The sequence below is a fragment of the Collinsella sp. CLA-ER-H6 genome, from assembly GCF_040092305.1.
In the GTDB taxonomy this organism is placed as follows: domain Bacteria; phylum Actinomycetota; class Coriobacteriia; order Coriobacteriales; family Coriobacteriaceae; genus Collinsella.
Genome location: NZ_JBBNLS010000011.1, coordinates 1 through 57,671, shown reverse-complemented (window position 1 = coordinate 57,671; position 57,671 = coordinate 1). Strand labels below are relative to the sequence as shown.

The window sequence follows — 57,671 nt, the reverse complement described above, 5'->3', positions numbered from 1 at the left end:
TGCCGCCTTCGCCGCGGCACATATCGCCGTGCGCATCTTGGCGCCCGGCGCCGACCCCGCCATCCTACCCATCGTATTTATACTTTCGGGCATCGGCATCACGTTCGTGACGCGTCTCGCCCCCGCTCTCGCCATCTCACAGCTCATCATCCTGTTTGTCTCGGTGGCCTTGATGGTGGGAACGCTCGCGTTGGTTAAGAACCTCGACGTGGTCATGCGCTACAAGTACACCTTTGGCATCATCGGCATCATTCTGCTGATGCTGCCTATCTTTATCGGCACCACGATCTCGGGCTCCAAGCTGTGGATTCGCATCGCGGGCTTTACCATCCAGCCCGGCGAGTTCGCCAAGGTCTTTATCGTCCTGTTCCTGGCCGGCTACCTGGCCGAGAACCGCGAGCTGCTCTCCATCTCCAACCGCAAAATCCTGGGCTTTAAAATCCCTCGCCTGCGACTGCTGCTGCCGCTGTTTGCCGTGTGGGGCGTGTGCCTGCTCGTCGTCGTCTTCGAACGCGACCTGGGTTCGGCCGTGCTGTTCTACACCATCTTCTTGCTGATGCTCTACGTTGCCACGGGGCGCTTTTCGTATGTCGTTATCGGCCTTGCGCTCTTAGCTGTCGGAGCCGTGGGCGCCTACAAGTTCCTATCGCACGTTCAGGTGCGTTTCCAGGTTTGGGTCGATCCGTTTAAGGACGCCCAGGGCCAGGGCTACCAGATCGTCCAGTCGCTCTTCTCGCTTGCCGATGGCGGTCTGGTCGGTGTTGGCATCGGCAACGGCATGGCCAACAACATCCCCGTCGTCGAGTCCGACTTTATCTTCTCGGCCATCGGCGAGGAGATGGGTCTTTTGGGCGGCGGCGCCGTGCTCATCCTGTTTATGCTCTTTGCCGTGCGTGGCCTCACCACAGCTGCCCGCGCTAAATCCGACCTCGCCGCCTTTAGCGCCACCGGTCTTACGGCAGCCATCAGCTTCCAGGCCTTTTTGATCGTGGGCGGCGTCACCCGCCTGATCCCGCTGACCGGCGTCACTCTGCCCTTTATGAGCCAGGGCGGCTCCTCGCTGCTGGCGAGCTTTATCATCGTCGCGCTCCTGCTGCGCGCCGGTGACGAGGCTACCGGACGCGAGGCCGAGCTTACCGGCACCGGCACCATGGCCGCCATCACCGATGATCAGGTCGCATCTGCCGCCGCCCCGACGGGCACGCGCTTTGCCACCTCGTCTTCCTACGGCAACGGCAGCCATTCCGTCGGCTCGCGCATGCGCCGTCGCCTGCTCGACACGCCTGAATCCGGTGTGCTCGGCCGCGTGGCGCTCGCCAACCGTCTAACCCGTGCAGTGCTCGCCTTTACGGCGCTGTTCGCCATCCTTATCGGCAACCTCACCTATGTCCAAGTCATCAAGGCCAAGGACTATCAGGACATGCCGACCAACAACCACACCATCGCCCGCTCCAAGTACATCCAGCGCGGTTCCATCATCACGTCCGACGGCGTGACGCTGGCCGAGTCGCTGCAGCAGGAGGACGGCACCTACGTACGCTCCTACCCCAACGGTAACCTAGCAGCGCACGTGGTTGGCTACGTGAGCCAGCAGTATGGCACCACCGCCATCGAGAGCGTCATGAACGACACGCTCACCGGCTCTAAGGATTACTCCAGCTGGAACAACGCCATCGCGTCGCTCGCGGGCCAGACCCAGCCGGGCAACACCGCCAAGCTCACCATCGACTCGCGCATCCAGACGGCTGCTGAGCAGGCGCTCAAGGGCTTTAAGGGCGCTGTAGTGGTCATCGACCCGCGTACCGGCGCGGTGCTCGCATGTGCCAGCTCGCCCACCTACGACAACACCAACATCGATGCCCTGCTGCAGACGGGCGGCGGCGAGGACGGCTCCATGTACAATCGCGCCATGGACGCGCTGTACACGCCGGGCTCAACGTTTAAGGTCGTTACGCTTTCCGCGGCACTCGAGACCGGTACCGCCAGCCTTACCAGCACCTACCAGGCGCCCGGCTCCATGGACATCGGCAACGCACCGGTCACCAACTATGCCAACGAGAGCTACGGCACCATCAGCCTGCAGCAGGCCTTTGCCGTGTCCTCCAACGTCGTCTTTGGCCAGGTGGCAAACGAAGTTGGCGCAAACACGCTCGTGCAGTTTGCCAACGCCTTTGGCTACGGCCAAAAGCTCGGCCAGGACCTGACCTCCGCGGCCTCCATCATGGCCGACCCGTCGCTCATGACCGAGTGGGAGACCGCCTGGGCCGGCGCCGGCCAGCCTGTCGGCATGGACCACACGCCCGGCCCGCAGACCACCGTCATGCAAAACGCCGTGATTGCCGCCGCCATCGCTAACAGCGGCGTGGTCATGGACCCGTACTTTGTAGCCCAGGTACTCGCCCCGGACGGAACCGTGGTCAAGACCACGCAGTACCGCTCGCTGGGTCAGGCCGTCAGCTCCGCCACGGCCGACCAGGTCAAGCAGGCCATGCTTGCCGTCGTCCAGTCCGGCACCGGCACCGATGCCCAGATCCCCGGCGTCAAGGTCGCCGGCAAGACCGGCTCGGCCGAGACCGGCGGCACCAACGTCAACTCGATGTTCGTTGGCTTTGCACCTTACGATTCACCCACGGTCGCCATCTCGGTGGCCTTGGAGGATTTTGACAAGCATGACGTCAAGGCCGCCAAGATCGCCGGTATCGTCCTGACCGCGGCGCTTGCCGCACAGGGAGCGTGATGCCCATGATCGAATCGGACACCCGAGGCGCGCCGCGGCCGAAGAGTTAGCGGCAACGCGCCACACGGCCCCAGCGGCCACATCATAGGTACTACACACATTGTTGAGCGAATAGTTATGTTAGGAGCAGGAATGGAACAGAGGGTCCTCGGGGGAAGATACCTCCTCAAGGATAAGGTGGGAACAGGCGGCATGGCGACCGTCTACCGTGCACAGGACCAGGTCCTCGACCGCACGGTAGCCGTCAAGATTATGCTGCCGCAGTATGCTGGCGATGCAACCTTCGCCGCACGCTTTAAGCAGGAGGCCCAGGCAGCAGCCGGTCTCTCCTCCCCCTATATCGTGGGCGTCTACGATTGGGGCAAGGACGGCGACACCTATTACATCGTCATGGAGTACCTGCGCGGAACCGACCTTAAGAGCGGCATCAAGAGCCACGGCGCCCTCGACCCCAAGAAGGTCGCCCAGATCGGCTCGCAGATCAGCTCCGCGCTTTCGGTCGCCCACAAACACGAGATCATCCACCGCGACATTAAGCCGCAGAACATCATGGTGCTGCCCGACGGCAACATCAAGGTGATGGACTTTGGCATCGCGCGCGCCAAGAACAGCCACCTCACGCAAGACAACAACGTGCTGGGAACCGCCCACTACGTCAGCCCCGAGCAGACCCGCGGTCAGGACCTCGGCCCCACCTCGGATATCTACTCGCTGGGCGTCGTGATGTACGAGTGCGCCACTGGCCGCGTTCCCTTTGACGGTGACGACGCTATCTCGGTCGCACTCAAGCAGGTCAACGAGCTGCCTATTCCGCCGAGCCAGATCAACTCCGGTGTCGACGCCGACCTTGAGCGCATCATCCTCAAGTGCATGGAGAAGGACCCCGCAAACCGCTTCCAGACCGCCGACGAGCTGCGTCAGGTGCTCAACAGCTACCTGTCGGGCCGTGCCGTCAACGTCTCGGAGCCCACGCGCATCATCGGTGCCCCCGGTGAGCTGGGCGCCACCAAGACTCGCGAGCTTTCCGATCAGACGCGCGCCATGGTGCGTCCCGTCTCGGGCGTGAGCGGCCAAAATACCGCCCGCAGCTCGGTTTCGGGCTCCACCGGCTCCTACGAGGTCGAAAAGCCCAAATCCAACAAGAACAAGATCATCGCCGCCGTGGTGGCAGCCGTTGCCGTCATCGGCATCGTGGTGGCCTTTGCCACAGGACTCGTTGGCGGCGAGCAGGTCACCGTGCCCGATGTGCTGGGCAAGGACCAGCAGACTGCCGTCGAGCTGATCAAGGAAGCCGGCCTCGAGGTCGGCACCATCGACCAAAGCTACAACGACGATGTCGACGAGGGCAAGGTCGCCGAGCAGACGCCCAACGGCAACACCAAGAAGGCCAAGGGCACCAAGGTGAACCTGGTAATCTCCAAGGGCCCCAAGCCCTCCGAAAAGGTTGAGGTTCCCAAACTTGTCGGCCTGACCAAGGACCAAGCAGAAGCCGCACTGGCAAGCGTTGGCCTGAAGGGCAACGCCTCCGAGGAGGCCAACGAGGCTGATGAGGGCCAGGTCTTTGAGCAGGGCACCGAAGCCGGTAAGGAAGTCGCGAAGGGCACGACCATCTCGTACAAGGTCTCGAGCGGCCCGGATACCACGTCCGTCCCCGACCTGACCGACATGACCGAGGCCCAGGCGCGCAACGCCCTCGATATGGCAGGCTTTGGCGTCGACGTGAGCTACCAGGAGAACGACTCGGTTACCGAGGGCACCGTGATCAGCTGGAACCCCAGCGGCAAGCAGAAGCCCGGCGCCACGATTACCGTCGTCATTGCCAAGAAGTCCGGCAAGGCCACCGTCCCGGGCAACCTGTACGGCAAGAGCATCTCCGCCGCCGTTACCGCGCTCAACAACGCCGGTTTCTATAACATCGGCTTCTGTGACCAGAACGGCAATCCCGTAAGCGGTAACGAGGATGCCACCGTTACGGGCGTCTCCCCCACCGGCAAGCAGTCCACCGACAGCACGATCACGCTGACGGTCGCACTTTCTGGCTCGGGTTCGGGCTCTGGCTCGGGCACGGGTGACGATTCCGGTACGACCAACTAGTCGCCACCCCACCGCTCATCACGGCTCTCGCCGCAAACATATTCGCTCACAGGCGCCCGCTTGCTCCCCCAGCAAGCGGGCGCTTTCTTTATCTGAAGCAGCGAATACTACGGCATGCCTTAAACCAAAAGAGCCCGGCACCGTAGCGGTACCGGGCTCGATATTCCTCTGGTGCCCCCGGGCGGATTCGAAAACTCCCCCCGTGGGGAAATTGGTGACGCGGGTGTCGACGGCTCGAATCCCGCCCTTAGACCAGAAGAGCCCGGCACCGTAGCGGTACCGGGCTCGATATTCCTCTGGTGCCCCCGGGCGGATTCGAACCGTCGACACCCGCTTTAGGAGAGCGGTGCTCTATCCCCTGAGCTACGGAGGCATGCTGTACTAGTGTAGCAGATTTGCGCCACTACCATGCAGCGCATAGCCGCTCTTCGAGATAGTCATCTACGACGCTCTTTAATGACTAGTCGTTTAAGAACGTCGCAGGCGACTAGTTGCCTTTGTGGAAGAGGTTTTTGATAACGGAGGGGATGCTCTTGGCGCCCTTGGCCGTCACATCGATAAAGTCGGGCGAACGCACGAGCTTATCCTCGTCGACGTACTTGCGGACCGCGCGAAGCGTCTCTTTGTCGTCGCGCGTCGAAAACGTAAAGTGACCGTTGTCCTTGGTGAAGATGGCAAAACGCGTAATCTTCTTGGTGCCGCGCAAGACCTCGGCGGCAATATAGTCGACCTCGTCCCACGGGATTTGAATATAATCCTCGGGATTGCGCTCGTTATAGTACTCAAACGCCTTATTGCCCACCATCACGTTACCGTGGCTGGTAAGCCCCATCAGGCAGGTTGCCGGCGTTGCCAGATCGACCGTGCTGTTCTGAGATTGCGCCATACGCGCCTCGCCCTCCAATAAAAACAATCGGACCGCATCCAGTGTATCCACAGGGTGCGGTCCGTTTCAATGGCTCAAAAGCCCTTACCTAGCAACTCTCGGTCTTAAGCCGAAGCGTGCTTACATGAAGCCGCAGAAGCGACCGATGATGCCGACGGCGAAGAGAGCCAGGATGATGACGATCGGGCTGACCTTCTTCTTGAGGAGCTTGCAGACCAGCAGGGTCAGGCACACGGCGGCAAGGCCGGGGATGAGCTGATCGAGGTTGGCCTGAAGCGTGGTGACCTTCATCTGATCAAGGGCGGTAGCACCGACGGAGTTGTACATCGTCAGCGCTTCCTTGATACCCTCGGAACCGGAGGGCAGGCTAGCCCAGTCGATAAAGGCGCCAGCAGACTGCTTGACCGTGGAGACGATCGGGGTGAAGGAAATGGACACCCAGCGCTCGACCAGGGCGCCGATGATGAACATACCCAGGATGGAAGCGCCCTCGGTGACCTTGCCCATCAGACCACCGGAGAGGTCCTTGGCGATGGAGGAGCCGACCTTGTAGCCAAACTCCTGCGTGTACCACAGGAAAGCGTAACGGATGATGTTCCACGCGAAGAAGAACAGCAGCGGACCGACGATGCTGCCGGACATGGCCAGGGAAGCGCCCAGAGCGCCCAGAATCGGGCGAAGGGTGAACCAGAAGACGGGGTCACCGACGCCGGCGAGCGGGCCCATCATACCGACCTTGACGCCCTGGATGGCGACATCATCGATCGGAGCACCGTTGGCGCGCTCCTCCTCGAGGGCGAGGGTAACGCCAATGACGGGGGCGGAAACATAGGGGTGGGTGTTATAGAACTCCAGGTGGCGCTTAAGAGCGGCAATCTGGTCATCCTTGCTGGTGTAGAGCTTCTTGATCGCAGGGATCATTGCGAAGCACCAGCCGCCGTTCTGCATACGCTCGTAGTTCCACGAGCCCTGAAGGAACTGATGACGGAAGCAAACCTTCTTGCGGTCAGCCTTGGTGAGCTGAATCTTGTTCTCTGCCATATGTATCACTCCCCTCCTACTCGTAATCGTTCAGAATGTCGCCGAGCGGGTCGCCGGAGCCACCGCCCATGCCGCCACCCTGCTTGGCCAGATCCTTAAGGCCAAGGTAGATGAGGGCAAGGGAGATGCCGATGAGACCAAGGGCGATCAGCGTGAGCTGAGGGATGGCAGCAAGGACAAAGCCGAGGACGAAGAACGGCCAGGTCTCCTTGGTGGCCATCATGTTGATGACCATGGCGTAACCGACGGAAGCGACCATGCCGCCGCCGACAGCCATGCCGCCGGACAGCCAGTCGGGCATAGCGTTAAGCGCGTTGGTAACGGCCTCGGCCGGGATGACGCACAGAAGCACTGCCGGGATAGCGATACGAAGGCCCTGCATGAGGATGGCAGCATACTGCCAGCGCTCGATGCCAGAGAAGTCGCCCTTCTCGGCGCAACCGTCCATGGCGTGAGCGATAGCGGTAGCAATGGTACGGCAGATCATGGTCAGGAACAGACCAGCGACCGACAGCGGGACGGCGACGGCGATAGCGGTGGTAACGGCCTTGGCCGAATCGGTGGCGCCACCGTTGAGGGCGAGCACCATGATGATCGAAGAAGCGACCGAGGCCAGAGCGGCGTCAGGCGCGACAGCGGCGCCGACGTTAGCCCAGCCAAGGGCCATCATCTGGAGCGAACCGCCCAGGAGGATGCCCTCCTGAAGGTGACCGGTTACGAGACCGATAAGCGTGCATGCCACGAGCGGCTGATGGAACTGGAACTCATCCAGAATGCCTTCCATACCGGCAAGCAACGCGACAATCGCAACAAGCAGAATAGTGATTGCAGACATGTATCGGACCCTCCTTTACTATGCTTGAGCGGCCAGTTCGGCCTTAGCTTTCTTCAACATGGCGTCGAGATCCTCGGAGGAATCCGAAGGAACCTTGCGGACCTCGAACTTGACGCCCTTGGCCTTGAGAGCCTCGAGAGTCTTGACATCGTCATCGCCCATAGCGACGGCGTTGGTGACGACGACCTTGCCCTTGGAGTGAGCCATAGAACCGATGTTGACTTCCTTGATGTCGACGCCGGCCTCGATGGCCTTGAGCAGATCCTGCGGATTCTCAAAGAGCAGCATGGCCTTGGTGTCACCAAAGCGCGTGTCCTTGACGACCTCGGCCATCTTCTTGATGGGCACGACGTTGGCATGGACTCCCGGAGGGGCAGCCTGCTCGATCATGGTCTTACGAAGCTCGTCGTGAGCAACGCCGTCGGAAACCACGATGATGCGGTTGGGGTTAATCTGCTTGGTCCACGTGGTGGCCACCTGACCATGCAGCAGACGGGTGTCGATACGGACGTGGGCGATCTTGATGTGCCCGTCGCCGATGACCGTTCCCGGAGGGATGGCGCCTGCAGGGGCAGCGGCGGCCGCAGCCGGCTTCTTCTCCTCGGGCTCCAGAGACTCGGGCTTGACGCGCACGCCAGCCTTAGCCTCAGTCACGAGATGTTTTGCGATCGCATGTGCAGTGTTCTTTGCGTCAAAGCGCTGCGAATATGCCTCGATGAGCATAGGCAGGTTGACACCGGTGACGATAGCCCAGGAATCGTGGCCCTCGATGAGCCCGCTGATCTGGTTGAACGGCGTGCCGCCCCACAGATCAACGAGGAAGAGCACCTGCTCCTGGTCCTCGAAGGAAGCGACTGCTTCCTCGACCTTGGCACGGAAGTCGTCGGGGCCCATGCTCGGCTCGAGCGAGACCACGGCAACAGACGGCTGATCGCCAAAGACCATCGAGCCCGTCTGCTTGATTCCAGCTGCCAAGTCCCCGTGGCTAGCAAGAACAATACTTACCATCACATAACCTCCTTTTTGTCTACGTATTTCCTACACGACATGAAAGGAGTATACCTGTTTGGATTGTGGAATTATAGCTAAATCCGCAAAAGGTTGGATTATTTGTTTAAACGTCTAAGTTTGTTACAAATTGATTACATTACTGTTTTTCGACTCATTACCTGATAAAGTGTCACTCATCAAGCTATGTATTTTACAGATACAAGCAGGCTGTTCATTAATAACGATTTTAGGCAAGCGCGAATGCGCTTGTACTGCCGCTATTTTGTTTAAACAGACATGGCTTGACTATTTTCGTGACTTATGGTCTACGAAACCACTCAAAATAGTTGCGGTGGAATAGTTCTTGTTTAAGAGCCAGAAGGCTGGATTTAGGAACTATTTCACCGCAACTTATAGGGGATCCTAGACGATGTGGAGGGGGTTGGCGGCGTCGACGGCGTCGGGGGCGTCGGAGAGGCCGTCAGGAGCAGCGTCTGCCGGATCCTCGTCGGGGGTCTCGATCTGCTTGATCATGACCTCTTGGCCCTGCAGCAGGTATGTCTCGCCGCTACCGCAATGGGGGCAGGTCTTGCCATGCTCGACCGTCGCGTAGTCGCGGCCGCATACCTCGCAATGCGTCACGGCCTCGACGGGCTCCACGATAAGCTCCGCGCCCTCGGTGATGGGCTTTTTATCTGCAGCCCAGCGCCAAGCGTCGAGCAGCAAGTCGGGAACGACGCCCGAGACCTCGCCCAACAGCAACGTCACGCTCGAAACGCGACTCACGCCATTGGCGCGCGCCACGTTCTCAACATCGCGAATGATGTGGTAAACGATCCCCAATTCATGCACTTTTTCTTCCGCCGTTCCCGTTATGGCTACTTACTTGCGACCAAATTTGATCTTGATGGCGCGCTTTAAAGCATACTTGCCCAGGCTTGGGAGCTTTTGCTCGTATTTGACCATCGTTGAGCACTCGGGGCGGTCGCGATCCAGATGGATAGCGTCAAACGCGCACTTGGTGGTGCACAGGCCGCAGCCGATGCACTTGTTGGGGTCGACGATCGAGGCGCCGCAGCCCAGGCAGCGGGCGGTCTCGGCGCGCACCTGCTCCTCGGTAAAGGTCTCAACATACTCGCTAAACGGCGCAGCCTTCTCGCGTTCGCGGTCCACATGCGCAACCTCGCGGCTCGCGTTGTCGTAGCTCTCGAGCACAACGTCGTCGCGGTCGAGCGCGGTGTAGCGGCGCTGATTGCGGCCGATAGTGAGCGTGGATCCCGGCTGCACAAAGCGATGGATGGACACGGCGGCCTCGTGGCCGGCGGCGATAGCGTCGATGGCAAAGCTGGGGCCGGTGTAGACGTCGCCGCCCACAAAGATGTCTGGCTCGGCGGTCTGGTAGGTCTGGGGATCGTCAAGGGCACCCTGGCCGCGGCCGAGCTCCACTTTGGAGCCAGCCAGCAGGTCGCCCCACACAATGGACTGGCCAATCGACATGACGACACGGTCGGCATCGACACGGCGCAGGTCGTTCTCGTCGTACTCGGGCGCAAAACGGCCCTCGTCGTCAAAGACACGCGTGCAGCGCTTGAAGGTGACACCGCACACACGACCGGCCTCGTCCAGGTGAATCTCCTTGGGGCCCCAGCCGCAGCTGATGTGCGCGCCGTCCTCAACGGCCTCGCGACGTTCTTCCTCGCTGGCGGGCATCTGGGCCTCGCTCTCCAGGCAGAACATCTCAACGTGCTCAGAGCCCAGACGGCAGGCGTTGCGGGCAACGTCGATGGCCACGTTGCCGCCGCCCACCACAATGGTGCTGCCGGACAGGGTATCGATCTTGCCGCTGTTAACCTCGCGAAGGAAGTCGACGGCCACGGTCACGTCCTCGGCATCCTCGCCCGGAATGCCGGCAAGGCGGCCGCCCTGGCAGCCAATGGCAACGTAGAAGGCCTTAAAGCCCTGCGCGCGCAGCTCGTCGAGCGTCACGTCACGACCGACCTCCACGCCATAGCGAAACTCGGCACCCATCAGGCGAATGATCTCGACCTCGGCCTCAATGACGTCCTTCTGCAGCTTAAAGCTGGGAATGCCATAGGTGAGCATGCCGCCCGGGCGCTCGTTTTTCTCGAAGACGATGGGCTTGTAGCCCTTCTCGGCCAGATAGAAAGCGCAGGACAGGCCGGCCGGACCGGCACCGATGATGGCGATCTTCTGATCAAAGCCGCCAGCGCGCGTCGGCGTCACCACGGGCGGGACGTAGCGGGTCGCGGCATCCAGATCGCGCTGGGCGATGAACTTCTTGACCTCGTCGATGGCCACGGCGGCGTCCACACGGCCGCGGGTGCAGGCGTCCTCGCAGCGGCGGTTGCACACACGGCCGCAGATAGCGGGCAGCGGGTTCTCGCGCTTAATGAGTGCCAGCGCCTCGTCATAGCGACCCTGAGCCGCGAGCTTCAAATAGCCCTGAACGGCAACGTGCGCGGGGCAGGCCGTCTTGCAGGGAGCGGTGCCGGACTCATGCGTCTCGATGCGGTTGTCGTTGCGGTAGTTGGGCGACCACTTGGTGTGGTCCCACTTGGTGGCATCGGGCAGCTCCTGGCGCGGATACTCGGGCACCTGTCCGCCGGCCTTTTTGCTGCAGAGCTTCTGGCCCAGCTTGGCGGCGCCGGCCGGACACACCTCGACGCAGCGACCGCAGGCCACGCACTTGTCCTTCTCGACCTTGGCGACATAGGCCGAGCGCGACAGGTTGGGCGTGTTGAACAGCTGCGAGGTGCGCAGGGCGTAGCACACGTTGACGTTACAGTTGCAGATGGCGAAGATCTTGTTCTCGCCGTCGATATTAGTGATCTGGTGCACAAAGCCGTTGTCCTCGGCCTGGCGCAAGATGTCGTAAACCTCGTCGCGGGTCACGTAATGGCCACGATCGGTCTCAACCACGTAGTCGGCCATATCGCCCACGGCGATGCACCAATCGGCCGGGTCGTCGGCGCAGCCCTCACCCATCACGCGACGGCTCGCGCGGCAGCTGCAGGTGCTGGCGGCATATTTGCCATCGTATTTGTCGAGCCAATGCTCGATATGCTCGATCGGCACCGAGGTGCTCGCGGCGTCGATGGCCTTCTCGACCGGAATGACGTGCATGCCGATGCCGGCGCCTCCGGGCGGCACCATCGGCGTGGCCTTGGACAGCGGTCCCTTGGACGCCTGCTCAAAGAACTTGGCATAGACCGGGTGCTCCTCGAGCTGGCTCACGCGCATGTTGAGGAACTCGGCAGAACCCGGCACCAGCATGGGCAACACCCATTGCTTGGCGCGCTCGGGGTTTTCCCAGTTGTACTCGAGCAGACCCGTGTAGCTCATGTCGTCGAGCATCTTCTCGATCTGGGTCTCGGGCATGCCGGTGAGCTTGGCCATCTCGGGCAGCGTATAGGGACGGCGCATCTTCATCTTGCAGAGCACTTCGGCCTGCTCGTCGGTCGCGGCCTCGGCAAACGACCAGTACTCGTAGCCCAACAGCTCGTCGCGATGCAGCAGACGGTTGGTGCAGTGCTCGCACAGCTTGACGATGGCCTCGCGCGGATGCTCCGGCAGCGGCGGCACGAACTCCGAACCGATGTCGGGCTCGGTGTAGCTAATCCCCGGTCCGTTGAGAATCATAGTCGTCCCTTCTCTTGCCGCAGCCTGGCAGGCACGCAGCGCCCCTCTTTTTTGCAGGCCGGGCATGCCCCATGCCGTTCACCCGCCATTGTTGACATTGTGTCAAAAATAGTATTGACGAACCGTCAACAATATTCAAGACTGTTAGGCGAACGGTCAGGCAAAAGAGGATGAAAGGCGGCAAAACATGGGCAACAACACAGCAGGTACCTCTGTGGTCGATGCCGTCCCCGCATCCGATAGCGCGGCAAAGCGCCTGACGGGCGACGAACGCCGTCGCGAGATCCTCGATGCCGTGCGCACCGTAAGCTCCGAGCTGGGCGTGTCCCACCTATCGGTATCGGCCGTGACCAAGCGAGCCGGCTGCACGCGTTCATTGTTCTACCACTACTTCGCCGACATGGACGCCGCCGTCACCGCTGTTATGGACGAGGCGATCGACGGCTTTATCTCCGAACTCGAGCGGTGGAACGCCGACCGCACCGTCGGTGATATCGAGGGCGCGCTCGACACCGTCGCCCCGCTCTTTAAGCGCCTGGTCGCCAGCGGCCACGAGCTGCCGAGCACGCTTACCTCGAGCAGCGGCGCGCTCTACGGCGGCTTTTTGCACAACGTGGTCCAGCGCGTGGCGCAGTATATCTGCGACACCACCGTAGTGGATTTTGTCGCCCATCATGAGCTACGCATCGACCATGTCTACGAGACGTTCTACACCCTCATCATGGGCCTTTTGATGTATATCCGCACGCACCCCGATGTGCCCGACGAAACGGTCAAGGAAATCATCGCCTCGACACTCCACATCGAGGGCTATACCGCCAAGTATCCGGAGCGCAAGCCCCAGAACTGACGACATTTGGCCAAACTGCCCGCGATCAGAAGAGGGGCCGCGGGCGTGTGAAAGGAGAGCAGCATGCTGTTCGACGTTTGGGGTAGCGATACCCTTATCCACTGGGCTGGCTGGGCCATGGTCTTTATTGGCCTGATCGTGCTCAACGAAGTCGGCCGCCGCACCAAGCTGGGCGCGGCAATCATCTTTGGCGTGGCTCCGCTGGCCATGACCATCTACTGCGTCGCCATCGCCGTGGGCGTTTCGCAGGGCGCCGAGTGGGCGCTCACCAACCCCACCCATGTGTACCAGAACAGCTGGTTCCACTACGCCAAGGTATACGCGGCGCTCGCCGGTTGCTGGGGCTTCATTGCCATTAAGTACCAGTGGGGAAAGATCGGCAAGGCGCATTGGTTCCGCGCATGGCCGTTTGTGATCGTCGCCATCAACATCATGATCGCCGTCGTATCCGACTTCGAGAGCGCCTATCACTTCTTTGTCCTGGGCGAGTCCACCTGGGTCACCTCCGAAGGTGCTACGCAGCTGGCCGGCTGGAACAACGTGTTCAACGGCATCGCCGGTATCATCAACATCTTCTGCATGACCGGTTGGTGGAGCGTCTACGCCTCCGAGGATCAGACCGACATGCTGTGGCCCGACATGACCTGGGTCTACATCATCGCCTACGATATCTGGAACTTCTGCTACACCTACAACTGCCTGCCCACCCACTCCTGGTTCTGCGGCTTTGCGCTGCTGCTGGCGCCCACCGTCGCCGCCTTTATCTGGAACAAGGGCGGCTGGATCCAGAACCGCGCCTTTACGCTGGCCATTTGGTGCATGTTTGCCCAAGTGTTCCCGTACTTCCAGGAGGAGTCCATCTTTGTGACCCACTCCACGCTCGACCCCGGCGCCGCTACCGCGGTCTCGATCGCCGCACTGGTCGCCAACGTCGCCGCGATCATCTACATCGCCTACCGTGCCAAGAAGCTCGGCCGCAATCCCTACAAGCAGGATGTCTTTGAGGGCACCAGCGATTGGGAGAAGGCTACCGCTCGCCGCGCCAAGGTGGATTACGCGCACGCCGAGTAACGTGTTGGTCGCTGTTGGCAGTTGGGCATAGGCCCGCCCGTCAGGATTTTCATCCAATGTCTCGCAGAGCCCCCGGAAAGCGTTTCGCTCGCTTTTCGGGGGCTTTTGTCGTTGCGTCTCTATTCATCTATTCAAAAACATACGCATATATAAAATCGGATTTCAAATCATGCGGCGGCTCTATGGGGTCCCGTTTTTGGGTACAGTGTTGTCCCGATATTGAGCTTGGGGGATATATGAAAGATGAGACGATGGGCCAAGAGGATGCGGCCCAAGATGCAGAAGCGTGTGCCGAGGCCCTGGAGAGCCTAGACCGGATTTCACTTGATGAGATTGCGTTTGACGATTCGGGCGTTGATGTGCAGGATGAGTCGGAAGCCGAGGCGCAGTCCGATGATCAGGATGCAGACGACGTTGAGCCTGCCGAAGATGAGGCAGATCACGAAGACACCGAATGCAAGGCCGACGACCAGCCCGAATCCGACACGAGCGAGGAAACCATCTTGCTCGACAGCTTGCCGGCCGAAGATTCGCTGACCCGCGAGCTTCCCGGCCTGGGCTCTGCGCCTGCCGTGGACGAGACCATCGCCATGGGCGATATTCCCCTGCCGTCCGTTCCCTCGGCACGCGAGGCCGAGGTTCGCCATCGCAAGATGTCGCCCAAGCGCCGCAATCTGATGGTCGCCGGTGTCGTGGCCGTCGCGCTCGTCGCCGGCGGTGCAGGCTATGCTGCCTGGAACGGATATCAGCAAGAGCAGGCTGCCACTGTCGCCGCCAATGCCCACACGATGATGTCAGTGCAGATTGGCGTGCATGCCGCGGGCCTCGACTGTTCCACTGGCTCCAAGATTCCCGTACAGGTGAGCGGTCAGGATTCTGACGGCTCCTCCGTGAGCGAAACGCTCTATGTTGACGAGCACGGCCGCGGCATCAAACTGCTGCCCGGCGATTACACGCTCTCCATCGCTGCCTCCCCCATCGCGGCCGACGGCACCATCTATACCGTCCCGACCACCAAGACGCAGGTCACCGTTAAGAGCGATGGACAGGATTTAAGTGCCCAGGCCACCTTTAAGCTCAAGGTGCCTTCGGCCGACACAGTGACTGACGACCAGATCGATGCCGCCGCCAAGTATGCCGAAGAGGGCGGTGCGAGCTCCGCCGCGGCTGCCAAAGTGCTCCAGCAGGCAGCAATCGCGCGGCGCGACGCCGCCGTCAATGCCGTGAGCGCGCAAAAGGCACAGGCATCCCGTGATGCTGACGCTCGCCACAAGGCAACTGACCTCTACCAGCTCGATATTCCCGTCGAGTGGTACGGCAAGGTCGAGACTTGGCAGAATGGCAGCACGCTATGCATCTATCTGGGCGACGACGCCAATACGCCGCTCGTGACGCTCGTCGCCGTGCGCGATGGCGAGACCTTTACGCCCGATGACGGCGATACGGTTTTGGGCACGGTCAGCCTAGGCAACGGTTATACCGTCTATGCCAGCGGCCCCGTCTATCCGTACGTGGTGCCCCAGACTATCAACGGGCGCACCCAGAATCCCGTGTCGACCTACCCCATGGACACGGCCATTGAGCTTGTCGAGCTGACGACCGGCAACCGCTATACGTATAGCCAGATCAAGAACGACCTGGTTGGCAAAGACGGCAACGCAGACGCCGCCACCAAACTCGAGACCGACTACCTCGCGCAGATCCTGCTGCCGAGTATCAAAGCCCAGGACTAGCCTGGCGCAGCAACGTGCTCCCCAACCGTGATGAAGGAGCCAGGAGGTCCTGACCCCACAGGACCATAGATGATTAGGCAAGGAGCCACTTCCATGCGGGCATAACGTGTACCACACCGTGCTCGCATGGAATATCGGTCTGTTCATCCATGGTAACGATTGCCGACTCGCCAAGATCAAACTGGGCCATCGAGGCATCAAGCGCGGCAATTTCGCGCTCGCGCGTTTTCTCACTTGCCATATCCGCACTCACCTGAATCAGGCTATAAGCCCGCATGAGAAGCGCATCCCCAGCCACAAAGTCCACCTCATGGCTTTTGCTCTTCTCTTTGATTAGCAGGCGGCAGACCGAGCCGGTCCTCACCGCGGGAGTCCTTCTTCTTAGCGCATTGAACACTGCGGTCTCGAGCCTCTGGCCCTGGTCCAATGCCGATGCGGGAGAGAATGCTCCAAACATCGCAGGGTCGACAGCGTAGACCTTAGACGCAGACCGCATGTTATTTGCCAGTGAACGCGTGAACTCCGGCACAGAAAATAACAGGTAGGCGTCCTCATAATACTCAAGTAAGTCGCTGAGCGAATTACGACTGACGGGTATCTGTCTGCTCTTGAACTCGTTGTACACTTTGTTCACTGACAGCTCTCGTCCCGAAGATGCCATACACCGCGTCAAGAACAGCGATGCCAGGCGAGGGTTCTTGACGTCGTAACGTTCAACGACGTCCATGGCGACCGTTCGCGAAGCATATTCCTGTAGCAGCTGAATCGCGTCTGCAGGCCTCTGCTCAAGTGTCGCGATGAATCCCCCTTGTTCAAGATACCCGATCAGATGATGTCGAAGCAGCGCTGCATCGCTCGGGGAAAAGGTCGCATCTGACTCGAGAACGCTCCCCGTCTTATATCGAACGTATTCCGAAAAACTCAACGGAAAAAGCTCTCGCACAAGGGAACGACCCCTGAACTCGCTCTTAAGTTCTGAGGACAGCATCTTAGAAGAAGATCCCGTCACATAGACGGTCGCTTTCTCCGTATCGACTACACGCCGCAGAAACGCACCCCATTCGGGGATTTCCTGGATCTCGTCAAAGAAAATGTAAGCGCCCTCGGTTCGAGCAACAGGATACAGCGCATAGAACGTGTCGAGCACGTCCGCCAGCAGCGATGGCTCATACGGGCGCAAGCGCTCATCCTCAAAATTGAAGTAAAGCATCCGGTCAAGCTCGACGCCCCGGCTCTGAAGCCGCCGCATCTCCTGATACAGGCGATACGTCTTTCCACAACGGCGGGCCCCCACAATCACATTTACGATGTTGTCGCGCTTTGGCTCCTGTGGGTTTCCTAGATCAAGGTCTCGCTCAAAGACCTGCGGAACCCCCTGCTGTTCAAAGTCCTTTATTTTCTGGGCGATCAAGTCGTTGAATGCCATGATTCTCCAATCTTGCTCTCTAGCTAATCAAAATTATAGCGATTCTTGATTAATTAGAGAGCAAGATTATGTCTGACTTGATTAACACTTAGGCAAGTTTTTTCACTATTACTGCTCGAAGGATGCCGAGTGGCTGAGAGGACAACCAAGCTCGAATGCGACTCCCTGGACAGTCGATTTGGGACGGGACTTTTTTGACTACCCGTCCCAGAAAATCATCGCCAAATTAGCTACTTGATGCAACTAGCGCCAGGGGTCGGCTTCGAACAGCGGCTCGCGCTCGGGGCGGCGATCGCTGTAGGGATCGTAGCCGTCGTCGTCCTCGTTCTCGGCACGGATGTAGGGGTCGCGCGGCTTGGGTGCCGGCTTAGGCACAGGCTTGGGTGCGGCGGGTGCGGCATCGGTCGCCGGCGCACTTGTCTTGATTTCGTCTTTCATCTGCATAGCTCCTTGCATCGCATCCGTTCAACATTATCGATTGTCGCACGAAAAAGGGCGGCGGACCCAATTGGATCCGCCGCCCTTGGCGTTTAGAGACGGCTGGCAGATTTTAAGGCATGTCCCATAAATCTACTCGGCGTCGGGGACCTCGTAGGTGGCCGCCGGCGTGTTGTCGCACACGACGGTAAAGCCGCCGTCCTTGTCGGCATCGACCGTCACCTGATCGCCCTCGCGCACCGTGCCGTCGATGATAGCGACGGCGATGGCATCCACGACCTCGCGCTGAACCAGACGCTTGAGCGGACGGGCGCCAAAGACCGGGTCCAGGCCGCCCACGGCGAGCATCTGCTTGGCCGCCGGGGTGATGGCAAGCGTCATGCGCTCCTTGGCCAGACGCGCGCGGACGTCGGCGAGCTGGATGTCGACGATCTTCTCGATCTGCGCCATACCGAGCGGATGGAACACCACGATATCGTCGATACGGTTGAGGAACTCGGGGCGGAAGGTTTGAGCCATGGCAGCGTCGACCTGATGGCGCATCTCCTCCTCGTCCTTGCCGGAAAGCTCGGCGATGGCCTTGGAACCCACGTTAGACGTCATGATGATGATCGTGTTCTTGAAGGACACCTGGCGACCCTGACCGTCAGTCAGACGGCCGTCGTCAAGCACCTGCAGCAGCACGTTGAAAACATCCGGATGGGCCTTCTCCATCTCGTCGAGCAAGATCACGGAGTACGGACGACGGCGCACGGCCTCGGTGAGCTGGCCGCCCTCGTCGTAGCCCACGTATCCCGGAGGCGCACCGATCAGACGCTGGACGCTGAACTTCTCCATGTACTCAGACATGTCGATACGCACGAGCGCACGCTCGTCATCGAACAGGCACTCGGCCAGCGCCTTGGCGAGCTCGGTCTTGCCCACGCCGGTGGGGCCCAGGAAGAAGAAGCTGCCGATGGGCTTGTCCGGATCGGAGAGACCCGCACGGCTGCGACGCACGGCCGCGGCGACAGCGGAGACCGCCTCGTCCTGGCCGATGACGCGCTTATGCAGCTCGCCCTCCAGGCCCTTCAGCTTGTCGAGCTCGCCCTGCATCATCTTGGACACGGGCACGCCGGTCCAGGCGCTCACGACCTCGGCGATCTCATCGGAGGTCACCTGCTCGTTGAGGCCCTCGCCGTCCTGCTGCTTTTGCGCCTCGAGCGCGGCCTCGGAATCCTGAATCTGCTGCTGCAGGCCCGGAATCACGGAGTAGCGCAGCTCGGACGCACGACCCAAATCGCCGTTGCGCGTCGCACGCTCCTCCTCGCTCTTGGCCTCGTCAAGCTGGCTCTTAAGCTCCTGCACGTGGTCGATGGCGTTCTTCTGGTTGAGCCAGCCGGCCTTTTGCACGTTGAGTTTTTCCTGGACCTCGGCAATCTCCTGGCGCAGGGCCTCCAGACGCTCCTTGGAGGCGTCATCGGTCTCTTTCATGAGCGCCTGTTCCTCGATCTGCAGCTGAGTGAGCTGACGCGTGGTGGCGTCGATCTCGACCGGCATGCTGTCGAGTTCCATGCGCAGGCGGCTTGCCGCCTCATCGACCAGATCGATGGCCTTGTCGGGCAGGAAGCGGTCGGCGATGTAGCGATCGGAGAGGTCGGCAGCTGCCACGAGCGCGCTATCGGTGATATGCACACCGTGGAAGATCTCGTACTTCTCCTTCAGACCACGCAGGATCGAAATGGTGTCCTCGACGGTAGGCTCGCTCACCATAACGGTCTGGAAACGACGGGCGAGCGCCGCGTCCTTCTCGATGTACTTGCGGTATTCGTCGAGCGTGGTCGCGCCGATCGCGTGCAGGTCGCCACGGGCGAGCGCCGGCTTGAGGATGTTGCCGGCGTCCATGGAGCCCTCGGTGGCACCCGCGCCCACGATGGTGTGGAGCTCATCGATGAACAGGATGACCTTGCCCTCGGACTTCTGGACTTCCTTGAGTACGGCCTTCAAGCGGTCCTCGAACTCGCCACGGTACTTGGCGCCGGCGACCAGCGCGCTCATGTCGAGCTCGATGAGGTCGCGGTCGCGCAGGGTGCTCGGCACGTCGCCGGCCACGATACGCTGGGCGATGCCCTCGACGATGGCCGTCTTGCCGACGCCCGGCTCGCCGATGAGCACGGGGTTGTTCTTGGTGCGACGGGACAGGACCTGGATGGTACGGCGGATCTCGTCGGTACGGCCGATGACCGGGTCGAGCTTGCCGGCGCGGGCGAGGTCGCAGATGTTGCGGCCGTACTGCTCCAGCGCCTCAAACTGGGTTTTGTCTTCGGCAGACGTCACGCGGTCATCGCCACGCAGCTCCTCGTAGACCTGCTCGATGCGCTCCTTTGTGACGCCGGCGTCGCGCAGCACGCGGCCCGCCTCGCCCTTGTCCTCGGCAAGTGCCATCAGCAGATGCTCGGTCACCACAAAGCTGTCGCCCATCTTGGTGGCCTTCTTCTCGGCCTTTTCGATGACGCGAACGAGCTCGTTGGACAGGCCCATCTGCTGACCCTCGCCCGAAACCTTGGGCGCGTGGTCGATGGCATCCTGCGTGGAACGCGCGAGCTGGGCCGGGTCGGCACCGATGCGCTCGATGATCACGGATATATTGCGCTCGCCGGCACCGAGTAAGGCGGACAGCAGGTGAATCGGCTCCACCGCGCCGGCCTGCGCGTCGGCAGCCGTGCTCATGGCGGTCTGCAACGCCTCGCGCGACGTCATTGCTAGCTTATCGATTCTCATGGAATCACCTCTCTTGGGGCGGCCGCCCTACGGGGCGGCTTCACGTTGTTCGAGAAGTATTGTTGCCAGCTTTGTACAATCTTATACACAAATCTAAGTCTCTATATATAAGATTTTCTGAGTGATTAAGTGATAGGGGGCAGGCACGCTCGCCCGCTGCGGCCTCGTCCCCTAACTATCTCAATCTGTAACATCTATCGACCGTTTCCGGCTCCAGATGTTATAGATCGAGACGAATTGTTCAGCGGCGCCCGTTTGTCTCAATCTGTAACATCTAATCGGCAAATAGGGCTCTATCTGTTACAAATCGAGACGAACAGAAGACACCTGAATCGAAAATCTAAATCTGTAACACCAGGCCCACTTTTAGCGGCCAAGATGTTACAGATCGAGACAGACCGAAAACCACCACAAAGAGGACAGGCACCTTTGTGGTGGTCGCGGTCTCTACTCCTTCGCCGAACCCATACTTCCCGATTCGACGGTCCAGAGCATCTCATCCTCGAACAGCCATGTACGGGCAGACCCACTATCGCGTGCAGTCTGCGGGTCAGGCAAGCAGGTCTGTTTATAGGCATCTTGGATACACTGACCCATAAAATCGTTGAGCTCGGTCTGGTCGCCCTCCATGACATAGGCGACATCGCCGTCCATGATGTAGATGCCCGGACCCTCATTGCCCTCGTAGCCCGGATCGTACGAGACATCACACAACTTTGCGCCGTTTGCAGTGTCCAGCTCGATGGAAGAGTGGCATCCGCCAACCATGTCGTTCGCTTTTGCCCGATAGGACGCATATCCGTACCAGCGCTTAAAGGTTTTGCCCTTGAGTAGCTCGGACGCCCTATCGATCAGGCTTGTATCCGTGGTATAGCGCATGGCCCCAAGCTGAATACGCGGATAATTGCTAATACCCAGCACAGCCGGCTGCTCATCAAAATCAACGGTAATGGCCTCGGGCTTGTCGTCGCCGGTCAGAAGTTCGACAGATTGAGTCACAGGCTTGACTACCGGCTCCGTCACCGCAGCAGGTAGAAATGCCATACCGACAGCGCCCGCGCCAACCACAGCGATCGCAAGCGCCAAGACAATCAATCCAATACGGGCAGAACGGCTCACGGCAAAACACCCCACAATGCAAACCTTCGCCACCTTCACTAATGATACCGCCAGCTAACACTATTACCAAAAGAAGCCGCGCGCTCCTCACCACCACAAAGGGGACAGGCACCTTTGTGGTGGTTTTCGACGCTAACGGTCGACTATCTCGCGCCATGAGATTAAACTTGAATTGTTCTCTGAACATATCCATTTCTGCCTATCCTCAACAGATCTTTGTCTCGAGGAGCGCATATGAAGCCGCCTCATTCCACCGGTCGCAACGTCATCGCCATTCTCGCCATACCCATCGTGATGCTCTTCCTTATCGTCATCACGCCCTTTTCTTTTGGTATCGCCTCGCCCTTCGATCTTTGCGGGATGATCGACGCCGGCTCGCGTGCCACCTCGCTCTCCTTTGTCTGCCGTGGCGTGTTCTACGAATATGCAATTCCCACCGGACTTTGGCAGTCCAAGTTACCGTTGCTCGGTCAGATCGACGGATGCTCCCCCTATTTCTGCCTTGGACCTCAGGCGCTAAACTATCTAATCGACGACCAGCCACTCGACTCCATCGGCCTTGCCTACGACTACGCACCAAACACCGATGAGCGCCACATGAACCAAGTCCTCGACAAGATGCTTGGACAGTGCGGGCTCACCGAGGAGGCCGGTCGAACCATCTATAGCAACCAGAAATTAAAGCGAACAGAACTCCGCCGTGTCGGAAAAATCAAAGGGCGAAACAGGGCCGCCTACTGGGATGCCTGGGCAACACGCGACAAGGGCGAATTCGGACACAGCACCTATATGGTCACCGTCTACACCAAAGACGGAATTAAGGACAATGTTGACGATTTCGCGTCATCCAAACTCGGCATCCCCAAAACAACCAAACCCGCCAGCCCAGATGAAATTCTGTAGAGACGCTCATTAGAATGTCGTTCAACGAGCACGGCAGCATCGAGCTCGCCCCACCACCACGAAAGGGACAGGCCCCTTTGTAGTGGTTTTCGACTCTGGCACTCGACTGTCTCGATCTGTAACATCTAGCGGCTCTTTTCGATCTTAGATGTTACAGATTGAGATGAAATGATCAGCGGCGATCGTTTGTCTCAATCTGTAACAACCGCTCGTCAAATAGGGGCCCAGATGTTACAGGTCGAGACAAACGGGACCGCCACAAAGGTGCCTGTCCCCTTCGTGGTGGTTTTCGACAAAAAGAAACCGCCCCGATAACAGAGGTGAACTGCGCCCCGAAACTTGGACTGAATAAATAGCGACTACGCCGCAAGGGCCCGGTCCCGGAACTCCTCCGGCGTCAGGCCCTTCAATCTTACCTGCCTGCGCCGCGTGTTCCAATGGGCTATGTACTCCTCCAGGTCGCGCTTGAAGTCCCCGAAGCTGCCCCACTCCCTGCCGCGGTAGAACTCGTCCTTCACGTGGCCGAAGAGCTGCTCGGTGGCGGCGTTGTCGATGCAGTTCCCCTTGCGCGACATGCTCTGGGTGATGCCCGCCCCCTCCAGCCTGGAGGCGTAGGACTCGTGCTGGTACTGCCAGCCCATGTCCGAGTGCATGGTCGGCGCCGCCCCGTCGGGCAGGGCCTCGAGGAGCCGGTCGAGCATCCTGTGCTGCTGGGCGAGGTCCGGCGAGGTCGATATGTCGCTCGCCACGATCTCCTTCGTGCAGAAGTCGAGCACCGGGGCCCAGTAGGCCTTGGCGCCGGCCACCTTGAACTCGGTGACGTCGGTGCCGAGCTTCTGCCACGGCCCCTCGGCGCCGAAGTCCCTCGCGATGACGTTCTCGAACGTGCTTCCCACGAGCCCCCTGTAGGAGCTGTACCGGCGGCGGGAGCCCCGGCGGCGTATCCCGCACCGGATGCCCATCTCGCGCATCATCTTGAGCACGGTCTTGTCGGCCACGACCGCGCCCAGCTCGGCGCGCAGGCACATGGCTATCTGCCGGTGCCCGCAGCCGTTGGCGGTGCGCGAGAATATCTCGGCCGCGGCGTCGCGCAGCTCGGGCCTGGTCGGCCTCCGCGGGTGCGCCAGCGCGTAGTAGTAGGTCGACCTCCTGAGCCCCGAGCACTCCAGCAGGTGGCGCAGGGAGTGCCCCTCCGCGCGCAGCGCCCTCACCGCCTCGGCCGCCGCCCTGGTCAGAGCCCGTCCCGCTCGACCAGGGCGCGCAATTTTTTTAGGTAGGCGACCTCGGCCTCGAGCCTGCGGCAGCGCTCCTCGAGCTCCTGCTCGCGGGTGCGGGCTCGGGGCTTCGACCTCGACCCCCTCGGCCTGCCCTTCGGGCGGGGCCGCAGCGCCTCGGCGCCGCCCTCGCGGTAGAGCCTGCACCAGCGCTCCAGCGGGGACTTCGACCTGATCCCGAACTCGGCCATGGCGTCGGCCTTCGCCATCCCGCCGTCGACCACGGCCGACGCCGCGGCGACCCTCTGCTCGAATGTGTAACTGGATTGTTTCCCGTCCATGGACAGCAGCGCCTCGCTTCCGAACGCCCGGTATACCCACTGCCATTCTCTCACGGTCTCGCGGGGGACGGACAGGGCCTCGGCCGCCGGCTTGCAGCCGACGCCGGCGTCGAAGAGCTCGACGGCCCGCCTCCTGGACTCCAGGTCGTGCTTCACCCTGAGGTCTATACTCATGGAAAACCTCCCATTTCCCGATGTCCAAGAAATGGGAGGCAGTTCAAGGCGGCATCAAGCAAGTCTATTTATTAGCGTCCCTCAAGACCCAACGAGAACGTCGCGGTAGCCCCGGCCATACCTTTCCCTCGGGCGACCCTCGCGAAGCGCGTGAGCACGAGGGAAAGGTGTGGCAGGGGCGTACAGCAGAGTTACTCGGCAGCGGCCTTGAACTTGTTGTAGTTGATCAGGCAGCCGGCCTTGACGATGGCACGCTCCTCTGCCGTCATATCGGCAATGTAGAGCTCAATCTGCTCGACCGCACCGTCGGCGCGCACTACGTAGGCGGCGATGTCCTTTAGGTCGCCGTCGAGCACGGCGCGGATACCCGGCACAAAGACGTAGTCGCCCACCTCAAAGTTGGGCTCGGCCTCCATCTGGAAGGGCACCATGCCCCAGTTCATCACGTTGGAGCGATAGCGCTTGGTGGCGTACTCGTGGACGATGTTGGCCAGGCCGCCAATTACGCGCTGGCAGCTCGCGGCCTGCTCGCGGGCAGAACCGTCACCGGGCTTCTTAGCATAGAGCATGGAGCCGTACTCGGTCGCCCTGGCGTCGGCAGCGACACCCGCGCCGGCCAGTGCCTCAAACACGCCGGCAAGCTCGGCATCGAGTGCCGCCAGGTCGCCTGCTACCTCGCCGGCAACGCGGCGCTTCTCTACGGCGTCGACCTCCTTCGAACGGCCCACGTAGGCCGGGTCGCGGCGGCTCAGCGTAAACTCTGCCAGGCCCAGCGGATTGGAGCGGAAGGAGCTCGTCTCGCCCGAAGGAATGAGCTCGTCAGTCGTGGTGACCGGGTCCATGATCTTGGAGCACACCTTGAGCAGGATATCGTCGCCGAGAGGCTCCATCGCGGGCCACGGCTTGATGTTGGGGCCTTCGACCAGCTCGTCGGCCGGCTCAGCCTTGCCAAAGCCCCAGTACACGCGTTTCTTGTACGGCGCGTCGTCAAAGGTGTACTCGCAGGCCTCGTCCCAGGTCTCCTCGGGCAGGTCGGTCGCCGGCGTCAGGACGCCGCCGTTGGCAGCCGTCGCCGCAATGGAGCGGGCGTCCATCAGGGCCACCGCGCTCAGCTGGCCATTGCCCGGCTTGGAACCCTCACGGTTGGGGAAGTTGCGCGTGGTGTGGCGGATGGACAGGCCGTTGTTAGCGGGCGTGTCGCCGGCACCGAAACACGGGCCGCAGAACGCCGTGCGCACGATCGCGCCAGCCTCCATAAGATCGTAGATGTAGCCACGGCGCGTAAGTTCGAGCGCCACGGGCTGGCTTGTGGGGTAGACCGACAGCGAGAACTCGCCGCAGCCGGTGTTGGCGCCCTTGAGCACGCGGGCAGCCTGAACCACGGAGTCGTAGTTGCCGCCCGAGCAGCCGGCGATAACGCCCTGCTGCACGTGCAGCTTGCCGTTGACGATCTTGTCGAGCAGGCTAAAGTGCGTCTTGCCCTCGCCGATCTTGGCGGCCTCGAGCTCGACCTCATGCAGGATGTCCTCGAGGTTCTCGTTGAGCTCGTCGATCTCAAAGCCGTTGGAAGGATGGAACGGCAGCGCGATCATGGGCTTGATGCTCGACAGGTCGACCTCGACGCAGCCGTCGTAGTAGGCAACATCGGCGGGCTTGAGCTCGCGGTAGTCGTCGCCGCGGCCGTGCATGGTCAAAAACGCGTGTGTGTCCTCGTCGGTGGCCCAGATGCTCGACAGGCAGGTCGTCTCGGTGGTCATGACATCGACGCCATTGCGGTAGTCGGTCGTCATGCTCGCGATGCCGGGGCCCACAAACTCCATGACTTTGTTCTTGACGTAGCCCTTGGCAAAGACCGCACGGATGATGGCGAGCGCCACGTCGTGCGGGCCAACGCCGGGGCGCGGGGCGCCCGTGAGGTAGATGGCAACGACGCCGGGATAGGCGACATCGTAGGTGTCGCGCAGCAGCTGCTTTGCCAGCTCGCCACCGCCCTCGCCCACGGCCATGGTGCCCAGAGCGCCGTAGCGGGTGTGCGAGTCGGAGCCCAGGATCATCTTGCCACAGCCGGCGAAATTCTCACGCATAAAGGAGTGGATGACGGAGATGTGCGGCGGGACGAAGATGCCGCCGTACTTCTTGGCAGCCGAGAGACCAAAGACGTGGTCGTCCTCGTTGATGGTGCCGCCCACGGCGCACAGCGAGTTGTGGCAGTTGGTGAGCACGTAGGGCAGCGGGAACTGCTCCATGCCCGAGGCGCGCGCCGTCTGGATGATGCCGACAAAGGTGATGTCGTGGCTCGCCATGGCGTCGAAGCGAATCTTGAGCGCCTCGGGGTCGCCGGACGTATTGTGTGCCTGGAGGATCGAATACGCGATGGTGCCGCGCTTGGCATCCTCGGGCGTCTGCGTAATACCGCGCTCGGCAGCCTCGGCCTCAGGCACAACCTCGCTGCCGTTACGCAGGTAGATGCCGTCCTCGTACAGCTTGACCATACTGTCTCCCACTCTGCCCAAAAGATTTGGGTGCATAGCATACATTCGTTCAATATCGTGCCATAGAACGGTTGCGAGTGGGTTACGAATCTACACGTTCACTTTATCTCAATAAAGTAAAGGACGAGCACCTTGCATCACTCTTCTGACAAGGAGTGTCCCAAAGTGCCGGCACAAAAGGAACGTCCTCAACTGCCAAGTGCCGCAAGAGTGTCCCCTTTGACCAGTCATTTAAGAACGTCCCCAATGACTACCGCATTCGGAGCAAGGCAACGCCGCAGGTAGAGGACGGACAGCGAGCGACGTCCAGAGCGAATAAGTTGGCATGAAAAAGGCAAGGCATAGACCTTCTGGTCATGCCTTGCCTTTTGAATGACAAATTGTCGCTCTGGGCGGCGCGCAGCGTCGGCCCGTTACGCGGTTTGGTAAAACCGCGTAACTACAAATCCCCTCCGGCGCCCAAAAGCTTGCGCATGACTTGCTCGGGGTTGACTGAGCCGTCGCGCGGGGCCAGGGCGGTAATCTTCTTCTGCATCTTGTATTCGTGCAGCTCGTCCTCGAGCTGGCGCACGCGGGCGCGGAGCTTTTCGTTCTCGCGCTCGCGCTCCTCGGCACGCTCCTTCATATCGAGAATGCGCACCACGCCGGCAAGGTTGATGCCCTCGTCGGTCAGCTGGTTGATGAGCTCCAGGCGCTCGATATCGGCACGCGAATACAGACGCGTGTTGCCGCCCGAGCGCTGGGGATTCACCAAGCCTTTGGACTCGTAGACGCGCAGAGTCTGCGGGTGCATGCCGGTCAGCTCGGCCGCCACGCTGATCATGTACAGCGGTTTGTTCCTATTGTCCTCGGCCATGCTACCTGACCCCTTTCCGTCTCGTTATCGTCCATCATAAGCCCGTGGGCGCGGGCGTGCGCCGCGACCGCCCTAGTACGTCGCCTTGTAACGGTTGACCTTCTCGCGATAGTCGCGTGTGTCGGTCTCGCGCAGCTTGGTCATGGCATCGCGCTCGTCATCGGATAGGTTCGTGGGGACCTGCACCTTGATCTCGACGAGCAGCGCGCCTGTGCGGCCACGGTGCTTAACGTCGGGCGCACCCATCTCCTTAAAGCGGAACTTCTTGCCCGTCTGGGTGCCAGCGGGCACCTTCAGACGAACCGTCGCGCCGCCGGGCGTGGGCACATCAACCGTGCAGCCGAGCGCCGCCTCGTAGACCGAGACCGGTACCTCCATGGTCACGTCGGCACCTTTGCGCTTAAACAGCGGGTGCTCCTCCACATGCGTGGTCACGACCAGGTCGCCGCGCTCGCCACCCGCAACGCCGTACTCGCCGCGACGTTTGTAGCGCAGCTTGCCGCCGTCGACCGCGCCCGCGGGGACCGAGACCGTAATGGTCTGCTGCTCGCCCGTCGAGGGAATGCGGTAAGTGACCTTGTGCGTCACGCCGCGAAACGCGTCCTCGGCCGAAACATCGACGGTCAGCGACAGGTCGCCGCCCTTGCGAGCACGGCTGCGACCCGCGCCGGCACCGGCAGCGCCCGCAGCCCCGGCAAAGCCCGAGCCCCAATCGCTGCCCCAGGCGCCGTTGCCGCTAAAGATGCTGTCGAAGATATCGCCCCAGCCGCTCGCGCCGGCACCGGCGCCGTAGCCACCGCTATACGCGCCGCCCGCGCCCGGCATGCCGCCGAACATGAGCATCTGGTCGTACTCTTTGCGCTTCTTCTCGTCCGAAAGCGTCTCGTAGGCCTCGCTAATCTCCTTGAACTTGGCCTCGTCGCCGCCGGCATCGGGGTGATATTTTTGCGCGAGCTTGCGAAACGCGCTCTTGATCTCTTTGTCGGAGGCGCTCTTGGATACGCCCAGGATGTCATAGAAGGTTTTGCCTGCAGCCATCGTAGCTCCTCTCCTGTTACGTCCGCCGCCCATGCAGACGACGGCCCATGCTTTCATATGGCACTAGGCCAGAAAGGGCCCCGGGTGTTGCCCCGGGGCCCTTCTCAATTACTCCTCGGTGCTCTCGGCCGTATCGGCCGCAGCATCCTCGGGCGCCGCTTCGGGCTCCGGTGCGGGGCGCCTCTCGCCACCGTAGGTCACCGTCACCATCGCGGAACGCAGGATGCGATCCGCCATGCGGTAGCCCTTCTGGTACACATCGTTGACGGTCTCGTCGTACTGCGATGCGTCCTCGACGCGACCCACAGCCTGGTGCTCGAGCGGATCGAACGCCTCGCCCTTGGGGTCGATGGGCTCAACGCCCTCGTGCGCAAACACATCGAGCAGCTTGGCATGAACCGCGTCAACGCCATCGACGAACTGCTTAAAGTCGTCGGAAAGCTCTTGGCTGCGGGCATGGTCAATCGCGCGCTCGATATCGTCGATCACCGGCAACAGCGCGGTGACAAGCTTCTCGGTCGCGCGCTCGCGCTCGGCGATACGCTCGTTTGCGGTGCGGCGACGGAAGTTCTCCCAGTCGGCCTGCAGACGGGCGGTGCGCTCGGTGGCGTCCTTTGCCTTGTCCTCGGCGGCCTTCTGAGCCTCTGCCGCAGCATCAAGCTCGTTGCGCACGTCGTTAAGCTCCTTCTGAGCCTGCTCGAACTTAAGCTTAAAGTCGTTGTCGGCGGCTTCCTCACCGGCGCGGATAGCGGCTTCCACCATCTCGTCCTCGGTCATCGTCGCCTCCTTGTTGGAATCCTCTACCTGGTTCTCGGCAGCCTCGGCGGCCGCGGCCTCGTTGGCCTCGGTATCGTCGACGGCCTCTACGGGAATCTTCACGTCCTTCTCCTCGGAGTCAACGGGGGCGGCGCCAGCGGCAGCCGCCTCCGTGCGAGCTTTACGGGCGGACATGATTACTTGTCCTCGTCGTCCACAACCTCGTAGTCGGCGTCGACGACGTCATCGTCGGCAGGCTGGGCACCGGCGGCACCGTCGGTCTGCTGCTGAGCGTCGGCGTAGACAACCTGGGCCAGCTCGTAGGCCACGGACTGCAGGGACTCGCCGGCGGCCTTGATGGCCTCGACGTCAGAGCCCTCGAGCGCCTTCTTGGCGTCGGCGATAGCGGCCTCGGCCTTGGACTTCACATCGGCGGAAACCTTGTCGCCCAGCTCGTTGAGGGTCTGCTCGGTGGAGTAGCACAGGCTGTCGGTCTGGTTGCGGACCTCGACCTCTTCCTTCTGCTTCTTGTCCTCCTCGGCATGAGCCTCGGCGTCCTTGACCATACGATCGACTTCGTCATCGGACAGAGCGGTGGAGCCGGAAATGGTGATCTGCTGCTCCTTGCCGGTACCCTTGTCCTTAGCGGAGACCTTGACGATGCCGTTGGCGTCGATGTCGAAGGTAACCTCGATCTGCGGCACGCCGCGGCGGGCAGCCGGGATGCCGGTCAGCTGGAACTTACCGAGCGACTTGTTGTCGCGGGCAAGCTCGCGCTCGCCCTGGAGCACGTTGATCTCGACGCTGGTCTGGTTGTCGGCAGCGGTGGAGTAGACCTCGGTCTTGGAGGTCGGGATCGTGGTGTTGCGGTCGATCATCTTGGTCATGATGCCGCCCATGGTCTCGACACCCAGCGACAGCGGGGTAACGTCGAGCAGCAGGATGCCCTCGACGTCGCCGGTGAGCACGCCGCCCTGGACGGCAGCGCCGTCGGCAACGACCTCGTCGGGGTTCACGGACATGTTGGGCTGCTTGCCGGTCATGGTCTTGACGAGCTCCTGGACGGCGGGCATACGGGTGGAGCCGCCGACAAGGATGACCTCGGTCAGGTCGGAGAGCTTAAGCTTGGCGTCGCGCAGGGCGTTGGTGACAGGCTGCTTGCAGCGCTCGAGCAGGTCGCGGGTAATCTTCTCGAACTCGGCGCGGGTCAGCGTGTAGTTGAGGTGCAGCGGGCCGGACTGGTTCATGGTAATGAACGGCAGGTTGATGGTGGTCTGCTGGGCGGCGGAGAGCTCCTTCTTGGCGTTCTCGGCAGCCTCCTTCAGACGCTGCAGGGCCATGGGGTCCTGACGCAGGTCGACACCGTTCTCCTGCTGGAACTTATCGGCCATCCAGTCGATGACGCGCTGATCCCAGTCGTCGCCGCCCAGGTGGTTGTCGCCCGAGGTGGACAGAACCTCAAACACGCCGTCGGCGAGGTCGAGGATGGAGACGTCGAAGGTGCCGCCGCCCAGGTCGAAGACCAGGATGCGCTGGTCGGTGCCCTGCTTGTCCAGGCCATAGGCCAAAGCAGCAGCGGTCGGCTCGTTGACGATACGCTTGACGTTGAGGCCGGCGATCTTGCCGGCGTCCTTGGTGGCCTGACGCTGGGCGTCGTTGAAGTAGGCCGGGACGGTGATGACGGCGTCGGTGACGGTCTCGCCCAGATACTTCTCGGCGTCGGCCTTCATCTTGGCGAGCACCATGGCGCTCACCTGCTCGGCGGTGTAGTCCTTGCCCTCGATGTCGACGACGGCACGGCCACCCTGGCCCTCCTTGACCTCATACGGCACGGTCTTGATCTCGGAGGTGCACTCGGAGTACTTGCGGCCCATGAAGCGCTTGATAGAGAACACGGTGTTCTTGGGGTTGGTGACCGCCTGGTTCTTAGCGGCCTTGCCCACGACGCGGTCGCCGTCGGCGCGGAAGCCCACGACGGACGGGGTGGTGCGATCGCCCTCGGCGTTCACGATGATGGTCGGAGAACCGCCCTCGAGGACGGCCATAGCGGAGTTAGTAGTACCAAGGTCGATACCAAGAATCTTACTCATTAGAAATTCCCTCTCTCTTGTGCGTTTGCACCGACTCGGCGGTCTGCCGAGCGGTGTTTCGGCTTGTCTTTCAGGATGTAGTGTATCCCCTTATGGGCCGGAATATACAAAATCTAAGTCAATTCATATAAGATTTCTTATTGCCAAGAGTTTAGGTTCTTAAATGCGCAGGTAGATGCGCTGATTGAGTTCTCGGCAAATCTATCGAGATCTATGTAGAGATGGCTGAGGTTTGCGTCCGGGGGTGCCTGGGGGCCGTCTTGCGGAAAGCTCATCCCGGTTTGAGCGTGGATTCCGGGTCGCAGTTTCCGTCTGAAGGCTCAACCGGAAACCGTATCCCGTTTTGAGAGCTGATACCGGCTCGCATTTTCCGCTAGCGGGCCTAACCGGAAACTGCGACCCGTTTTTCGACAAAATAATGGGATGCGGTTTCCGCAAGCACGCTCAATCGCCCTATATTTCAAGTCACCTTTAGCTAACATTTGCGCAGCTCAACGGCCCCACCTGCGCATTTTTTAGTAAACCTTGGCATACTCGGCGAACGGTATGAAGATGCCGGTCAGAGGGTATTGCAAACGGTCGCTCCCGTGGTATGTTTTTGCCCGAATCAAACCGGCGCGCATCGCCTGTAGCGTCGGTCAACAGAGAGGAAACTACCATGGCTCATCCCGTAATTGATGCCGACGAGTGCATCGCTTGTGGCGTTTGCGTCGACTCCTGCCCCGCTGGCGTTCTGGAGCTCCAGGACGTCGCTACCGTCGCCGACGAGGACTCCTGCGTCGCCTGTGGCGCTTGCCAGGACGCTTGCCCCGCCGGCGCGATCACCGAGATCGTCGAGGAGTAACAACTCCCCCACTTGCACACTCACAAGTACACCGTGCACAAAAAGGAGGCCTCCGCATCGCCGCGGAGGCCTCCTTTTGCATATGTGGGCAGTTGCGGTGGAATAGTTCCTGGCTCATTGCTTAGGTGCCGATTGTAGGAACTATTTCACCGCAACTTATAAAGACGGTGTCGGGCTAGGACAAATCATCCTCGTAGGGCATGAGGTCTGCCAAGTAGCCTTTCTCCTTGAGCATGGCCTCGATCTCGTCGAGGGTTTGCTCATCCTCCGCGGCGATGCGATGGAAGTGGTAGCCGCTCGTCACCGTTAGCAGCGGAAAGCTCTTGCCGCTCTCGATATCGCGCAGATAGCGCTCGACATCGCGGCGGTTGCGAATGTCCAGGTCGGCCGTGATCTTGCCGTACACACGATGGTTGACGATCACGTTGAGCACGGCGCCACCCGCGTCGACGATACTCGTAAGCTCGTCGCCCGCCTGCTCCACGCTGTGGCGCACCTTAACAAGACGCGTGGGCACGGCGGGGCTGCTGGGGGCCTCCTGCAGCACGTAGCCGCGATTGGTCGCCACGATATCGTGTCCATCGGCACGCAGCAGGGCGATGTCTTGCACGACAATCTGGCGGCTCACACCCACCTCGCGAGCAAGTGCACTACCGGAGACGGGGTCTTTGGCTCGCTCGAGCACGCCCATGATGGCACGGCGACGCTCGCGGGCGTCCATTATTTACCGTCCAGCAGACGCAGGTGCTTAAGCGAGAGGTCGAGGATCGGCGCGGAGTGCGTCAGGGCGCCCGAGCTAATAAAGTCAACGCCCAGGTCGGCAAGCGCGCGGATATTGCTGGCATCCACGTTGCCCGAACACTCGGTCTTGGCACGGCCGGCGATAAGTTCAATCGCGGCAGCCATATCGTCGTGGGTCATGTTGTCGAACATGATGATGTCGGCGCCGGCCTCCATGGCCTCGCGCACCATGTCCAGGTTCTCGCACTCGATCTCGACCGTCGTGGTAAACGATGCATGGGCGCGCGCCATCTCAATCGCACGCGTCACGCCACCGGCGGCATCGATGTGGTTGTCCTTGAGCATGACGGCCGTCGACAGGTTGTAGCGGTGGTTGCTGCCGCCGCCAATCTCAACCGCCGCCTTCTCAAACACGCGCATGCCCGGCGTGGTCTTGCGCGTGTCGACGAGCACGGTCTTGGTTCCCTCGAGCGCCGCGGCCATGCTGTGTGTATAGGTAGCGATGCCGCTCATGCGCTGCAGGTAGTTGAGCGCCACGCGCTCGCCCGAAAGCAACACGCGCGCGTCGCCGCGCACCTGGCCCACGTGATCGCCGGCATGCACCTCGTCGCCATCCGAGACATCAAACAGCACCGAGCTCTGCGAATCCAGCAGCTCAAAGGTGCGGGCAAACACATCCAAGCCGGCGATGATGCCGTCGGCCTTGGCGATAAGCTCCACCGTGGCGGGACGCGCCGTGGGGCACACGCTCGCCGTGCTCACGTCCTCAAACGTGATGTCCTCGCGCAGGGCCTGCAGAATCAGATCATCGACGACGAGCTTCATGGTAATGGGATTCATGATCTACTCCTCCACGGCCTGCGTGCCGGCGGCACGGGCCAAATCATCGATTGCCAGAGGGTCGGCGCCCAGGGCGCGATGACGGCCATCGAGCGCGGGATCGCCCGCCTGCTCCACTGCGAGCGACTCGCCGGTGCGCATGTACCACGCGGCGCGACGACCCCAGACCAGCGCCTCGAGCAGGCTGTTGGAAGCCAGGCGATTCTTGCCGTGAACGCCGTTGCAGGCCGTCTCGCCCGCGGCGTAGAGCTCGGGCATCGAGGTGCGGCCGTCCTTGTCGACCCACACGCCGCCCATAAAGTAGTGCTGCGTCGGCGTAACGGGAATGGGCTCGTCCAAGATGTCGCGGCCGTCCTCCAGGCAGCGCGCGCGAATGTTGGCAAAGTGCCCGGTCACCACGTCGCGCTCGACGGGGGCAAAGCTCAGCCACTCGTGCTCGGTGCCGTCCTGCTTCATCTGCTCGCGAATAGCGGCGGCGACCACATCGCGCGGCTGGAGCTCATCGGTAAAGCGCTCGCCGGCGGCGTTAAGCAAAATCGCGCCCTCGCCGCGGCAGCTCTCGCTGATCAGGAAGGTGCGGCCCGGCTGCGGCGAGAACAGCCCCGTGGGGTGAATCTGCACGTAGTCCAGGTGCTCCATCTTAATGCCATGCTCCTGAGCAATGTAGCAGGCATCGCCCGTGAGCTGCGGGTAGTTGGTCGAATGGTCGTATACGCCGCCGATGCCGCCCGTTGCCCACAGCGTGTGGCGGGCATGGATCTTAAACGGCTCGCCGGCATGCGCGCCCTCGGCGGCATTTACCAGCTCGTCGGCGGGACGAACCGAGTTGTTCTCGTCCACGGGAACGGCGACGATACCGGTGCACACCGTGGCGCCGTCACGCTCGCCCGTCAGGATGTCGGTCATGGCCACGTGCTCCAAAATCTGCACGTTGTCCAGCTTGCGAACGGCCTGGAGCAGTTTGGTCGTGATCTCCTTGCCCGTAATGTCGGCATGGAAGGCAATGCGCGGACGGCTGTGCGCGCCCTCGCGGGTAAAGTCGAGGCTGCCGTCGGCCTTGCGCTCAAAATCCACGCCCATCGCTAGCAGGTCGTTGATGACCGAACGGCTCGAGCGGATCATGATGTCGACGCTCTCGCGGCGGTTCTCGTAGTGACCGGCGTGCATGGTGTCCTCAAAGAAGGCATCATAGTCCGAGCCCTCGGGCAGCACGCAGATGCCGCCCTGCGCGAGCATCGAATCGCACTCATCGACCGCGCCCTTGGAGAGCATGATCACGCGCGTGCTCGTCGGCAGATTGAGGGCCGCGTACAGACCCGCCACGCCGCAGCCGGCAATGACGACGTCGCACTCCATATCGGGGTATTGCTTGGTTTCCACAGGAATCCTCTCCCTTGAATGTGACATAAGGGACCGTCCCTCATGCAACATTGTTCTAGCGTGCTGCGTACTCGAGCATACGGTCGAGCGTGAGCTTGGCCTGGTCTGCTGCCTCGTCCGAGACGCCGATCTGCACCTCGCCCTCGCCCGCCTCCAGGCAGCGCACGAGCTTTTCGAGCGTGATGAGGTCCATGTTGACGCAGGTGGGCTGCACCGCGGGGAAATAAAACTTCTTGCCGGTGCCCTGGCAGCGGCGCTCGAGCTCGTAGAGCACGCCGCGGACCGTCACGATGATGAATTCGCTCGCGTCGGACTCCTCGGCATACTTGATGATGCCGGCGGTGGAGCCGATGTAGTCGGCCTCGGCCAGAACGTCGGCCTTGCACTCAGGATGCGCCAGCACGAGCGCGTCGGGGTGGGCCTCCGTCGCGTCGACGATCTGCTCGACGGTGATGATGTGATGGCGTGGGCAGTAGCCGTTGTTGAGGATGACGTGCTTTTGCGGCACCTGCTCGGCTACGAAGCGTCCCAGGTTTTGGTCGGGAATGAACAGGATATGCTGCTGCGGCAGCTCGGACACGATCTTAACGGCGTTGGAACTGGTGACGCACACGTCGCTCCAGCTCTTGATCTCGACCGTGGAGTTGACGTAGCACACCACGGCCAGGTCGTCGCCGTACTCGGCGCGCGCCGCGTCAACCGTCTCGCGCTTGACCATGTGCGCCATGGGACAGTCTGCGCCCGGCTCGGGCAGCAGCACGGTCTTAGTGGGATTGAGCAGCTTGGCGCTCTCGCCCATAAACTCCACGCCGCACAACACGATGGTCTGCTGCGGCAGGCTCTTGGCGAGCTTTGCCAGGTAGAAGCTATCGCCGACGTAATCGGCAACGGCTTGGACCTCGGGCGCCACGTAATAGTGCGCCAGGATCACCGCGTCACGTTGGGTTTTTAGTTGCTGAATGGCCTCGACGAGCTCTGCGGGCACCAGTGCCGCACGCTCCGTTGCCGTCGTTGCCGATGCCAAGCCGGCCGCGATATCGCGTGCAAGCTCCGACGCATCCATGTTCGCGCTCTGTGCCATCAAGGCCCCTCTCTTTTGGCGAATCTTGGGGCTTTAGTATGACACCTAGGTTTACAGCTGACAAGACAGCTGTAAACCTAGGTGTAAAGTTGAAATAAAGATTCAATCATGTGGCAGGTCCATATTCGAACTGGCAAGCTGAGGATAGCTGAGCTCTCGATGGCGCAGGAGGCATCTTTCGCCACCGCAATACCGCTTGGCGCGAGTTGCACGCCGTGGGGCGCAAACGGTCCGCACCCCCGCAAGCGGCGCGTACCCGATGTGGCAAAATCGAACTACTTAAGGGGGCCGAATGCTCAAGATTATTGCCTGCGACGATGATGTCGCTTTTCTAGATAGACTGCACCGGATGATCGACCGTTGGTCGACCGAGACGGGCACGGCGGTCGATGTTGCGCTCGTCACACGCGGCGAGGACCTGCTGGCCCGCCATGCCGCATCGCGCACCGACATCATTCTGCTCGACATGATCATGCCGCTCGTCAACGGCATGGACACCGCACGCGAACTGCGCCAGGCCGACACCGCCGTGCGCCTGGTGTTCCTCACCTCGTCGCCCGAGTTCGCGCTGGAATCCTACGAGGTCCGCGCCTTCGACTATCTGCTCAAGCCCGTGACTTACGAACGCCTGGCGCGATTACTCGACGAGCTTTCGAGCATGCGCCCGGCGGCAACCGACGAGCTCGTGATCAAAACTTCCTTTGGCTACCACGCCCTGCGCCTGTCCGACATCGAATATGCCGAGGCGCGCAACAAGCACGTGGTCTTCCACCTGCGCGACGGACGCGATATCGAGGCACTCGAGTCGTTCCGCAGCGTCGAGGACCGCTTGGAGCAAAACGCGGTCTTCTTTAAATGCCACCGCAGCTACCAGGTCAACCTGCGCAATATCGATCACTTTGACCGCACGGACATCGTCATGCGCTCGGGCGCGTGCATCCCGCTTTCGCGCAGTTGCAAGCAGGGATTCCAAGACGCCTACTTTGCGGTGCGCTTTGAGGGTGGGAGACACTGATGGTCTCCTCGGTCGAAATGGTCCTTTGGGCAATCCACCACGCCACGACGCTACTCTTTGGCGTCTTTGCCTCGGCGGCGCTGTGCGGTGTCGAGATCAACCGGCGTCATACGCTTGAACTGGTGTTGGTCGGCATCGTGACCGGCGCTGCCTTTTCGATCGCCAATGTCGTTGGCGGCGAACTATTTGCCCGACAGGTTTATCCACTTGCCGTGCACCTGCCGCTTATCGTCTACCTGTGTGCGCGCTACCGCCTGAGCCCGCTGCTTGCCGCGCTCGGCATTACGAGTGCTTATCTGAGCTGCCAGTTCAGCAATTGGATGGGCATCGCCGCCTTTGCCGCAACCGATTCGCAGATCGCGTACTATCTGGCGCGCATCGCGACCACACTCGCCGTCTTTGCCGTCCTGTTGCATTGGGCCGGCGACATCGGTCCACGCTTGGCGATTAAAAGCACCACCGAGCTGGGCATCCTTTTAATCCTGCCGCTCGTCTATTACGTCTTTGACTATGCCACCAACGTCTACACCACGCTGTTCCACTCGGGCTCGGTGGTAACGGTTGAGTTTTTGGCATTTGCGCTCTGTGCCTTCTATCTTATGTTTCTTGCCGTTTACCTGCGCGAATACGAAGAAAAGGAAACCGCCGAGCGAGAGCGCTGGATGCTCGAAACCCGCGACAGCGCCGCCATCAAAGAGCTCGAGGCTTGGCGTCAATCTGGGCGCGAGCTGTCGATTCTTCGCCACGATATGCGCCACTTCCTACGCGGCCTAGCCGCTTTAATTGAGGAGGGCCACACCGACGAGGCGCTCAAACGCATCGATGAACTCTGCGAAGCCGGCGATCGCACCGCCGTACGCCGCTTCTGCGCCAACGAGACCGTAAACATCGCGCTTTCGTCATTTAACTCGGATATCAATAGAAACGGCATTACCGCCAACCTGCGCGCCGCCGTACCCGAAACCATCCACGTAGGTGACGCCGACCTGTTTAGCGTGCTCTCAAATGCCTTGGAAAACGCTATCACCGCCGCGAGCGCCGCGCCCCAGGGAAAGCGATTCGTCGACTTTGACCTGCGATTAGAGGACGGCCAGCTGCTGCTGTTAGTTTCCAACACGTTTGACCGCGCGCCGCGCATGGTCGACGGCATGCCCGTGACCCGGCATGCGGGCCACGGCTTTGGCACCAAGAGCATCAAACTTGCCGTGGAGCGCATGAACGGCAACTGTCAGTTCCGCATTAACGGCGATCGGTTTGAGCTGCGCGCTGTGATGTAGAAGTGCGGCGCCGATCTCGCGGCGTGTCTTGCCCGCCAGGCAATCGCTCACCGGCGCCAATCTGCTACAGCGGAGCGGCCGCCGGGGTCAGCTGCTTGATGTAGGCCCACATGCGCTGCTTGGCCGCTTTGTCGGTCAGCGCCGCCTCAAAGCCATCGAGCGCGAGCACGCGGCGGCCCTGCACATGGGCGACCAGGCCGGGCTTGAGCATGGCGGTGTCGAAGTCATCGATCGCCACGAGCATATCGGCGTAGGTCTCGCGCATGGCGTCAGCCGCGTTGTTGTCGAGCAGCAGCACCGCCTCGGGGTCCAAAGCCTCAAGCGCCTCACGGAACAGCTCGCACGGCAGAGTCTCGCCCACCGCGACCGTCCCATCACCCACGCCGGCGACGCTTGCCAGCACGCAAAAATCCTCGGGCGCGTAGCCGATGGCCCCAAGCGCCTTGCGCAACGCCGCGCCATCCGGGCCGGCGGCAAGCTCGCCACCCGAACGCTCGGCCTCGTCCAGATCGCCTTTGACCAGCACGATCGGCGAGCACGCGTTGCCCGCGATACGCACGCCACGACCCGCGAGCGATGCGAGCTCCTGCTCGGTCGCCTGGGCGATGGCTTCTTTTTTCTGGCTTTGTGACGTGGGCATGCGCTCTCCAATCGTTTGCGTGCCCACCATTATATAAAAGAGCCGCCCGCGAGTGGTTGCTTTGCGGGCGGCTGGGTATAAGCACGGTCGTACTGAGTTTTACGCGGCCGAGCCGCGTCGCATTATGGAGGTCACCATGGCTGACATTAATCAGATTACCCCCGAGAACTTCGATTCCATCGTTAACGACAGCCTGCCCGTGCTGGTCGATTTTTGGGCACCGTGGTGCGGGCCCTGTCGATCCCTCTCGCCCATCGTTGACGAGGTTGCCGATGAGCTGGCGGGCAAGCTTGCCGTTGCCAAATGCAACGTCGACGACAACCAGGACCTGGCCATGAAGTATGGCGTCATGAGCATCCCCACGCTGATTGTGTTTAAGAACGGCGAGGAGATTGACCGCTCGGTTGGCGCTCTGCCCAAGGCGAGGCTGCAGGCGCTGCTGGAGAAGCATCTGTAATACGCTTGTTACATGTTGCCGTCTGCCTGCCGTCCATGAGCGCTTTTACGCCGCTCGCCGGACTTCTGAATGCACCGAGTGCAACCACGGATAGTATGGTAGTCACAAACAGCCCCCAGTGAACGGGTGCGGGTCGCACAGACTCGTACCCGTTTTCTTCATTTGCCTAGTCTTTGCCACAAGTTTTGTTATGGATTTAAAAACTCAGATCCGATAGCACGTTCGTAAGACTGGATCGTTTCGGCATTTGCCCTCTCGATATCATTAAGCGGTGATGTCATCGCATCAAATTCCTCAGGCGAGTATATGCCTTCATACCAATCCTTATTGTCGAAATACTCTTGAATCTTCTCATTCTTGAACTTGCGACCATGGCGTGCATATATTTCATTTCTTGCCAAGCAAAGCTCCCATGTGCTCATACCCATTTCTTCAATCTCCGCCTCGGTATAACGCCGTGAGTCGCTTTCAGAAAGTAAGTAACCGTCTACCGTCGAACTCTTCGCATCACAGTAATAGGAAAAGCTATCCATAACCTTATGTGATTGATCATCAATATATGACACGACAACCGTACGGCTATCACCCGAATCGCTACCGAGCGTCGACCGATATGCGAGCTTGCAAACTCCGTCCGAACCAACTACAACACTCCGGGGGTTAGTCGAAGCCTGCTCACCGTTCGTACCCGCTTCTTTCAGGGACCAATTCTCCGGCTTCGACAACGCCTCTGTCGAAGAGCCGGTCACCTTGACATTCACCACCATCTCTGGAAACCCGGCGGAGTTATTTGATACCACTATTAATTCAGTTGCGTCCTCATCGTCGGCCTCGTCCTTTTCATCTGAGTTTTCCGACTCAAACTCATCGGCGTCCGATTTATACATCGTATGCTGATAGGTTTGAGTGATTTCTGGTGATGAGTGCCCACTCCCGAATCGATTCCAAACATAAAAGCCGCCAATAATGATGACGGCCACCAGGCCAATTATCACGATTTTATTTGAATCGAATCCGCCAATTAACCCAATTACTCTTTTACCTAGTTCGTTGCCAGAATCCTCCGCCGGCGCCTTCCCCTTCGCATTATCCTTGACATCGAATGGCATCCGCTCATTCTCTGTGGTCGACCGACCCACGCCAGAAGATACTTTCGCAGCACAAAAGGGGCAGTAAACTGTCCCCTCTTCTATCTCTGCGTTACATTTGGGACACTTCACTGTCTCCCCTTTCAAGCTGTCTTTTAGCCATCAACATGACGCCGATATTCTTGATAGTTCGACAGATATGATGAGAATTCCGCCGATGTATCCGAATTTCCCGTCCGCCACGCCTTGTGGTCGATAATCTGGCTCTTGAACCCGTAGTACTCATCGATATACGCAATTAGACCGTCGACAGCGATAAGCTGCTCTTCGGGGTAATCGCCCGATCCTCCAACATGAACCATCTCAATCCCAACGGAATAAGAGTTCATGCCGTAATCGGGATAGCTTCCCCCTATCGGTAACGTTCCGACCTTGTCATCTCTCGAATCATCGATTGTTCCATACTGCTCGTTCTTCCCAGCATCGCCAAAACCGGCATGGTGCGCGATTTGATCGAGAGGCACGCATTGAACGATCGACCCATCTTTTCCAACAACAAAATGAGCCGCTACCTTATTGCCATTGGACTCCCACCAATCGATGACACTTTCAGGGGAAGAATCGCCCTCCGTATCGTGCAAAACGATGTACTTCTGAAACTCAGGACCCTTAGGCCCATGCGCCAAGTCGGCGTAGTACCGTTCTTGAATGCTTGGCTGAAATTCCGAGCTCCCATCGATGGACGAAGAGCGGGATTCGTCTTGCCCTACAACCCCTGAAACCGCGTCAGCAACTCTCGCGTTGCAGATATCAAGCACATCTCCAACACCATCTGCACAAGCCGCCAGAACACAATTGCTTCCGCTGGATTTCACGACCTTTCTCACGCCAATACGACCGACCAGAACAATTCCCAAGCCGAACAAGAAAACGGCAAGCGCGGAGACGAGCCCCCGCGCCACCCATAAACGCCTAGAGCGTACTTGCATACGTGCTGACCACATCGCATGCCGTACTGATAAGGCCACCCGCCTCGAGCAGCTTTGCCGCTGCCGCTCCAAGCTGCCCAACCGCCTCATTTTGAGCGGTCGAATTTGTTCCTTCCATTGCCGCGTTAAGCATGTCGTGCAGTGAATCGAGATCGTCCGCCACCGTGACGCACACACCTCGCTGCGTCTCCATCTTCGACACCAACGCGTTCAGCTCTGCAACGAGCTGGCCGATGTTCTGACTCATTTCTGTTCCTTTCCGTTGTCACAACAACCCAAATAGCGCATTCGCAATAAGCGAAATTACCCCAATACAGCACGCGCATAGAATCGCCGCCTGAGAAAGGCAGCCGCCTTTCGACTCCTCGGCTTTAACGGGAAGAGGATCCAGCATCGCCTTCTCTTCTTCCATCAGAAGACGCTTCCGGTCAAGAGCCGCCCGTCGAGCATCCAGTGCATTTGAAGATCGCTGACTTAACTCGTCCACAGACGTATCTTTTTCAATCATCTCGATATAGCAATCGATTTTCTTGATAAGCCCTGATAACGAAGAGGCAAGCTCGGCAGCGTCTTCATTCGACGCAATCGGTCTTACCATGTTCGGAAGCGCAGCGCCGACGTCCTTCGCGTGACTCCCCGCAAGTCGTTTAGACAATTGCGAAAAAGCCTCCTGTGCTTGATGCGCCAGGCGATCTATCTCCGCTTTCTTTTTGCCCGCCATGTTCCTCGCAGAAATCGACTCCCGATCACAACGATCGCACTCCTGCTTAACAAGCTGGGCGGTCGACGCCTCCGATTTCAGAAATCGTTCTGCTTCGGACAGATACCTTTCGTACAAATCATCCCTGCTCATCGTCGCCCCTCCTCCATAATCGCGTTGCGACAAAGGGCATGAGCTTCATTGAGGGACGTCCCGAAGAAGCCTCCTTGTAAAGGACCCGGTTCTCTTGCCCGTTCCACTGGCACAGCGGGCCATCCAACTGCTTCGCTGCGACATTCGAGCCAAACAGACACGCCACGCCGTCAAAAGACGACAGTCCCGATGAACCCAACTGCGCTGAAAGCGCTACGGGGTTTTGCCAATGGCAGACAAAGTGGATTCCGTGCATAGGAGCCTCGCGGAATACCTTTTGAATCTTCTGCTGAGCACCAAAGTCGAAAGATCCTAGTGAGTCCGCATTCGGCACCAACACAAACCGCTCCCGCCCACATTCTTCCCCGACATCATTTCTCTGAAGACAATTGGTAATCCATGCAGCCGCTTCGTCCGAAGGCACGACCTCCGGAGAAACCCCCGCACGAGCGCATATCTCCAGAGTCGAATTAGAAACATGGCGCGCGCCATCCTCCACTACAGCAAACTCAGCGCCTCGCTCATAGCGTGCAAGCGATAAAACAAGCGTTTCCATAACACACGCCGCAAGATCGACAGAATTCGGAAGATCACCAAGCCCTGGCAGCGTTCCCCTGCCCACAAGAGCGATATTGCTTCCCGCAGCTCTTTCAAACGGGAAATATATCGGTGCCAACCCAGCAGAAACACCCCGGCCAAGCAAGGCGCTCGGCACGTTACCTGAATCTATGTCGTTCTGCTCAAGGAGGGCCTCAGTCAACTCCGGCAGAGTGCTTCCGTCGAAAACCACCGGTTCATCAAGGTGCCCTTTTGGCATTGCATAGAACTTGTTCCTGAGACTGTCCAACGTGGCATCCTCAGCAAACGGCGTAAGCACCGTCACATTTGCGCTCGGATTTCCGTAATCTTCGTTCAGAATCGCCTGTCCCCTGAACCTTAGGCTAGCAGCCGCCTCGTTAAAGGGTCCGAAAGTCGCCCGCGACTCCGCCGGCGAGTTTTTCAGTCCGATACGGATAGGAAACTGTGCGAAGAACTTGCCCTGGGAAATGGCAAGATTGGTTATCCCGCCGATACTTTGTGACGCCAATATCACGTGAATACCGTATGCACGATAGAGGCGAACGATGCGTTCCAAAAGTTCACAGGCTTCCTTGCCTCTTGCGCCTTCTAGAAATAGCTGGAACTCATCAATGACCACAACGATACGCGGCATCTTATTCCCGCTATTGCGCCGATACTTGAGCAGATTATCTCCGTAAGGCTTGATCGCAGCGGCCCTCCGTTTGGCCTCGGCGGCTATGGAATTCAGCACATCCATGGCAAAGTCTTCATCGGCCTCAAGCCCAAATGCCTTTACCTGCGGTAGATACTCGGGGGAATCCGGCGTGGGAGCCATGGGAAACAGGGTAACGCCCTCTTTGAAATCAAACAGATAGAGTTCCAACTCGTCGGGAGAATACCTGGCGCACAAACCGTAGATGATATCTTTCAACAGATTCGATTTACCCTGTCCGACCGCGCCGGTTATCAGTGCATTATGTCTTTGAGTCTCATTCGAGCCAATCGTGACATCAACCGTCTGGGTTCCACGCAGACCCAGCGAGAACGTGACTCCGTCCTCGCTCGTCTCCATCCAATACTCCGCGGGAAGCACCGACTCGATCTTTACTTCGGGCAACCGCAGCTCTGCCGCTGATCGGGCCATCCGCTCGGCGGCTTGCGCCGATTCAATCGTGTCAAGCTCATAGAGCTCAACATCGTAGCCATCGTGACCCAGCCATCGGGCATGACTGCCCGAGAATAGTTCGAGACGCTCCGAAACAGGATAGGAACGTTTCTTCTCGCAATACCATTTGGGAAAGTCGTCCATCTTAGGTTGTATCATTAGGAAAGAAGTGCCTGCCTTTGGGGCCGCCTTCATCAGCGAGCAGATACGGTCGTATTGCTCGGCAGCCATTCCCATCGGCATATCGTGGATCACAACGAGCTGGTACTTCTCGACCGGCATTCCGACCCGTTGGTGATATACCGCCAGGCTCTCATCGTCTGACAGCAACTCGTTGTTGATCTGCGTCACACGGTCGGTCAGCTCGTTAAGTAAGGCATCGAGTTCGCCTCTCGAATGCAAATACCTGACCGCTGCCTCGCCTTGCCCGTTCCGGCCAATCGTCGAAAAAGGAGCCTCGATGTTTTTTAGTGCCGGGTCAAAACTAATGATTTCAACTTGCGACGCTGAAGTCGATAAAAGCGTCTTGGCCTCTACCTCGCGCACTACCCCGTCTGAAATGCAGCCCTCGCCTGAAACCGACATCACGATATTGCCGTGACCAAGCAACGGAACGATAAAGGGCACCGTAAACAAATCGTCACGTTTTGAAGTTTTCGACATCGATCCAATCTGGATATACTCGGCGGCATTGAGGGCCGAGCCTTCCTCGATCGCCAGCAACTCGTCAACGGTATCCTGCACCCGCTTTTTCGAAAGGGCGTTGCGGCGCTTCTCCCGGATGCTGAGTTTATTGAGTGCTCGTGTTTTTGCCTCCTGCCTCTCCTTCAGCGTCATCTTCAACCACGTGTCAACGGAGGCAGATTGGGATTCACAAGCTCCCAGCAGATGAGCCTGGCATTCCTTGACCTCGCTGAGCGCTTGCCTCATTTCGGCATAGGTCTCTTCCAGCGACATATTGGCCATCAGTCCTCTTCGTGCCGAAAGACAACCACTCGCGCTGGGCGGAGAAGTCTTCCGCCAATCCTGTAACCGTCTCGCTCTACTCGAGCCACCTTTCCATCTTTGAAGGCGTCGTCTGTCTTAATCAATCCAACGATTTCATGCTCATGTAGATTAACCGTCTCGTCACACAGAACAGGCTCAAGCCCGTAATGGCTACAGACCTCGATAATCTCATCCACAATCGAAGACCTCAAGTCCTCTGACAGCGGCTCATTCTTGACTCTATCAACGGCAAGCAGCAGCTCACTGAATAATCCTGCATAAGCTTCGCCAGTGGCCAAGTCTTTGATTTTTCTTGAATCTGATTTGAGAGAAGCAAGAGACGCTCTGAGCCGTTCTGTACAGTCAATAATTGCTTGGCGATCCATCTCCAAGCTGTCAAGTGCTTGGTCCCAGCGCACGTCCATTATTGGAGCCCTGTCCTCTTTGCAAGCTCTCCTAATTTACGGGCATTGATCATCCATCCGGTCGGTACAACAAAGAAGAATGCATACAGGAGCAGCCCAAAGAACAGAACGAGCGTCAAGGGAGCGCCACTTGACCCGCTTATCATAAATAAGAAGGTCAAGCCGCAGAGAATCCAAAACCATCGGGCCGGTGCAATGTAGTGCCTTTTACGCGCCCAGTCGATAAGGCCCTCCATTTTCTCAATCCATTCCTCATCAGCCTTGTCGATATTTCCCAACGTGCGCATTTCATTAACGACAAGTTCAGCATGCTGGATTTGTTTCATATTGGTGAAATAGCCAGCATTATCCTTTGAGCTCATTTTGTTCTCGACATCCGTCTCTAGACACCGGCATAACGAGCTTAGGACGGGTCCATAATCCGGATGTGCCTCATGAAGATTGCGCGCCATAGTGAGGGCCTGGTCAAATTTCCCCTGAAGATAACGCGCATCAACCAAGCGCGCCATAATCGTATAGTCGCTCTTATCAATCTGCTGGGCCTTCAGAAACTCAGCCTCGGCGTCTGCGTATTTATCAATCATTATGTACGAGTCGCCCAACAGCCTATGAGCGGTCGCCTGATTCGAGCCAAGCTTCAGCAACTCAGATGCAGCAAAAATGGATTCGTCATACTTGTCCATCGAATATGCTGCCAGAGCCCACACAAGCCATGCTTCCGCATCGGTTGGGCAATTCCTTGTTGCCTCCCTAGCGGCAAAACAAGCGTTGGCACTCTGACCGTTTTTGAAATAATCTTTCGCTTCTGATGTCCAGTCTTTCTCGGCGGTTGCAGCACGGGCGTCTTTTTCCAGGCCCCTCTTGCTGTCACTCTTCCCGCTATCATATGTGGCATCGTATTCCAAGCGTTTTGAACTGTTGTGAAACAACGAATCTGCTTCATTTAAGAGCTGCATCATCCTTTCGGCGTTCGCTCTTTGCATAGCATCCGGAGATCCTTCGAGACGCCTGAAGCGCTTTCGTGTTTTCTTAATCGCCTCTTCAATCTCCTCAATCGGCGCATTCTTTTCCAGCTCGAGAATTTCATAGTAGTCAACAAATTCTTCCATCAGTGTCCCCTATCCAATTTCGATGTTCTTCATCTTGTTAACGGCAGTATCGAGTTGCCGTTCATCCATATTCGCCACACGGTCGATTTCGAACTCGCCATACAGCTGGCCGCTCCCCCCGGCATGTAGACGGATATGCACGGTTTGTTCTCTGTCGTATTCGTAAACCACGCGGACGGGAGATCCCTTGGGCAACCCGGGCGGAAGCGGTATTTCCTTTGAACCGATAATGACCACATAGTTCAAGTCTGGGTCATCGCCTTGTGTCACCTGGACATCGACGTACGACTGGTTCTCACTCACCGTTGCTGCGTCCTGTGAATAACTCCCCGGCACCGGTGAATTCCTCGGAATCACGACATTGTTGTAGTCTTTGCCGTCTTTCCCGAGCATCACAACCCCCAAAGGTTGCGAGGTAACATCGGCAATGACTACGCTCGGAGCCGTAAAGAGGGGCATATCCGGCAAACCATTTTCTGCCGACCCTGCCACGTCAATGCTCGATTCCATTTCTATTGCGGCCTGAACGGCAGCCCCCATGGCGACAGCCTCATCGGGATTTACCCCAAGCTCGGGTTTCATCCCCGAAATGTCTTCGATTAACTTGTGCACCATTGGCATACGCGTTGAGCCACCAACAAGGACCACATGATCGATCTGACCCCATGAATAACCGGTGTCCTCGAGCACGTCCTCGACCAGCTCCTGCGTTCGATTCAGGAGCGACCTACTCGCCCGCTCGAAATCTTCGCGAGAAATAGCCACACGATAAGGCTTTCCGTTCTTCGAAATATGGAGGTTTGCCTTTGGCACGTTCGAAAGAGTGCGCTTAACCATTTCGCATTTCTCTCGAAGCTCGGCACTTATCAGATAATCATCGAGAACATTACCGGCACCCTGTTTCGAGAGTTCTTCTGCCACAAACGACATTAGAGCGTTATCGAAATCGAATCCGCCCAGGTTTCTATCGCCATCGGTTCCGATAACCGTAAAGCAACCGTCCTCTATCTTAAGAAGCGTCACGTCGAACGTTCCGCCGCCCAGATCATAGACAAGCGTGACGCCGTTCTTCTCGGTATCGAGACCAAAGGAAAGGGCTGCGGCCGTCGGTTCATTCAACACGCGAAGCACTTTGGTGCCCGCAATTACACCTGCCTGCTTTGTCGCAGTTCTTCTTGCATCATCAAAATATGCGGGAACCGTAATCACGGCTCCGCATACTTCTTCTCCAAGTGCCTGCTCGGCATCTTGCAATAATTTTTTGATAATAAGGGAGGAAACCTCTTCTGCAGAGTAGGAAACGCCCGAGTCGGAGTCGAATCTCCAATCCGGATTTCCCATCTGCCGTTTAACGAACTGAACAACATTATCGGGATCACTTGCCGCCGAATGCTTGGCCATCGTTCCAACAAGCGGCTCGTCTTTTCCGTCAAATGATTGGAATAAAACAACCGAAGGTGTAGTCGGTTCTCCGTCCGCATTCTTCAGTATTTCGGGAAGTCCATCGTCTCCCAACACAGCGACGGCCGAATAGGTCGTCCCAAGATCGATTCCAACAACTCTCCCCATAGCCACCATTCCTCGATGTCTATTTTTATTGGTTTTGAGTTTATTCAAATTAGACTTTATGTCAATTATTGCACCTAAGGACAATCCAGTTAGACATTTGACCGGCACCGAAATGCAAAGTTGCTCTTGATATCAGACGGGAGCGACATGGATGTGACCAATAAACATACCGCACTCGCCAGAATCCGCAAAAAGTCAGGGCTTACTCAGCTTCAAATTGCGGACAGTCTTGGCGTTAGCAAGGCGACATATAGTGCATGGGAAACAGGTCGGGCAAAACTAGGAGAGGACCGCATTGTTGCATTGTGCGATCTCTTTGGATGCACGCCCAACGATATCCTTGGCTATACCAAAGATCCAGACGGAAGCCCTGCGTTTTTTACTGCTCAGGAAGACGAATATCTATCGCTCTTCAAAGCCCTACCGCCAAACATCAAGGCCGACATTCTTGACATCATGCGTTATACGACAAAGGCCTGGAGACTCTAGGGCTTCTCTTTTGGCATCATGAATGTTTGCTAGATATAATGTCCAACTTGCACAATCTAAATCGTCCAACTTGCACAATCTAAATCGTCCAACTTGCACAATCTAAATCGTCCAACTTGCACAATTTAAATCGTCCAACTTGCACAAATCAACGGTATAATACCCTGCTAGCAAGGAGGGTGACATGAGTTCGATTGAACACGGTTATTTACCACGAGTCGCAGACAAAGTGCTCGCCAGAAAACTAAAATCTTCCGGGGCTGTCCAAATCAAAGGGCCAAAATGGTGCGGCAAGACCGCAACGGCTGAACAGGCAGCCGCAAGCAGCATCTACATGCAAGACCCCGATAACGGTCCGAGCTACATCCAGCTTGCCGATTCGAAGCCCTCTCTCCTGCTCAAAGGAGATGAGCCACGCCTCATCGATGAATGGCAAATGGCCCCACAGCTTTGGGACGCCGTAAGGTTCGCGATCGACCGCGGCAAAGGACGAGGCAGGTTTATCCTCACCGGCTCCGCAACGCCTCGGGCAAGCGAAATGCCGGCACACTCAGGAGTCGGCCGCATAGCACGTATAAACATGCGCCCGATGTCACTTTTTGAATCACGCGAGTCAACAGGATCAGTTTCGCTGGCAAGCCTGTTTGATGGAAACACCGATGTTGCCGATATGGTCGACTTCGATATCGAACGTATCGTCTACTCACTTTGCCGAGGAGGTTGGCCTGAAGCGGTTACCGAGCCAAACCATGGGATTGCGCTATCCATGGCCCCTGATTACATCTCGGAACTGCTTGATTCCGATATCGACGAAATTGATGGACTGCGGAGAAATAAGACTTGGATGGCCCAGATCATTCGAAGCTACGCTCGCAATATCTCGACAGAGGCATCGCTCGCCACAATCGCCGCTGACATGCAAGGAGAACCTCCCTCAAGAAATACCGTTTCTGAATATGTCGACGCCTTGACCCGCTCCTGCGTTTTCGAAGATCTCGAGGCATGGGCCCCGCGGCTCCGCTCAAAAACCGCCGTACGGACGAGTCCGACGCGCCATTTCTGCGATCCATCGCTTGCGGTCGCAGCCCTGGGGGCAACGCCTCAAAAGCTCCTGGAGGATTTTGAAACATTTGGGCTTCTGTTTGAATCGATGTGCATCCGTGACCTGCGCACCTATATGGATCTGCTTGGCGGCAAGGTTTACCACTATCGGGACAAGACCGACCTTGAAGCCGATGCCGTACTCGTGCTAGATGACGGCAGGTACGCTCTGGTTGAGGTCAAGCTTGGCTCAAAGCCTATAGACACCGCTGCCGCAAACCTCAAGAAACTCGCATCTAAAATCGATGCGACCCACCAAGGCGAAGCGTCCTTCTTGCTCGTTCTCACTGGAACCGCAACTGCCTACCGACGGGAAGACGGTGTCGTAGTCGCGCCGCTTGCTTCACTGGCTCCGTAGGACAACTGGCATACAGCGGCGGGCGCAGGAGCTCTCCGTAGTAGAATCTGAACCACTGATTAGACCCATACAAAAGGAGATTTCCCATGCATGACGTCGGAATGAACATGAGCCAGCTTGCCATGAGCGTCAAGCAGGTCGACGACACCATCGAGCTCGCTCACGAATGGAGCCACCAGTTGCTGCATGCGACCGAGAATTTTGACATGGAGCGCATCGGCGCAAAGCTCGAGGCCGCCATGGCTGCGCTGCACGAGGCGCATGACGCGCTCGAGGGCTACGAGGAAGCCATCGAGGCCGACCACAACTCCGTCGGCTCCGTGAAGCTGGTGTAAAGTGGCCGAACACGAGCACGGCTGCGGGTACGAGCACGAGCATCCGCACGAGGCGGACGGTGACGCGGGCTGCCACTGTAGTGGCTCCGGCTCCGAGCTGGTCCGTTTTTCGGTTACCGCACCCGACGACCTGCTGCGCCGTTTTGACGAGCAGATCGGGCGCCGCGGCGACGTGGCCAACCGCTCCGAGGCCGTGCGCGATTTGATTCGCGCCTCAATCGCCAAAGAGCAGATGCGCACGCCCGATGAGCACGTTATCGGGTCGCTCACCATGATCTACGACCATCACACCGGCGATCTGACGCGCCGCCTGGACGAGGTGCAGCACGACTACACCGACGAGATCGTATCGACGATGCACGTGCATTTGGATCACCACAACTGCTTGGAAATCCTGGCACTCAAGGGTCGCGGCGAGCGCGTCTACGAACTAGCCGACCGCCTGCTGGGCCTGCGCGGCGTTAAGCACGGCGAGCTCACGTGCGCCGCCACCAAGCAGAGCCTGGGGCTGTAACAGCACACATTTCAACGAAGGAGGGTCGCATGCGGCATGCGCATATTCATGTGACGGGCATTGTGCAGGGCGTTGGCATGCGACCGTTTGTGTATCGCGAGGCCATGGCACATGGCATTTGTGGATGGGTGCTCAATGCGGGCGACGGCGTGCATATCGAGGCGCACGCTCCGGCCGATGCGCTCGATGCTTTTGTTGCCGCGCTTTCTGAGCATGCGCCTGCGGCAGCCCGCGTAGAGCATGTCGTGGTTGTGGACTTGGCAGCCAACGGTTGGGATGCCGCCAACGAACAGGGCTTTCGCATCGTAGCATCGCAGGACCAGACCGCGCACACGACGCTCGTCTCGCCCGATATCGCCACCTGCAACGATTGCTTGCGCGAATTGTTCGATCCCGCCGACCGACGCTATCACTACCCCTTTATCAACTGCACTAACTGCGGGCCACGCTTTACCATCATCCGATCGTTGCCTTATGACCGAGCGGCCACGTCGATGGATTGTTTTCCCATGTGTCCCAGGTGTGCCGCGGAGTATGCCGACCCACTCGACCGGCGTTTTCACGCGCAGCCCGATGCCTGCTTTGATTGCGGGCCGCATATTACGTGGCGCGAGGCTGTAAACGGCGATGCGTGCGGGAATTCGTCCGCGACACCGGCCGTCGGCACCACACGCGAGGCCAGCGACGCTATCATCGAGCGCTGCGTTGAGCTGCTGGCCAGCGGTGGCATCGTCGCCATCAAGGGCCTGGGCGGATTCCATCTAGCCTGTGACGCTGCCAACGAGCAAGCGGTGGCCGAGTTGCGCCGTCGCAAACGCCGCAGCAACAAACCACTTGCCGTCATGGTGCGCAGTCTTGCTGATACCGAGCGCCTGTGTCATATCGACGATGCTGAACGCGATCTGCTCGCTGGCAGTATCCGCCCCATCGTGCTGCTGCGCCGGCGCACTGTTGGCAAGGGCAACGGCGGCTCCCCCGACATCCTCGCCCTCGCGCCATCTGTCGCACACGACTTGCCCGAGCTCGGCGTCATGCTCCCCTATACGCCGCTTCAGCATCTGTTGCTCGCCGCGGCAGAAGCCTGCGGTATGCACGCGCTCGTCATGACCAGCGGAAACCTGAGCGAAGAACCCATCGAGACCGACGACGACCTTGCCTGGGAACACCTCGTTGCCGCCGGCATCGCCGACGCGTTGCTCGGCAACGATCGCGCGATTCTCTCGCGCTACGACGACTCTGTAGTGCGCGTGGTTGACGGCGCCGTTATGCCCGTACGCCGCGCTCGCGGATATGCACCCCAGCCGCTGCCGTTGCCGGCGCTCGACGGCGCTCCGTCCTGCGTGCTCGCCTGCGGGCCACAACAAAAGGCCACGATTGCGCTCACACGTGAAGGGACGAACGGCGAGGCGCCCTGTTTTGTGTCGCAGCATATCGGCGATGTTGAAAACGGCGGGACCTTCGATGCCTGGAACGCCGCGCGCACGCGCTTGGAAGATCTCTTTGATTTGGCGCCCGCCGCCTTGGCCTGCGATGTACACCCCAGCTATCTATCGGGCCAGTGGGCGCGCGAGCAGGCGCGAAAATGCAATCTGCCGCTCGTCGAGGTGCAGCACCATCATGCGCATATCGCGAGCGTAATGGCCGAGGCCATCGCCGCGGGCCAGCTTACAACCGAAGCGCGCGTCCTTGGCATCGCCTTTGACGGCACCGGCGCCGGCACCGATGGGACCATTTGGGGCGGCGAGTTTCTTGTTGCCAGCCTTGGCGGCTTTGAACGCGCCGCGCATTTGCGCACCTGGGCGCTCCCCGGCGGGGCGGCCTCCGTGCGCGACGCCCGCCGCAACGCCTTTGCCCTGCTCAGTGAGCTCGGTCTGCTCGAGCACCCAGGTGCCGCTCGGCTTTTGGACAGCCTCGACGAGCAAACGCGCAGCGTGACAGCCACCATGATCGAGCGCGGCATCAACAGCCCGCGTACCAGCAGCATGGGGCGTCTCTTTGATGCCGCGGCAGCAATTCTGGGCATCTGCGACAAGGCAACCTACGAGGGCGAACCCGCCATCGAGCTTGAGGCTGCCGCCTGGCGCGCGCTCGACAACGAAATCGCCCATTTTCCCGACAACAACGCCGGCTATTTCGCATCTGGCCCATCGTGGCTGGACGGCCCCTATGTTCTGGACCAGAAAGCACTCTTTGAGGCACTTTTGGGAGGAATTGAAGCCGGAGCGCCCGCCGACAGGCTCGCACTCGATTTCCATGTCTCCGTCGCGCGCTCCTCGGCGCGCATCGCCAGCGATATCTGCGTGCACGAGGGCATCGACACCGTCGCGCTCTCGGGCGGCGTCTTCATGAACCGACTTCTGCTTCAGCTCCTCGCCCGCGAGCTCAAAAGCGCAGGCCTTACTGTCCTTGTCCCCCACACCGTACCCGTCAATGACGGCTGCATCGCCTACGGTCAGGCGGCAGTCGCAAGCGCTCGTCTTGCGCAGGTTGCATCGCAGTAGGCTGTTCGGCCAGCCCGCAAGCCGCCGTCTCACAGGTGTAGCGCGTTTGCCCGCAGCGCCCGCGAGCGCTACCATCAACTGATGGATTATTGAGCGCCCGTCCAGCGCAAAGCGTATAAAAGGGGAACAATATGTGCCTTGCCGTTCCCGGTAAAGTAGTCAAACGCGACGACGACCTCAAGGCCACCGTCGACATGATGGGCATCGAGCGCCCCGTGTCGCTGCGACTCGTGCCGACGGCGCAGGTTGGCGACTATATTCTCGTACACGCCGGCTTTGGCATCCAGATTGTCGACGAGCAGGAAGCACAGGAAACGCTCGAGCTTGTTAATGCCATGTCCGAGCTGGTCGAAGAAGACCAGCTGACCACCAACCCGGCGGAGGCTTACTAGTGGCGCCCGAGCAGCCGGCGCGCTCCGGTATCGATTTCTCGGCATTCCGCGATCCCAAGCTGGCTCGCGAGCTCATCGAGCGCATTCATGAGCTTGTCGGCGACCGCACCATCAACCTTATGGAAGTCTGCGGCACGCATACCGTGAGCATCGGGCGCTATGGCTTTCGCTCCATTATGCCGGCCGGGCTCAAGCTGCTGAGCGGCCCGGGCTGCCCCGTCTGCGTCACCGCCAACCGCGACATCGACCACGCAATCGCGCTCGCCAACATAGACGGCGCCATCATCACCACCTTTGGCGACATGATGCGCGTGCCCGGATCGTCCACCTCGCTCGCTGCACAAAAGGCGGCAGGGCGTGACATTCGCATTGTGTACTCCCCGCTCGATGCACTCGACATTGCCGAGCAAAACCCCGATCGCCCGGTTATTTTTATGGGCGTGGGCTTTGAGACCACAACGCCCACCATCGCCGCCGCCATCTTGGAGGCCGAAGCGCGCGGGCTTTTGAACTTCTCGGTCTATTGCGCCCACAAGACCACGCCGCCGGCGTTGCGCGCCATCGCTAACGATCCCGAGACCGCCATCGACGGCTTTATCCTGCCGGGACACGTCGCCACCATCACGGGCTTGGCGCCCTTTAGCTTTTTGGTCGACGAATTCAATACCCCGGGCGTGGTCACGGGATTTGAACCGGTCGATATCCTGCAGGGCATCTGCATGCTGGTCCAGATGGTTGTCGAGGACAGGCCGGCGATTGACAACGCCTACCGCCGTGGCGTCAACGCAGACGGCAACCCCGTGGCGCGCCAGCTGGTCGAGCAGGTGTTTGAGCCATGCGACACCACGTGGCGCGGGCTGGGGCCGATTGCCAACTCGGGCCTTTCCATCCGCCCCGAGTTCTCGCGCTTTGATGCCCGCGTTCGCTTTGACGTGCCCGTTGAGCCGACGGTTGAGCCGCGCGGATGCCGCTGCGGCGACGTGCTGCGCGGAGCCATTACGCCGAGCAGCTGCCCCCGGTTCGGCCACGCTTGTACGCCCGAGCATCCCGTCGGCCCCTGCATGGTGAGCTCCGAGGGCAGCTGCGCAGCATATTTCCGCTACCGAGGCTAATGGGTTCCGCCGTTCTAACGAACGGCGGACCGGTCGACGCTGCGCCTCACCCATATAATTCCACCCACGATTGGAGTTTTCGATATGTCCCATAGCGTTACCGATAGCACCGTCCTGCTGGGTCACGGCTCCGGCGGCCAGATGATGAAACGCATCATCGATGAGGTCTTTTTAGATGCCTTTGGGTCGCCCGAGCTGCTCGAAGGCAACGACGCCGGCGTCGCCGCGCTGCCCGCGAGCGGGCGCATCGCCATGTCGACCGACAGCTTTGTAGTCTCGCCGCAGTTCTTCCCCGGTGGCAACATCGGCCGCCTCGCCGTGTGCGGAACCGTCAACGACGTCGCGACCTCGGGCGCCAACGTGCGCTACCTATCGTGCGGCTTTATCCTCGAAGAGGGCTATCCCATGGATAGGCTCCGCCAGATTGTGCAGACGATGGCCGAGACGGCACGCGAGGCGGGCGTGTCCATAATCACGGGCGACACCAAGGTGGTCGAGCGCGGCGGGGCCGACGGCGTCTACATCAATACCGCCGGCGTGGGCGAGGTGCCTGCGGGCGTGGCGCTCAGCGGCGCAAACTGCCAGCCCGGCGATGTCATCCTGGTATCGGGTACGCTGGGCGACCACGGCATCGCCATCATGAGCCAGCGCGAGGGCTTGGCGTTTTCGAGCACGATCGAAAGCGATGCCGCACCGCTCAACCACCTGATTGCCGACGTTCTGGCCGCAGCGCCCGGCACGCGTTGCTTTCGCGACCCCACGCGCGGTGGCCTGGCCTCGACGCTCAACGAGTTTGCGCAGGCCAGCGGCGTTGCCATGGAGGTCGACGAGGATGCCGTGCCCGTGCGTCCCGACGTGCAGGCCGCCTGCGAGATGCTCGGCTACGATGTGCTGCAGGTGGCAAACGAGGGCAAGATGGTTGCCGTCGTGCCGGCCGAGCAGGCCGATGCGGCTCTAACCGCCATGCGCGCCGCCCACTACGGCGAAAACGCCGCCATCATCGGTCGCGTGCTGCCACTTGCCGAGGGCGCCTGTCCCGCCGTGCGTGTGCGCACCGGCTGGGGCTCGACCCGCATCCTCGACATGCTCGTAGGAGAGCAGCTGCCGAGAATTTGCTAACGACAAAGGCTCAGGGCTATTAAAGATATTCAGATTCCAAACATGCCCGGCACGCATGCCCAGTATCATGGGGTGCGTTTTACAACTCAAGCGGCAGGAGCACCCATGGCAGCAGCTTTTTCCCATGTGATCTTTGACCTGGACGGCACCATTCTCAACACGCTCGAGGACCTGGCGGCCGCCGGCAACCATACCTGCGAGGCGCACGGCTGGCCCACGTTTGCCGTTGACGAGTACCGCTACAAGGTGGGAAACGGCATGCTCAAGCTGGTCGAACGCTTTATGCCTGCCGAGTATGCGGGCGACAGCCGTATGTTTGAGCAAACGCTTGCCGAGTTTAGGGCTTACTACGGCGAGCACAAGGAGGACCACACCGCCCCCTATGCCGGTACGATCGAGATGCTCGACCGCCTGCGCGCCGCGGGCGTGCAGCTTGCCGTGCTCACTAACAAGGACCACGTCTCGGCGGCTCCGCTTATCGAGAAGTATTTTGGTTCCGAGCGCTTTGCGCTGGTGCAGGGCCGCGTCGATGCGTTTCCGCCCAAGCCCGAAGCGCCCGTCACACTGCATGTGATGGAAGAGCTAGGCGCCGATCCGTCGACCACGCTCTATGTGGGCGATTCCAATGTCGATATCCTGACCGGTCACAACGCCGGCCTTAAGAGTGCGGGCGTCAGCTGGGGCTTCCGCGGCCGCGCAGAGCTGGAAGCCGCCGGCGCCGACTACGTGGTGGACACCCAGGACGAGCTCGCAGCGCTGATCCTGAGCGAGTAACGAGCGACACTGCTTAACGCAGCTGCGACAATTCTTCCGCGCAGAAAGCGCATCCCGTTTTGGAGCTCCGGAATGGGATGCGCTTTCCGTTTGAGCCGCATCAGAGAAACCGCATCCCGTTTCAGAGCAATATTCCGGGTCGCACTTTCCGCAACCCACCCCATCCGGAAAATGCGACCCACTATTCGGGCAAAAACCGGGTCGCGGTTTCCCAAGCACTCGATGCAACGCTGGCACAAGGAGTGTCCCCAACTGCCGGCAGAAAAGGAACGTCCCCAAGTGCCGCCCCAATGACCACCATGGCAACGCCGCAGGTAGAGGACGGACAGACACTATGACCCAATCCGAGGGCACTAAAAAGATAGGAGCCCCCGCTCGTGACCGCGGGTCGGGGCTGCGACAATGATGTTGAAGTGCCATAGGCGCAGCCGCGCCGCAACGAGGTTGGGAG

At 59.7% G+C, this 57,671-nt stretch carries 49 protein-coding genes and 1 tRNA gene (1 of these 50 running past the window's edge); 19 read left to right on the top strand and 31 right to left on the bottom strand.

Translation table 11 applies throughout. The features are described 5' to 3' along the window. Both AAAX77_RS06280 and pknB read left to right on the top strand, forming a co-directional pair. On the top strand, positions 1-2,737 hold the 3' portion of the coding sequence (locus AAAX77_RS06280; protein ID WP_349105331.1) for an FtsW/RodA/SpoVE family cell cycle protein. The gene continues 134 nt to the left of window position 1, outside the view; only the last 2,737 of its 2,871 coding nucleotides appear in the window; its start codon lies beyond the left edge, outside the window; it ends in the stop codon at positions 2,735-2,737. A gap of 132 nt (positions 2,738-2,869) precedes the next feature. Then, the gene (gene pknB, locus AAAX77_RS06275; protein WP_349105329.1) at positions 2,870-4,831 is read left to right on the top strand and encodes a Stk1 family PASTA domain-containing Ser/Thr kinase; all 1,962 of its coding nucleotides are present in this window, start codon (positions 2,870-2,872) and stop codon (positions 4,829-4,831) included. 297 nt (positions 4,832-5,128) lie between these two features. On the opposite strand, the gene AAAX77_RS06270 is transcribed toward pknB, so the two are convergent. From AAAX77_RS06270 to AAAX77_RS06240, 7 genes are all read right to left on the bottom strand, one after another. Continuing rightward, positions 5,129-5,204: transfer RNA gene (locus tag AAAX77_RS06270), tRNA-Arg, on the bottom strand. 114 nt (positions 5,205-5,318) lie between these two features. Continuing rightward, positions 5,319-5,717 (bottom strand): DUF956 family protein, encoded by a 399-nt coding sequence (locus AAAX77_RS06265; protein WP_006235193.1) that lies wholly within the window; start codon positions 5,715-5,717, stop codon positions 5,319-5,321. A gap of 120 nt (positions 5,718-5,837) precedes the next feature. Beyond that, on the bottom strand, positions 5,838-6,758 hold the full coding sequence (locus AAAX77_RS06260; RefSeq protein WP_055310058.1) for a PTS system mannose/fructose/sorbose family transporter subunit IID: 921 nt from the start codon (positions 6,756-6,758) through the stop codon (positions 5,838-5,840). Positions 6,759-6,774: 16 nt separating this feature from the next. Continuing rightward, entirely contained in the window at positions 6,775-7,593 is an 819-nt protein-coding gene (locus tag AAAX77_RS06255) for a PTS mannose/fructose/sorbose transporter subunit IIC (RefSeq protein WP_006235195.1), read from the bottom strand. 18 nt (positions 7,594-7,611) lie between these two features. Beyond that, complete coding sequence (locus AAAX77_RS06250) at positions 7,612-8,601, bottom strand: PTS sugar transporter subunit IIB (RefSeq protein WP_148332486.1); 990 nt, start codon at positions 8,599-8,601, stop codon at positions 7,612-7,614. Positions 8,602-9,006: 405 nt separating this feature from the next. Continuing rightward, complete coding sequence (locus AAAX77_RS06245) at positions 9,007-9,435, bottom strand: hydrogenase maturation nickel metallochaperone HypA (RefSeq protein ID WP_349091071.1); 429 nt, start codon at positions 9,433-9,435, stop codon at positions 9,007-9,009. A 30-nt stretch (positions 9,436-9,465) separates the two neighbouring features. Then, positions 9,466-12,243, bottom strand: a complete 2,778-nt coding sequence (locus tag AAAX77_RS06240; protein ID WP_349105327.1) for an FAD-dependent oxidoreductase — start codon at positions 12,241-12,243, stop codon at positions 9,466-9,468. A 187-nt stretch (positions 12,244-12,430) separates the two neighbouring features. Here AAAX77_RS06240 and AAAX77_RS06235 point away from each other — a divergent pair, with 187 nt between their 5' ends. From AAAX77_RS06235 to AAAX77_RS06225, 3 genes are all read left to right on the top strand, one after another. Next, a complete protein-coding gene (locus AAAX77_RS06235) occupies positions 12,431-13,093 on the top strand; it encodes a TetR/AcrR family transcriptional regulator (protein WP_138340865.1) in 663 nt (220 codons plus the stop codon). A 63-nt stretch (positions 13,094-13,156) separates the two neighbouring features. Then, positions 13,157-14,164 carry a DUF5692 family protein gene (locus AAAX77_RS06230; RefSeq protein WP_118205874.1) on the top strand — a complete coding sequence of 336 codons (1,008 nt, stop codon included), beginning with the start codon at positions 13,157-13,159 and terminating at the stop codon, positions 14,162-14,164. A gap of 236 nt (positions 14,165-14,400) precedes the next feature. Continuing rightward, positions 14,401-15,897 (top strand): hypothetical protein, encoded by a 1,497-nt coding sequence (locus AAAX77_RS06225; protein WP_349105325.1) that lies wholly within the window; start codon positions 14,401-14,403, stop codon positions 15,895-15,897. Positions 15,898-15,970: 73 nt separating this feature from the next. Here the strand turns inward: AAAX77_RS06225 and AAAX77_RS06220 are convergent, their stop codons facing one another. From AAAX77_RS06220 to AAAX77_RS06205, 4 genes are all read right to left on the bottom strand, one after another. Further along, positions 15,971-17,323 (bottom strand): ATP-binding protein, encoded by a 1,353-nt coding sequence (locus AAAX77_RS06220; protein WP_349105324.1) that lies wholly within the window; start codon positions 17,321-17,323, stop codon positions 15,971-15,973. A gap of 243 nt (positions 17,324-17,566) precedes the next feature. Next, positions 17,567-17,761, bottom strand: a complete 195-nt coding sequence (locus tag AAAX77_RS06215) for a hypothetical protein (RefSeq protein ID WP_226790497.1) — start codon at positions 17,759-17,761, stop codon at positions 17,567-17,569. A gap of 132 nt (positions 17,762-17,893) precedes the next feature. Then, on the bottom strand, positions 17,894-20,521 hold the full coding sequence (gene clpB / locus AAAX77_RS06210) for an ATP-dependent chaperone ClpB (protein ID WP_349105323.1): 2,628 nt from the start codon (positions 20,519-20,521) through the stop codon (positions 17,894-17,896). Between the two features lie 447 nt (positions 20,522-20,968). Next, the gene (locus AAAX77_RS06205; protein ID WP_349105322.1) at positions 20,969-21,655 is read right to left on the bottom strand and encodes a hypothetical protein; all 687 of its coding nucleotides are present in this window, start codon (positions 21,653-21,655) and stop codon (positions 20,969-20,971) included. A 219-nt stretch (positions 21,656-21,874) separates the two neighbouring features. Between AAAX77_RS06205 and AAAX77_RS06200 the strand changes: the two genes are divergently transcribed. Then, on the top strand, positions 21,875-22,543 hold the full coding sequence (locus AAAX77_RS06200) for a hypothetical protein (RefSeq protein ID WP_349105321.1): 669 nt from the start codon (positions 21,875-21,877) through the stop codon (positions 22,541-22,543). Between the two features lie 359 nt (positions 22,544-22,902). Here AAAX77_RS06200 and AAAX77_RS06195 read toward each other — a convergent pair whose 3' ends face one another. The 7 genes from AAAX77_RS06195 to dnaK form a co-directional block, all read right to left on the bottom strand. Beyond that, positions 22,903-23,754, bottom strand: coding sequence for an IS3 family transposase (locus tag AAAX77_RS06195; protein WP_349105319.1), 852 nt, complete (start codon positions 23,752-23,754; stop codon positions 22,903-22,905). A gap of 20 nt (positions 23,755-23,774) precedes the next feature. Then, positions 23,775-24,272 (bottom strand): helix-turn-helix domain-containing protein, encoded by a 498-nt coding sequence (locus AAAX77_RS06190; RefSeq protein WP_271743999.1) that lies wholly within the window; start codon positions 24,270-24,272, stop codon positions 23,775-23,777. A 191-nt stretch (positions 24,273-24,463) separates the two neighbouring features. After that, entirely contained in the window at positions 24,464-26,764 is a 2,301-nt protein-coding gene (locus tag AAAX77_RS06185) for a hydratase (protein WP_349105318.1), read from the bottom strand. Between the two features lie 439 nt (positions 26,765-27,203). Then, on the bottom strand, positions 27,204-27,620 hold the full coding sequence (locus AAAX77_RS06180; protein WP_006235210.1) for a helix-turn-helix transcriptional regulator: 417 nt from the start codon (positions 27,618-27,620) through the stop codon (positions 27,204-27,206). Between the two features lie 72 nt (positions 27,621-27,692). Next, positions 27,693-28,658 (bottom strand): DnaJ C-terminal domain-containing protein, encoded by a 966-nt coding sequence (locus AAAX77_RS06175; protein ID WP_349105317.1) that lies wholly within the window; start codon positions 28,656-28,658, stop codon positions 27,693-27,695. Between the two features lie 108 nt (positions 28,659-28,766). Continuing rightward, positions 28,767-29,609, bottom strand: coding sequence for a nucleotide exchange factor GrpE (locus AAAX77_RS06170; protein WP_349105315.1), 843 nt, complete (start codon positions 29,607-29,609; stop codon positions 28,767-28,769). A 2-nt stretch (positions 29,610-29,611) separates the two neighbouring features. Continuing rightward, positions 29,612-31,504, bottom strand: coding sequence for a molecular chaperone DnaK (gene dnaK / locus AAAX77_RS06165; protein WP_349105313.1), 1,893 nt, complete (start codon positions 31,502-31,504; stop codon positions 29,612-29,614). Positions 31,505-32,162: 658 nt separating this feature from the next. Between dnaK and AAAX77_RS06160 the strand changes: the two genes are divergently transcribed. After that, a complete protein-coding gene (locus AAAX77_RS06160) occupies positions 32,163-32,348 on the top strand; it encodes a 4Fe-4S binding protein (protein WP_006235216.1) in 186 nt (61 codons plus the stop codon). 175 nt (positions 32,349-32,523) lie between these two features. Here AAAX77_RS06160 and AAAX77_RS06155 read toward each other — a convergent pair whose 3' ends face one another. The 4 genes from AAAX77_RS06155 to nadA are packed head-to-tail and all read right to left on the bottom strand — an operon-like array spanning position 32,524 to position 36,390. Then, on the bottom strand, positions 32,524-33,069 hold the full coding sequence (locus tag AAAX77_RS06155; RefSeq protein ID WP_349105311.1) for a transcription repressor NadR: 546 nt from the start codon (positions 33,067-33,069) through the stop codon (positions 32,524-32,526). After that, positions 33,069-33,929: a carboxylating nicotinate-nucleotide diphosphorylase gene (gene nadC / locus AAAX77_RS06150; protein ID WP_161115198.1), complete on the bottom strand. Its 861-nt coding sequence runs from the start codon at positions 33,927-33,929 to the stop codon at positions 33,069-33,071. The genes AAAX77_RS06155 and nadC overlap by 1 nt, the downstream gene beginning before the upstream one ends. Positions 33,930-33,932: 3 nt before the next feature. Next, complete coding sequence (locus AAAX77_RS06145) at positions 33,933-35,309, bottom strand: FAD-binding protein (RefSeq protein WP_338324396.1); 1,377 nt, start codon at positions 35,307-35,309, stop codon at positions 33,933-33,935. Between the two features lie 55 nt (positions 35,310-35,364). Further along, the gene (gene nadA, locus AAAX77_RS06140) at positions 35,365-36,390 is read right to left on the bottom strand and encodes a quinolinate synthase NadA (protein WP_349105309.1); all 1,026 of its coding nucleotides are present in this window, start codon (positions 36,388-36,390) and stop codon (positions 35,365-35,367) included. Between the two features lie 292 nt (positions 36,391-36,682). Between nadA and AAAX77_RS06135 the strand changes: the two genes are divergently transcribed. Both AAAX77_RS06135 and AAAX77_RS06130 read left to right on the top strand, forming a co-directional pair. Further along, positions 36,683-37,405: a LytTR family DNA-binding domain-containing protein gene (locus AAAX77_RS06135; protein ID WP_349105307.1), complete on the top strand. Its 723-nt coding sequence runs from the start codon at positions 36,683-36,685 to the stop codon at positions 37,403-37,405. Next, positions 37,405-38,682: a GHKL domain-containing protein gene (locus AAAX77_RS06130; RefSeq protein ID WP_349105306.1), complete on the top strand. Its 1,278-nt coding sequence runs from the start codon at positions 37,405-37,407 to the stop codon at positions 38,680-38,682. Before AAAX77_RS06135 ends, AAAX77_RS06130 begins: the two co-directional genes overlap by 1 nt. Before the next feature lie 64 nt (positions 38,683-38,746). On the opposite strand, the gene AAAX77_RS06125 is transcribed toward AAAX77_RS06130, so the two are convergent. Then, on the bottom strand, positions 38,747-39,322 hold the full coding sequence (locus tag AAAX77_RS06125) for a hypothetical protein (RefSeq protein WP_260699689.1): 576 nt from the start codon (positions 39,320-39,322) through the stop codon (positions 38,747-38,749). A 136-nt stretch (positions 39,323-39,458) separates the two neighbouring features. On the opposite strand from AAAX77_RS06125, the gene trxA reads away from it, so the two are divergent. Further along, complete coding sequence (trxA, locus tag AAAX77_RS06120) at positions 39,459-39,779, top strand: thioredoxin (protein WP_022093990.1); 321 nt, start codon at positions 39,459-39,461, stop codon at positions 39,777-39,779. Between the two features lie 188 nt (positions 39,780-39,967). Here trxA and AAAX77_RS06115 read toward each other — a convergent pair whose 3' ends face one another. The 8 genes from AAAX77_RS06115 to AAAX77_RS06080 form a co-directional block, all read right to left on the bottom strand. Next, positions 39,968-40,888 carry a YARHG domain-containing protein gene (locus AAAX77_RS06115; RefSeq protein ID WP_349105304.1) on the bottom strand — a complete coding sequence of 307 codons (921 nt, stop codon included), beginning with the start codon at positions 40,886-40,888 and terminating at the stop codon, positions 39,968-39,970. Positions 40,889-41,022: 134 nt separating this feature from the next. Continuing rightward, complete coding sequence (locus tag AAAX77_RS06110; protein ID WP_227790466.1) at positions 41,023-41,829, bottom strand: peptidoglycan recognition family protein; 807 nt, start codon at positions 41,827-41,829, stop codon at positions 41,023-41,025. 10 nt (positions 41,830-41,839) lie between these two features. Next, positions 41,840-42,103 carry a hypothetical protein gene (locus AAAX77_RS06105; protein ID WP_195362198.1) on the bottom strand — a complete coding sequence of 88 codons (264 nt, stop codon included), beginning with the start codon at positions 42,101-42,103 and terminating at the stop codon, positions 41,840-41,842. A gap of 18 nt (positions 42,104-42,121) precedes the next feature. Continuing rightward, positions 42,122-42,709, bottom strand: coding sequence for a hypothetical protein (locus tag AAAX77_RS06100; protein ID WP_227790467.1), 588 nt, complete (start codon positions 42,707-42,709; stop codon positions 42,122-42,124). Beyond that, on the bottom strand, positions 42,696-45,401 hold the full coding sequence (locus AAAX77_RS06095; protein WP_349105302.1) for an FtsK/SpoIIIE domain-containing protein: 2,706 nt from the start codon (positions 45,399-45,401) through the stop codon (positions 42,696-42,698). The genes AAAX77_RS06100 and AAAX77_RS06095 overlap by 14 nt, the downstream gene beginning before the upstream one ends. Further along, on the bottom strand, positions 45,401-45,847 hold the full coding sequence (gene grpE / locus AAAX77_RS06090) for a nucleotide exchange factor GrpE (protein ID WP_227790469.1): 447 nt from the start codon (positions 45,845-45,847) through the stop codon (positions 45,401-45,403). Before grpE ends, AAAX77_RS06095 begins: the two co-directional genes overlap by 1 nt. Further along, positions 45,847-46,956: a hypothetical protein gene (locus tag AAAX77_RS06085; protein ID WP_349105300.1), complete on the bottom strand. Its 1,110-nt coding sequence runs from the start codon at positions 46,954-46,956 to the stop codon at positions 45,847-45,849. The genes grpE and AAAX77_RS06085 overlap by 1 nt, the downstream gene beginning before the upstream one ends. Positions 46,957-46,965: 9 nt before the next feature. Continuing rightward, positions 46,966-48,525, bottom strand: a complete 1,560-nt coding sequence (locus tag AAAX77_RS06080) for an Hsp70 family protein (protein ID WP_349105298.1) — start codon at positions 48,523-48,525, stop codon at positions 46,966-46,968. Between the two features lie 147 nt (positions 48,526-48,672). On the opposite strand from AAAX77_RS06080, the gene AAAX77_RS06075 reads away from it, so the two are divergent. The 9 genes from AAAX77_RS06075 to AAAX77_RS06035 all read left to right on the top strand — a co-directional run bounded on the left by AAAX77_RS06075 (position 48,673) and on the right by AAAX77_RS06035 (position 57,220). Next, the gene (locus AAAX77_RS06075; RefSeq protein ID WP_342996677.1) at positions 48,673-49,014 is read left to right on the top strand and encodes a helix-turn-helix transcriptional regulator; all 342 of its coding nucleotides are present in this window, start codon (positions 48,673-48,675) and stop codon (positions 49,012-49,014) included. A 184-nt stretch (positions 49,015-49,198) separates the two neighbouring features. Then, on the top strand, positions 49,199-50,473 hold the full coding sequence (locus tag AAAX77_RS06070) for a DUF4143 domain-containing protein (RefSeq protein WP_349105296.1): 1,275 nt from the start codon (positions 49,199-49,201) through the stop codon (positions 50,471-50,473). A gap of 86 nt (positions 50,474-50,559) precedes the next feature. Then, complete coding sequence (locus AAAX77_RS06065) at positions 50,560-50,808, top strand: hypothetical protein (RefSeq protein ID WP_006235225.1); 249 nt, start codon at positions 50,560-50,562, stop codon at positions 50,806-50,808. 1 nt (position 50,809) lies between these two features. Beyond that, positions 50,810-51,322, top strand: coding sequence for a nickel-responsive transcriptional regulator NikR (gene nikR / locus AAAX77_RS06060; RefSeq protein WP_349105295.1), 513 nt, complete (start codon positions 50,810-50,812; stop codon positions 51,320-51,322). A 29-nt stretch (positions 51,323-51,351) separates the two neighbouring features. Beyond that, positions 51,352-53,823, top strand: coding sequence for a carbamoyltransferase HypF (gene hypF / locus AAAX77_RS06055; protein WP_349105292.1), 2,472 nt, complete (start codon positions 51,352-51,354; stop codon positions 53,821-53,823). Positions 53,824-53,954: 131 nt separating this feature from the next. Further along, positions 53,955-54,215, top strand: coding sequence for a HypC/HybG/HupF family hydrogenase formation chaperone (locus AAAX77_RS06050; protein ID WP_055310039.1), 261 nt, complete (start codon positions 53,955-53,957; stop codon positions 54,213-54,215). Continuing rightward, a complete protein-coding gene (gene hypD, locus AAAX77_RS06045) occupies positions 54,215-55,327 on the top strand; it encodes a hydrogenase formation protein HypD (RefSeq protein ID WP_349105290.1) in 1,113 nt (370 codons plus the stop codon). The genes AAAX77_RS06050 and hypD overlap by 1 nt, the downstream gene beginning before the upstream one ends. Before the next feature lie 84 nt (positions 55,328-55,411). Then, positions 55,412-56,446 carry a hydrogenase expression/formation protein HypE gene (gene hypE, locus AAAX77_RS06040; RefSeq protein ID WP_349105288.1) on the top strand — a complete coding sequence of 345 codons (1,035 nt, stop codon included), beginning with the start codon at positions 55,412-55,414 and terminating at the stop codon, positions 56,444-56,446. Between the two features lie 105 nt (positions 56,447-56,551). After that, positions 56,552-57,220, top strand: a complete 669-nt coding sequence (locus AAAX77_RS06035; protein WP_349105286.1) for an HAD-IA family hydrolase — start codon at positions 56,552-56,554, stop codon at positions 57,218-57,220. Positions 57,221-57,671 lie beyond the last annotated feature (451 nt).

Bases quoted from the DNA above. Each gene is read 5' to 3' on its own strand.
- AAAX77_RS06125 (WP_260699689.1), bottom strand. From the start codon at position 39,322: ATGCCCACGTCACAAAGCCAGAAAAAAGAAGCCATCGCCCAGGCGACC.
- AAAX77_RS06240 (WP_349105327.1), bottom strand. From the start codon at position 12,243: ATGATTCTCAACGGACCGGGGATTAGCTACACCGAGCCCGACATCGGT.
- trxA (WP_022093990.1), top strand. From the start codon at position 39,459: ATGGCTGACATTAATCAGATTACCCCCGAGAACTTCGATTCCATCGTT.
- AAAX77_RS06050 (WP_055310039.1), top strand. From the start codon at position 53,955: ATGTGCCTTGCCGTTCCCGGTAAAGTAGTCAAACGCGACGACGACCTC.
- AAAX77_RS06190 (WP_271743999.1), bottom strand. From the start codon at position 24,272: ATGAGTATAGACCTCAGGGTGAAGCACGACCTGGAGTCCAGGAGGCGG.
- AAAX77_RS06220 (WP_349105324.1), bottom strand. From the start codon at position 17,323: ATGGCATTCAACGACTTGATCGCCCAGAAAATAAAGGACTTTGAACAG.
- AAAX77_RS06225 (WP_349105325.1), top strand. From the start codon at position 14,401: ATGAAAGATGAGACGATGGGCCAAGAGGATGCGGCCCAAGATGCAGAA.
- AAAX77_RS06135 (WP_349105307.1), top strand. From the start codon at position 36,683: ATGCTCAAGATTATTGCCTGCGACGATGATGTCGCTTTTCTAGATAGA.
- AAAX77_RS06080 (WP_349105298.1), bottom strand. From the start codon at position 48,525: ATGGGGAGAGTTGTTGGAATCGATCTTGGGACGACCTATTCGGCCGTC.
- hypE (WP_349105288.1), top strand. From the start codon at position 55,412: ATGTCCCATAGCGTTACCGATAGCACCGTCCTGCTGGGTCACGGCTCC.
- AAAX77_RS06185 (WP_349105318.1), bottom strand. From the start codon at position 26,764: ATGGTCAAGCTGTACGAGGACGGCATCTACCTGCGTAACGGCAGCGAG.
- AAAX77_RS06095 (WP_349105302.1), bottom strand. From the start codon at position 45,401: ATGGCCAATATGTCGCTGGAAGAGACCTATGCCGAAATGAGGCAAGCG.
- AAAX77_RS06160 (WP_006235216.1), top strand. From the start codon at position 32,163: ATGGCTCATCCCGTAATTGATGCCGACGAGTGCATCGCTTGTGGCGTT.
- AAAX77_RS06075 (WP_342996677.1), top strand. From the start codon at position 48,673: ATGGATGTGACCAATAAACATACCGCACTCGCCAGAATCCGCAAAAAG.
- AAAX77_RS06250 (WP_148332486.1), bottom strand. From the start codon at position 8,601: ATGGTAAGTATTGTTCTTGCTAGCCACGGGGACTTGGCAGCTGGAATC.
- AAAX77_RS06155 (WP_349105311.1), bottom strand. From the start codon at position 33,069: ATGGACGCCCGCGAGCGTCGCCGTGCCATCATGGGCGTGCTCGAGCGA.
- AAAX77_RS06070 (WP_349105296.1), top strand. From the start codon at position 49,199: ATGAGTTCGATTGAACACGGTTATTTACCACGAGTCGCAGACAAAGTG.
- grpE (WP_227790469.1), bottom strand. From the start codon at position 45,847: ATGGACGTGCGCTGGGACCAAGCACTTGACAGCTTGGAGATGGATCGC.
- AAAX77_RS06215 (WP_226790497.1), bottom strand. From the start codon at position 17,761: ATGAAAGACGAAATCAAGACAAGTGCGCCGGCGACCGATGCCGCACCC.
- AAAX77_RS06180 (WP_006235210.1), bottom strand. From the start codon at position 27,620: ATGGCCGAGGACAATAGGAACAAACCGCTGTACATGATCAGCGTGGCG.
- AAAX77_RS06265 (WP_006235193.1), bottom strand. From the start codon at position 5,717: ATGGCGCAATCTCAGAACAGCACGGTCGATCTGGCAACGCCGGCAACC.
- AAAX77_RS06255 (WP_006235195.1), bottom strand. From the start codon at position 7,593: ATGTCTGCAATCACTATTCTGCTTGTTGCGATTGTCGCGTTGCTTGCC.
- pknB (WP_349105329.1), top strand. From the start codon at position 2,870: ATGGAACAGAGGGTCCTCGGGGGAAGATACCTCCTCAAGGATAAGGTG.
- AAAX77_RS06035 (WP_349105286.1), top strand. From the start codon at position 56,552: ATGGCAGCAGCTTTTTCCCATGTGATCTTTGACCTGGACGGCACCATT.
- dnaK (WP_349105313.1), bottom strand. From the start codon at position 31,504: ATGAGTAAGATTCTTGGTATCGACCTTGGTACTACTAACTCCGCTATG.
- AAAX77_RS06085 (WP_349105300.1), bottom strand. From the start codon at position 46,956: ATGGAAGAATTTGTTGACTACTATGAAATTCTCGAGCTGGAAAAGAAT.
- AAAX77_RS06260 (WP_055310058.1), bottom strand. From the start codon at position 6,758: ATGGCAGAGAACAAGATTCAGCTCACCAAGGCTGACCGCAAGAAGGTT.
- AAAX77_RS06130 (WP_349105306.1), top strand. From the start codon at position 37,405: ATGGTCTCCTCGGTCGAAATGGTCCTTTGGGCAATCCACCACGCCACG.
- AAAX77_RS06105 (WP_195362198.1), bottom strand. From the start codon at position 42,103: ATGAGTCAGAACATCGGCCAGCTCGTTGCAGAGCTGAACGCGTTGGTG.
- hypF (WP_349105292.1), top strand. From the start codon at position 51,352: ATGCGGCATGCGCATATTCATGTGACGGGCATTGTGCAGGGCGTTGGC.
- AAAX77_RS06230 (WP_118205874.1), top strand. From the start codon at position 13,157: ATGCTGTTCGACGTTTGGGGTAGCGATACCCTTATCCACTGGGCTGGC.
- AAAX77_RS06115 (WP_349105304.1), bottom strand. From the start codon at position 40,888: ATGCCATTCGATGTCAAGGATAATGCGAAGGGGAAGGCGCCGGCGGAG.
- AAAX77_RS06235 (WP_138340865.1), top strand. From the start codon at position 12,431: ATGGGCAACAACACAGCAGGTACCTCTGTGGTCGATGCCGTCCCCGCA.
- AAAX77_RS06100 (WP_227790467.1), bottom strand. From the start codon at position 42,709: ATGAGCAGGGATGATTTGTACGAAAGGTATCTGTCCGAAGCAGAACGA.
- AAAX77_RS06175 (WP_349105317.1), bottom strand. From the start codon at position 28,658: ATGGCTGCAGGCAAAACCTTCTATGACATCCTGGGCGTATCCAAGAGC.
- nadA (WP_349105309.1), bottom strand. From the start codon at position 36,390: ATGGCACAGAGCGCGAACATGGATGCGTCGGAGCTTGCACGCGATATC.
- AAAX77_RS06065 (WP_006235225.1), top strand. From the start codon at position 50,560: ATGCATGACGTCGGAATGAACATGAGCCAGCTTGCCATGAGCGTCAAG.
- clpB (WP_349105323.1), bottom strand. From the start codon at position 20,521: ATGAGAATCGATAAGCTAGCAATGACGTCGCGCGAGGCGTTGCAGACC.
- nadC (WP_161115198.1), bottom strand. From the start codon at position 33,929: ATGAATCCCATTACCATGAAGCTCGTCGTCGATGATCTGATTCTGCAG.
- AAAX77_RS06200 (WP_349105321.1), top strand. From the start codon at position 21,875: ATGAAGCCGCCTCATTCCACCGGTCGCAACGTCATCGCCATTCTCGCC.
- AAAX77_RS06170 (WP_349105315.1), bottom strand. From the start codon at position 29,609: ATGTCCGCCCGTAAAGCTCGCACGGAGGCGGCTGCCGCTGGCGCCGCC.